Source organism: Plantactinospora sp. ZYX-F-223, assembly GCF_039649625.1.
Classification (GTDB): Bacteria; Actinomycetota; Actinomycetes; order Mycobacteriales; family Micromonosporaceae; genus Plantactinospora.
Genome location: NZ_JBDJAV010000049.1, coordinates 1 through 57,671, shown reverse-complemented (window position 1 = coordinate 57,671; position 57,671 = coordinate 1). Strand labels below are relative to the sequence as shown.

48 protein-coding genes and 1 pseudogene (1 of these 49 running past the window's edge) are annotated in these 57,671 nt (G+C 72.6%); 29 read left to right on the top strand and 20 right to left on the bottom strand.

Translation table 11 applies throughout. The annotated features are described in order from the left end of the window. The 6 genes in view from ltaE to AAH979_RS34965 are tightly spaced (at most 1 nt apart) and all read right to left on the bottom strand, a layout consistent with a single transcriptional unit that may run on beyond the window. A protein-coding gene (ltaE, locus tag AAH979_RS34990) for a low-specificity L-threonine aldolase (RefSeq protein WP_346262408.1) crosses the window boundary here: on the bottom strand, nt 1-26 show its beginning. Its footprint begins 1,039 nt before the window's first position; the window shows 26 of its 1,065 coding nt (coding positions 1-26); it begins with the start codon at nt 24-26; its stop codon lies off the left edge, out of view. After that, nucleotides 23-1,018, bottom strand: coding sequence for an EamA family transporter (locus AAH979_RS34985; protein WP_346262407.1), 996 nt, complete (start codon nt 1,016-1,018; stop codon nt 23-25). Before AAH979_RS34985 ends, ltaE begins: the two co-directional genes overlap by 4 nt. A 1-nt stretch (nt 1,019) precedes the next feature. Then, nucleotides 1,020-2,246, bottom strand: coding sequence for an ATP-grasp domain-containing protein (locus AAH979_RS34980; RefSeq protein ID WP_346262406.1), 1,227 nt, complete (start codon nt 2,244-2,246; stop codon nt 1,020-1,022). Then, entirely contained in the window at nt 2,239-3,813 is a 1,575-nt protein-coding gene (locus AAH979_RS34975; RefSeq protein ID WP_346262405.1) for an argininosuccinate lyase, read from the bottom strand. The genes AAH979_RS34980 and AAH979_RS34975 overlap by 8 nt, the downstream gene beginning before the upstream one ends. Further along, a complete protein-coding gene (locus tag AAH979_RS34970) occupies nt 3,806-4,882 on the bottom strand; it encodes a cysteine synthase family protein (protein WP_346262404.1) in 1,077 nt (358 codons plus the stop codon). Before AAH979_RS34970 ends, AAH979_RS34975 begins: the two co-directional genes overlap by 8 nt. Then, nucleotides 4,879-5,853: a hypothetical protein gene (locus tag AAH979_RS34965; RefSeq protein WP_346262403.1), complete on the bottom strand. Its 975-nt coding sequence runs from the start codon at nt 5,851-5,853 to the stop codon at nt 4,879-4,881. The genes AAH979_RS34970 and AAH979_RS34965 overlap by 4 nt, the downstream gene beginning before the upstream one ends. Before the next feature lie 1,042 nt (nt 5,854-6,895). On the opposite strand from AAH979_RS34965, the gene AAH979_RS34960 reads away from it, so the two are divergent. From AAH979_RS34960 to AAH979_RS34895, 14 genes are all read left to right on the top strand, one after another. Continuing rightward, complete coding sequence (locus tag AAH979_RS34960) at nt 6,896-7,462, top strand: SRPBCC family protein (protein WP_346262402.1); 567 nt, start codon at nt 6,896-6,898, stop codon at nt 7,460-7,462. A 16-nt stretch (nt 7,463-7,478) separates the two neighbouring features. Beyond that, nucleotides 7,479-9,047, top strand: a complete 1,569-nt coding sequence (locus AAH979_RS34955; RefSeq protein ID WP_346262401.1) for an AMP-binding protein — start codon at nt 7,479-7,481, stop codon at nt 9,045-9,047. Between the two features lie 7 nt (nt 9,048-9,054). Next, nucleotides 9,055-9,837: a 2,3-dihydro-2,3-dihydroxybenzoate dehydrogenase gene (locus AAH979_RS34950; RefSeq protein ID WP_346262400.1), complete on the top strand. Its 783-nt coding sequence runs from the start codon at nt 9,055-9,057 to the stop codon at nt 9,835-9,837. Between the two features lie 15 nt (nt 9,838-9,852). Next, nucleotides 9,853-10,506: an isochorismatase family protein gene (locus tag AAH979_RS34945; protein ID WP_346262399.1), complete on the top strand. Its 654-nt coding sequence runs from the start codon at nt 9,853-9,855 to the stop codon at nt 10,504-10,506. A 25-nt stretch (nt 10,507-10,531) separates the two neighbouring features. After that, nucleotides 10,532-12,478: an anthranilate synthase family protein gene (locus AAH979_RS34940; RefSeq protein WP_346262398.1), complete on the top strand. Its 1,947-nt coding sequence runs from the start codon at nt 10,532-10,534 to the stop codon at nt 12,476-12,478. A 50-nt stretch (nt 12,479-12,528) separates the two neighbouring features. Then, entirely contained in the window at nt 12,529-13,008 is a 480-nt protein-coding gene (locus tag AAH979_RS34935) for an Rrf2 family transcriptional regulator (RefSeq protein ID WP_346262397.1), read from the top strand. A gap of 31 nt (nt 13,009-13,039) precedes the next feature. After that, nucleotides 13,040-14,269: an MFS transporter gene (locus tag AAH979_RS34930; RefSeq protein ID WP_346262396.1), complete on the top strand. Its 1,230-nt coding sequence runs from the start codon at nt 13,040-13,042 to the stop codon at nt 14,267-14,269. Then, nucleotides 14,266-15,267 (top strand): NADPH:quinone reductase, encoded by a 1,002-nt coding sequence (locus AAH979_RS34925; RefSeq protein ID WP_346262395.1) that lies wholly within the window; start codon nt 14,266-14,268, stop codon nt 15,265-15,267. The genes AAH979_RS34930 and AAH979_RS34925 overlap by 4 nt, the downstream gene beginning before the upstream one ends. Before the next feature lie 87 nt (nt 15,268-15,354). Beyond that, the gene (locus tag AAH979_RS34920; protein WP_346262394.1) at nt 15,355-15,933 is read left to right on the top strand and encodes a helix-turn-helix domain-containing protein; all 579 of its coding nucleotides are present in this window, start codon (nt 15,355-15,357) and stop codon (nt 15,931-15,933) included. 52 nt (nt 15,934-15,985) lie between these two features. Then, the gene (locus AAH979_RS34915) at nt 15,986-18,181 is read left to right on the top strand and encodes an MMPL family transporter (RefSeq protein ID WP_346262393.1); all 2,196 of its coding nucleotides are present in this window, start codon (nt 15,986-15,988) and stop codon (nt 18,179-18,181) included. Nucleotides 18,182-18,373: 192 nt separating this feature from the next. Next, nucleotides 18,374-18,898, top strand: a complete 525-nt coding sequence (locus tag AAH979_RS34910; protein WP_346262392.1) for a SigE family RNA polymerase sigma factor — start codon at nt 18,374-18,376, stop codon at nt 18,896-18,898. After that, nucleotides 18,895-20,067 (top strand): hypothetical protein, encoded by a 1,173-nt coding sequence (locus AAH979_RS34905; protein ID WP_346262391.1) that lies wholly within the window; start codon nt 18,895-18,897, stop codon nt 20,065-20,067. The genes AAH979_RS34910 and AAH979_RS34905 overlap by 4 nt, the downstream gene beginning before the upstream one ends. Nucleotides 20,068-20,263: 196 nt before the next feature. Further along, nucleotides 20,264-20,776, top strand: coding sequence for a hypothetical protein (locus tag AAH979_RS34900; protein WP_346262390.1), 513 nt, complete (start codon nt 20,264-20,266; stop codon nt 20,774-20,776). Nucleotides 20,777-20,906: 130 nt separating this feature from the next. Continuing rightward, entirely contained in the window at nt 20,907-22,436 is a 1,530-nt protein-coding gene (locus AAH979_RS34895) for an SPFH domain-containing protein (protein WP_346262389.1), read from the top strand. Nucleotides 22,437-22,643: 207 nt separating this feature from the next. Here the strand turns inward: AAH979_RS34895 and AAH979_RS34890 are convergent, their stop codons facing one another. Continuing rightward, a complete protein-coding gene (locus tag AAH979_RS34890) occupies nt 22,644-23,276 on the bottom strand; it encodes a hypothetical protein (RefSeq protein ID WP_346262388.1) in 633 nt (210 codons plus the stop codon). A gap of 186 nt (nt 23,277-23,462) precedes the next feature. Here AAH979_RS34890 and AAH979_RS34885 point away from each other — a divergent pair, with 186 nt between their 5' ends. Then, entirely contained in the window at nt 23,463-23,678 is a 216-nt protein-coding gene (locus AAH979_RS34885; protein ID WP_346262387.1) for a hypothetical protein, read from the top strand. An 81-nt stretch (nt 23,679-23,759) separates the two neighbouring features. Here AAH979_RS34885 and AAH979_RS34880 read toward each other — a convergent pair whose 3' ends face one another. After that, nucleotides 23,760-25,238 carry a CCA tRNA nucleotidyltransferase gene (locus AAH979_RS34880; RefSeq protein ID WP_346262386.1) on the bottom strand — a complete coding sequence of 493 codons (1,479 nt, stop codon included), beginning with the start codon at nt 25,236-25,238 and terminating at the stop codon, nt 23,760-23,762. A 153-nt stretch (nt 25,239-25,391) separates the two neighbouring features. Between AAH979_RS34880 and murJ the strand changes: the two genes are divergently transcribed. The 7 genes from murJ (at nt 25,392) to AAH979_RS34845 (ending at nt 34,704) form a co-directional block, all read left to right on the top strand. Then, nucleotides 25,392-27,110: a murein biosynthesis integral membrane protein MurJ gene (gene murJ, locus AAH979_RS34875; protein ID WP_346262385.1), complete on the top strand. Its 1,719-nt coding sequence runs from the start codon at nt 25,392-25,394 to the stop codon at nt 27,108-27,110. Nucleotides 27,111-27,695: 585 nt separating this feature from the next. Continuing rightward, nucleotides 27,696-29,321, top strand: a complete 1,626-nt coding sequence (locus tag AAH979_RS34870; protein WP_346262384.1) for a protein kinase family protein — start codon at nt 27,696-27,698, stop codon at nt 29,319-29,321. 379 nt (nt 29,322-29,700) lie between these two features. Continuing rightward, a complete protein-coding gene (gene sigM / locus AAH979_RS34865; RefSeq protein ID WP_346262415.1) occupies nt 29,701-30,462 on the top strand; it encodes an RNA polymerase sigma factor SigM in 762 nt (253 codons plus the stop codon). Then, complete coding sequence (locus tag AAH979_RS34860; RefSeq protein WP_346262383.1) at nt 30,459-31,631, top strand: hypothetical protein; 1,173 nt, start codon at nt 30,459-30,461, stop codon at nt 31,629-31,631. The genes sigM and AAH979_RS34860 overlap by 4 nt, the downstream gene beginning before the upstream one ends. Nucleotides 31,632-31,814: 183 nt before the next feature. Then, the gene (gene trxB / locus AAH979_RS34855) at nt 31,815-32,771 is read left to right on the top strand and encodes a thioredoxin-disulfide reductase (protein ID WP_346262382.1); all 957 of its coding nucleotides are present in this window, start codon (nt 31,815-31,817) and stop codon (nt 32,769-32,771) included. 35 nt (nt 32,772-32,806) lie between these two features. After that, entirely contained in the window at nt 32,807-33,130 is a 324-nt protein-coding gene (gene trxA / locus AAH979_RS34850) for a thioredoxin (RefSeq protein WP_130461256.1), read from the top strand. A gap of 404 nt (nt 33,131-33,534) precedes the next feature. After that, the gene (locus tag AAH979_RS34845) at nt 33,535-34,704 is read left to right on the top strand and encodes an N-acetylmuramoyl-L-alanine amidase (protein ID WP_346262381.1); all 1,170 of its coding nucleotides are present in this window, start codon (nt 33,535-33,537) and stop codon (nt 34,702-34,704) included. A gap of 39 nt (nt 34,705-34,743) precedes the next feature. Here the strand turns inward: AAH979_RS34845 and AAH979_RS34840 are convergent, their stop codons facing one another. Further along, a complete protein-coding gene (locus AAH979_RS34840; RefSeq protein ID WP_346262380.1) occupies nt 34,744-35,403 on the bottom strand; it encodes a GNAT family N-acetyltransferase in 660 nt (219 codons plus the stop codon). Between the two features lie 516 nt (nt 35,404-35,919). Here AAH979_RS34840 and AAH979_RS34835 point away from each other — a divergent pair. Then, nucleotides 35,920-37,233: a PLP-dependent aminotransferase family protein gene (locus AAH979_RS34835; protein WP_346262379.1), complete on the top strand. Its 1,314-nt coding sequence runs from the start codon at nt 35,920-35,922 to the stop codon at nt 37,231-37,233. Nucleotides 37,234-37,241: 8 nt separating this feature from the next. After that, nucleotides 37,242-38,273 (top strand): D-alanine--D-alanine ligase, encoded by a 1,032-nt coding sequence (locus tag AAH979_RS34830; protein WP_346262378.1) that lies wholly within the window; start codon nt 37,242-37,244, stop codon nt 38,271-38,273. Nucleotides 38,274-38,402: 129 nt separating this feature from the next. On the opposite strand, the gene AAH979_RS34825 is transcribed toward AAH979_RS34830, so the two are convergent. The 10 genes from AAH979_RS34825 to rpmH form a co-directional block, all read right to left on the bottom strand. Beyond that, nucleotides 38,403-39,209, bottom strand: coding sequence for a hypothetical protein (locus AAH979_RS34825; RefSeq protein WP_346262377.1), 807 nt, complete (start codon nt 39,207-39,209; stop codon nt 38,403-38,405). Between the two features lie 1,681 nt (nt 39,210-40,890). Beyond that, on the bottom strand, nt 40,891-41,922 hold the full coding sequence (locus tag AAH979_RS34820) for a ParB/RepB/Spo0J family partition protein (RefSeq protein WP_346262376.1): 1,032 nt from the start codon (nt 41,920-41,922) through the stop codon (nt 40,891-40,893). A 27-nt stretch (nt 41,923-41,949) separates the two neighbouring features. Continuing rightward, nucleotides 41,950-42,951, bottom strand: a complete 1,002-nt coding sequence (locus AAH979_RS34815; protein ID WP_346262414.1) for a ParA family protein — start codon at nt 42,949-42,951, stop codon at nt 41,950-41,952. A gap of 1,072 nt (nt 42,952-44,023) precedes the next feature. Then, nucleotides 44,024-44,644 carry an HAD-IA family hydrolase gene (locus tag AAH979_RS34810; protein ID WP_346262413.1) on the bottom strand — a complete coding sequence of 207 codons (621 nt, stop codon included), beginning with the start codon at nt 44,642-44,644 and terminating at the stop codon, nt 44,024-44,026. A 117-nt stretch (nt 44,645-44,761) separates the two neighbouring features. Further along, complete coding sequence (locus tag AAH979_RS34805; RefSeq protein ID WP_346262375.1) at nt 44,762-45,685, bottom strand: 16S rRNA (guanine(527)-N(7))-methyltransferase RsmG; 924 nt, start codon at nt 45,683-45,685, stop codon at nt 44,762-44,764. 7 nt (nt 45,686-45,692) lie between these two features. Next, nucleotides 45,693-46,376, bottom strand: a complete 684-nt coding sequence (locus AAH979_RS34800) for a R3H domain-containing nucleic acid-binding protein (protein WP_346262374.1) — start codon at nt 46,374-46,376, stop codon at nt 45,693-45,695. 217 nt (nt 46,377-46,593) lie between these two features. Further along, nucleotides 46,594-47,649, bottom strand: coding sequence for a membrane protein insertase YidC (gene yidC / locus AAH979_RS34795; RefSeq protein ID WP_346262373.1), 1,056 nt, complete (start codon nt 47,647-47,649; stop codon nt 46,594-46,596). Then, the gene (gene yidD, locus AAH979_RS34790; protein WP_346262372.1) at nt 47,646-47,909 is read right to left on the bottom strand and encodes a membrane protein insertion efficiency factor YidD; all 264 of its coding nucleotides are present in this window, start codon (nt 47,907-47,909) and stop codon (nt 47,646-47,648) included. The genes yidC and yidD overlap by 4 nt, the downstream gene beginning before the upstream one ends. Nucleotides 47,910-47,935: 26 nt before the next feature. Further along, nucleotides 47,936-48,370 carry a ribonuclease P protein component gene (gene rnpA, locus AAH979_RS34785; protein ID WP_346262371.1) on the bottom strand — a complete coding sequence of 145 codons (435 nt, stop codon included), beginning with the start codon at nt 48,368-48,370 and terminating at the stop codon, nt 47,936-47,938. Nucleotides 48,371-48,405: 35 nt separating this feature from the next. Then, nucleotides 48,406-48,543 (bottom strand): 50S ribosomal protein L34, encoded by a 138-nt coding sequence (rpmH, locus tag AAH979_RS34780; protein ID WP_318399805.1) that lies wholly within the window; start codon nt 48,541-48,543, stop codon nt 48,406-48,408. Nucleotides 48,544-49,218: 675 nt separating this feature from the next. On the opposite strand from rpmH, the gene dnaA reads away from it, so the two are divergent. From dnaA to AAH979_RS34755, 5 genes are all read left to right on the top strand, one after another. Beyond that, nucleotides 49,219-51,288 carry a chromosomal replication initiator protein DnaA gene (dnaA, locus tag AAH979_RS34775; protein ID WP_346262370.1) on the top strand — a complete coding sequence of 690 codons (2,070 nt, stop codon included), beginning with the start codon at nt 49,219-49,221 and terminating at the stop codon, nt 51,286-51,288. 761 nt (nt 51,289-52,049) lie between these two features. Beyond that, nucleotides 52,050-53,183: a DNA polymerase III subunit beta gene (dnaN, locus tag AAH979_RS34770; protein WP_346262369.1), complete on the top strand. Its 1,134-nt coding sequence runs from the start codon at nt 52,050-52,052 to the stop codon at nt 53,181-53,183. 26 nt (nt 53,184-53,209) lie between these two features. Further along, nucleotides 53,210-54,082, top strand: a complete 873-nt coding sequence (gnd, locus tag AAH979_RS34765) for a phosphogluconate dehydrogenase (NAD(+)-dependent, decarboxylating) (protein ID WP_346262368.1) — start codon at nt 53,210-53,212, stop codon at nt 54,080-54,082. Between the two features lie 4 nt (nt 54,083-54,086). Then, nucleotides 54,087-55,262, top strand: a complete 1,176-nt coding sequence (recF, locus tag AAH979_RS34760; protein WP_346262367.1) for a DNA replication/repair protein RecF — start codon at nt 54,087-54,089, stop codon at nt 55,260-55,262. A 172-nt stretch (nt 55,263-55,434) separates the two neighbouring features. Then, nucleotides 55,435-56,007, top strand: coding sequence for a DciA family protein (locus AAH979_RS34755; protein WP_346262412.1), 573 nt, complete (start codon nt 55,435-55,437; stop codon nt 56,005-56,007). Nucleotides 56,008-56,086: 79 nt separating this feature from the next. Here AAH979_RS34755 and AAH979_RS34750 read toward each other — a convergent pair. Further along, nucleotides 56,087-57,325, bottom strand: a pseudogene (locus AAH979_RS34750) (MFS transporter); the annotation flags it as partial. Nucleotides 57,326-57,671 lie beyond the last annotated feature (346 nt).

Genomic DNA, 57,671 nt, shown 5'->3' with positions numbered 1-57,671 from the left:
GTGGTACGGACGATCGTGGACGTCATCGGTGCGCCTCCTGAACGGCGGGGCCGGGAATCGGCGAGGGCGGTGGGACGGGCTGGCTCGCGGCACGCTGGGCGAGCAGGGCGCCGCAGAGCACGATCACGCCGCCGAGCAACTGGACCGGGCTGAGCCGCTCGCCGAGTACCAGCCAGGCGACCAGGGCGGCTATCACCACCTCGACGGTGGCGATGACCCCGGCCACCGGGGCGGAGAGCAGGCGTACCGCGCCGATCCCGGTGGTGTAGGCGAGCACCGTGCTGACCACGACGATCCAGCCGACCAGGACGAGGACCGGCAGGACCGTACCGGCGACGCTGGCCTCGCCGAGCAGTGTCGACCACGGCAGTTGCCAGGGCTGGGCGACCAGGCCCAGCACCACCGCGCCGACCGCCATCCCGCCGGCGGCCAGCGCCAGCGCGTCGCCCTCGCCGGCCAGCCGGTCCGACAGCACGAAGAAGGACGCCTGGCAGGCGGCCGACCCGATGCCGGCGAGCAGCCCCAGCAGGTCCAGTTGCAGTCCGCTCCAGACCTGCACGACCACGGCGATGCCGCAGACCGCGAGCAGGGCACCGGCGAACGCCTCCCGGGGCAGCCGGGTACGCCGGACCAGCACCAGCCACCCGATCACCAGCGCCGGGGCGAGGTATTCCAGCAGCAGGGCGATCCCGACCGGCAGCCGGGACACCGCGAAGAAGTAGCAGACCTGGACCCCGGCGATGGAGAGCAGGCCGTACCCGACCAGCAGTGCCCGGTGCCGGCGGACCAGGGTGCGCAGCGCCGGACCACGGATCGCCAGGGCGAGCGGGACCAGCAGCACCGCCGCGCCGGCCAACCGCAGCCAGACGGTGTCCAGCGGGGTGAGGCCGGCGTCGATCACCGCCTTCGCGGCCGGTCCCGAGGTCCCGAAACTGAACGCGGCGGACAGGGCCAGGGCCAACCCGGGTACGGCCGCGCGGGGCACGGCGGGCCGGACGGGTGTGGAGGTCGCGGTCATCTCAGCTGTTCTCCCATTCGAACTGCGCGGTCAGCCGCCGGAGTTCGGCGTCGGCGACCCGGACCGCCACGGCCGGACTCTCGGCGCAGGACAACACGTGCCCGACCCGGTCGGTGAAGTCGCCGCGCGGCCGGTAGTGGTCCCCGGCCCGGGGCCGGGCCACCACCTCGACCGTGCGCGGATCCGACCCCGTCGGCGCGGCCGGTACCCGGCGGAACCGACCGGCGCGGTCGAACAGCAGGAACCGGATCGAGGCCGCCCGCCGGTGCGCGGGCACCGGCGGCGCGACGGCCTCGCCGACCACCTGGGCGAGATGCTGGCCGATCAGGTCGATGCCGGTGGCGAGTTGAACCAGCCGCGGAATGTTGCCGCCGGCCAGTCGCGGGTTCACCTCGATCACGTACGGGCCGTCGGCGGCCAGCCGCAGCTCGACGTGGACCGGGCCCCAGCCGATGCCGAGGGCGGCGACGGCCTGTTCGGCGGTGCCGCGTACCGCCGCGTCCAGCTGGTCCGGCAGGTTCGCCTCGACGTCGTGGCCCACCTCGACAAACCAGGGCGGGGAGCCGAGGTGTTTGCGGACCACCACCAGCGCCCGGCCGTTCCAGACCTCGACCGACACCTCGGGACCGTCGACGAAGTCCTCGACCAGTACGCCCGCGATCCGGGGCATTCCGCGCTCGTTCACCCCGCCGGCCAGCAACTCCGCCGCCGCGCCGGCACACTCGGCCGGATCCGCGCAGAGCCGTACCCCGACCGAGCCGGAGCCGTCGACCGGCTTGACCACCACCGGGCCGCCCCGGCGCTCCGCCGCCGCCCGGGCCTGCTGCACGGTCGTGCAGAGCCGCCAGCCCGGCACCGCGACACCGGCGGTCGACAGCACCCGGCGGGAGAGTTCCTTGTTCCGGCACCGGAGCACCGCCTCGGCCGACGGGTGCGGCAGACCCAGTTCCTCGGCGGCGCGGGCGGCGACGACCACGAAGTACTCGCTGCTGCTGGTGATCCCGGCGACCCGGTCCGGGCCGACGCTCCGGCACCACCCGGCGACCTCGGCCGGGTTGCCGGTGTCCAGGGTCGCCACCTCGTCGTACCGGTCCAGCCAGGGTCGGTAGCGGCCGGTCTCCCGCGCCAGCAGCGCGGTCCGGTACCCGAGCGCGGTGGCCGCCTCGGCGAACAGCCCCCCGGTGCCGGTGGTGTTGCTCTCCACGAACACGGCGTACCGGTCAGACACCGACGCCCTCCTCGACCAGCGGGCCGACCGGCTGCTCGACGGCGGCCGGGGCGACGGTGCCCCCGTCGGGCTGGTCGTCGTCGACCCGGTCGTCGTTGCCCTGGACGTCGCCGCCCTCGGCGTCGACCTGGTCCAGCAGGCGCTGCCGCCAGTGCGCCGCGACGTCGAGGTGCCCGGCCGCGGCGGCCGCCCGGCCCCGCAGCCCGGCGTGCAGCCGTGGCCACAGGGCGGCGAAGGACTCCGGCCCGGGCCCGCCGCCGAACCGGGCGGCCCGGACGGCCTCACCGACGTCGAGCGTGTCGAGCAGCTCCGCCGCCCGCCGCTCGATCGGCGGGCCCGGCTGGACCGGACGGCCGGACTCGATCCCGGTGATCAGCCGGCCGACCACCTCGTGCGCCCGCCGGAACGGATGGCCCTCGACCACCAGCCGGTTCGCCACCGCGGTGGCGGTGGTCCAGTGCCCGGCGGCGTGCCCGGCCATCCGGTCGACCCGGGGCCGGGCGCCGGAGAGGTGCATCCGGAGCAGTCGGAGCACGTCGATGGTGTGCGCGTACGCCGGCCACGCCTCGGCCATCGCCTCCGTGCCGACCTCGATGGAGTTGGTGAACGGCGCGGACCGGGTGGCGGCGAGCACCGCCGTCTGGGCGCCGAGCACCCGGGCCGCCCGGCCGCGTACGTGTTCGAGCAGATAGGCGTTGCGCTTCTGCGGCATCGCCGAGCTGGATCCGACGAGGTCGTCCGGCAACCGGAGCAGGGCCGGCTCGGCGCTGGTCCAGAGTTGCAGGTCGAGCGCCACCCGCGAGGCGGTCACCGCGACCGAGGCGGCGATCGCGAGCACCGCCGAGACGGAGTCCCGGCTGGCCACGGCGTCCAGCGCCACCGGGTGCGGCGCGGCGAACCCGAGCAGCCGGGCGGTCAGCTCCGGGTCGATCGGCAGGTCGGTGCCGGCCATCGCACCGGCGCCGAGCGGGCAGCGGGACAGGTGCGGGATCTCGGCCAGCAGCCGGTCCGCCTCGCGGCCCAGTGCGGCCGCCACCCCGGCCAGGTAGTACCCGTAGGTGATCGGCACCGAGGGCTGGAAGTGGGTGAATCCGGCGAGTACGGCCGCCCGGTGCCGGCGGGCGGCGTTCAGCGCCACCGCCTCGGTACGCAGCGTCTCGCGCAGTACCGCCGCGTGCCACTCCCGGAGGCGCAGCGCGCAGATCGTCGCCTTGAGGTCGTTGCGGGACCGGCCGCTGTGCAACCGGCCGGCGACCTCGGCACCGGTGACCTCGGCGAGGTGGGACTCGTAGAGCAGGTACAGCCCGCGTGGCGCGTGCCGGCCGCGCAGTGCCCGGTAGCCGTCCCGGTCCAGGTCGTCGATCGCCGCGATCAGCCGGCCCGCGTCGCCGGCCCCGATCAGCCCCCGGCTGCGGAGCATCACCAGGTGGGCCCGGTCCACCGCCGTCATCAGGTGCAACTCGTCGTCGATCGCCGCGTCGGCCGTCTCGCCGAAGACGATCCGGCGCGCTCCCGGCAGGGCCGCCCGGGTGAGTCGCCCGGTCCCCGGGCCCGCCGCGTCAGCCACCATGCACCCCGCCGGCCGCCGCCTCCACCAGGCCGGCGGCGTACGCCGCCGGGCGCCGGTCCCAGTGCAGGTAGCTCCACCCGTCGAGGCCGTCGCGCGGGTCGTCGACCAGCCGGGGCGCGGCCGGGACCTCGGGCTCGGTGTTCCGGTGCAGCCACTCGTCGGAGTAGACCGTGTCCTGGTAGCGGTGTCCCTCGTCGGGCAGCAGCACCACGTGCAGCCGCCCCGGGTCGCGCCGGGCGTACCAGGAGGCGACGGCGTAGCCGGCGCCGCTGGTCGGACCCATGTAGACGGCGTGCCGGCGGTGCAGTTCCCGGGTGGCGCGCACGGCGTGGCCGTGGGAGAGCCAGTGCACGTCGTCGAAGACGGTGTGGTCGACGTTGGCCGGCATCAGGCTGTTGCCGAGCCCGCGCAGCGGACGCGGCCCGTCCGGCTGGCCGAAGATGACGCTGCGGTGGGTGTCGACGCCGACCGCCCGCAGCTCGGGGCAGACCTCGCGGAGGAACCGGGCCGTACCGCACATGCTGCCGCCGGAACCGACCGTGCCGACCAGTACGTCGATCCGGCCGAGCCGTTCGAGCAGCAGGTCCGCCACGGCCGAGTACGACAGCGGGTTGTCCGGGTTGCGGTACTGCTCCGGGCAGAACGCCGCCGGGTCGTCGCGCAGCAGCCGGGCCACCCGGTCCAGCCGGGGTTGCTGGTAGCCGCCGCCCGGCGCCGGCTCGGTGACGATCTCGATCTCCGCGCCGAGGTCCCGCAGCCGGGCGGCCAGCCGGTCGTCGATGACCGGGTCGCTGACCAGGGTCAGCCGCCAGCCGTGCAGCGCCGCCTCGATCGCCAGGGCCAGCCCGAAGGTGCCCGAGGTGGTCTCCACGATCCGCCCGCCCGGGCGGAGCCGGCCGTCGGCGGCGGCCCGCCGCAGGATGTACCGCGCGGGTACCAGCTTCATCAGGGTGAACGCCGCGCCCACCAGGTTCGGCCCCAGCCGGACCAGCTTCGGCATGGCGATGGCGTCGGAGTAGGTCCCGGAGAAGACGTCCGGGTACGTGTCGGCGGCCCGGCCGGTCATCGGTGCACCGCCCGCCAGTGCGACTCGTACGGCGCGTACCGGTAGGTCTCGGCGATGCCGAGGCTGGCCAGTCCGGCCCGGCACCGTTCGCTGGCCGCCCGCGCGGCGCGCGGATCCCGGCCGTCGAAGAGCACACCGGCGACCGTGCCACTGTGCGCGACCTGTACGCCGACCGCGCCCACCGCCTCGGCGAGCCGACGCAGCTCCGGCATCAGCGGCAGCGGGACAAACCGCTGGTTGATCTCGGCGCTGCGGGTGGCCACCCGACCGAGCAGTACCGGGTCGCCGTGCCGGACGGCGTGCCGGGTCGCCCCGAGCAGCGCGCCGAGCTGGGAGATCTCCGCCGGGGTGTACTCGGCCGGCGGCAACTCCAGGGTGTCCACTCCGGTCGGTGCGAGTACGCACCCGACGACCAGCAGCGGCGGCAGCTCCGGACCGAGCACGTCGAGGACCCGGCCCTCCCGGTGGGCGAAGAGCGGCACCGAGCCGGAGAACATCACCGAGTCGGCGGCGTACTCCGCGGCGATGGCCAGCCGGGCCACCGTACGGCCCGGGAGCCGGTGGCCGGCGGCGTCCGAGACCGCCCGGATGGTGGCCACCACGTCGGCGGTGGACGAGCCGAGCCCGAGCCCGACCGGGATGTCCGAGCTGAGCGAGACCTGGCAGCCGTGTTCGACTCCGAGCAGGTCCAGGGTGAGCCGGGCCGCCCGGCCCGCCTTGGTCTTCCATTCGGGCTGGACCACGATCCCGGCCTGGTCCGGCGACAACTCGGCGCTGGCCACCGCGGCGACGTCCGGCAGCGGAAGGGTGACCAGGGCCCGCACCAGCGAGCCGTCGATCCAGAACGCGCCCTGGAGCAACTCGCCGTGGTGCCCCCGGCACATCCCGAGGCCGGTGCGCGGTGTCGGGTCGAGGTTGTCGACCGCGGGGTTCCCCCGCCAGTCGATGATCCGTTCGTCGAGGAGCGACATCAAACCCCCAGCCAGGTTACGGACACGTCGTCGGCCGGCAGTCCGGGCGCACGCGGGAGTCGGCGCAGGTCGCGCGCCAGATCGGATCGTGGGTCGTGGATAGCGGTGGCACGGGTTGCCGTCGTCGAAACCCGTTGTCGAACACCGCAGCCCCCGTGCGTCGGTGCCGGAACATTCCGTTCGGTTGGCGAGTCTAGGGGAGCCGACCGAACCGCGACAAGCCTTATCCGGATTTGGCGTCGCGCGTTTCGATGTGACGCTCGGTCAGCGGGCGCCCGGGTCGGGCCGGAGCGAGAGCGGCGTCCGCTCCGGCCGGACCGTCCAGGCCGGACGCCGATCCCCCGGGCGCTCGGGCGGCCGACCGGAGCGGAATGCGGTTCGACATGCGGATCGTGGTCGGCCGATCGGTCCGGTCGGCCGTCGGACACCCGGCACCGGAGGCGTACCCGAGCCGGCCGTCCCAGGATTCGGGAGATGGGCCGCAGGAGAGAATCTCACGTTCCGTATGCCTCGATCCCGGCCACGAGGGGCGCACACAGAGTGCAGAGGGAAGCGGGATCAGCCAAACGTGATCATCTGACTACGTTGGGTACTGATGGACCTCGATCGACCGCCACCCGCCCGGAGAGACGGGTTGCCTACCGTCCTATCCGGGGTCTAACGTCCGGCCGAGGTAATCGCATCCGTCGATTGTTCACGGAATGCGGGCCGTTGTATCCCGGCCAACGTCGCATGCGGGGAGGCGACAGGCGATGGCGTACTGACAGTTCTCTCGATCACCCGACGAATTACGTCGGAGGCACCGTCGGCGACAATTCCCGGTGAGCGCCCGAACGGCCGACCCACCGAGTCCCCGGGCACCCGCGACCCAGCCGCGCGCAACGGCTGCTACCTGCGGCTTTTCCTGGCCGACCATCGGTGAAGAGCCACGCTCCACACCAGCCACAGTGGCGTGGCTGACCACTTCATGTCGACGATCGTAGGTCTGGCTACGAGACGTCGTGCCGTACTCCACTCGGCCAGGATGGCTCAGGTGAACACGATGAAAACGGATTATGAACCCCTGTTCCAGGTACGTGCGGAAACCGGGATTGCGGCGCCACCGGACGTGGTGTACGCGATCGTCACAGACCTTTCCCGAAGTGGCGAATGGAGCCCGGAATGCACCGGCGGGAAATGGATCTCCGGCATTCCCGGCACCGTCGGCGCGATCTTCCAGGGAGACAACCGGCGCGATCCCGAGGTGGTTGCCTGGGCACCGGTGGTACGCGGAACCTGGAGCACCACCTGCGAGGTGGTCGACGCCGAGCCGGGCCGGATCTTCAGCTGGGCGATGCGGGACAGTTCGGGGTGCCGGCAGGACAGCGTCTGGACGTACGAGTTCACCGGCGCTGGCGACGGCGGTTGCCGACTGGTCCACCGGTTCCGGATGGGCGCGCCGACCGAGGGCATCCGGTCGATCACCGCCGGGCTCACCCCGGCCGACCGCCAGCGGTTCTTCGCCGACTGGACCGGCAAGTTGGCCGACGACCTGGCGACGACGCTGGCCCGGATCAAGACCGTGATCGAGACGAGCGGGACCGGGCCGGAGTCCGGCACCCCGCGCTGACCCAGGAAGGATCGACATGCTGCTGCAACGGATCGGCAACTCTGGCATCGGGCTGGGTACCCTCCTCGACCGGGCCGCCGCCCGACACCCGGCCAACGTCGTCGTCCTCGACCACGACCTGGACGTCGCGCCCGAACTGGGCCGGCGGTGCACCGTCGCCGAACTCGCCGACCTGGTGGACGACGTCGCGTCCCGGCTCTGGGCGGCGAAGGTCCGCCCAGGTGAACGGGTGGTGGTCTACAAGTCCGACGGCTTCGACATCCCGCTCCTCGCCTTCGCCGCGGCCCGGATCGGCGCCGTACCGGTGCTGCTCTCACCCAAGCTGGACGGCGGTACGGCCGCGGAACTGCTCCGCCGGGCCCGGCCGGCGTACCTGCTGACCGACCGCACCAAGCTGGACGCCGAACTGCCGCCGACGGTGCACGAACTGGCCGAGCGGGTGCTGCTGGCCGCCGGTGAGCACCCGGACGCCGTCGGGCTGCACGGGCTGGCCGGTACGCCCCGGGTGCCTGCGGTCACCATGCCGCCGGACCACCCGGCGCTGGTGACGCACACCTCCGGGACGACCGGGATCCCCAAGATGGCGGTGCACACCGGCCGGACGCTGCTGGCCCGGTACCGCCCGCAGGCGACGGCGGCGGCGCTGGTGCGGCGGCGGGAGACCGTGGCGGTGCACGTCTCGTTCGTACACTCCCGGATGGTCAGCGCGATGGCGATCACCCTGCTGCGCGGCGCGCCGCTGCTGATCCTCGCCGACGAGGACCCGGCCCACGTCGCGGAACTCTTCGCCCGGCTGCGCCCCGGCGTCATCGAGGCACACCCGAACTCCTTCATGCTCTGGGAGGAACTGGCCGACGACCCCCGCGAGCCGCTGGCCAACGTGCGGTACTTCAGCAGCACGTTCGACGCCATCCACCCGCGTACGATCCACCGGCTGTTGAACGCCTCCCGTCGCCGCTCGCCACGGTTCGCCCAGCTCTACGGCCAGAGCGAGACCGGCCCGGTGGTCGGCCGGACGTACACCCGGCGCTGGACCGGCGGCACCGACGGCCGCTGCGTCGGCATGCCGTTCCCGGGGATGACCGACGTCCGGGTCGTCAGCCGCGACGGCAGGCCGCCCTCCCCGTCGTCACCGGGCTACATCGAGGTACGCAGCGACGGGCGCGCGGTGACCTTCCTCGGCGAGCCGGAGCGCTACCGGCAGCAGGTCGACGGCGACTGGTGGCGGATGGGTGACGTGGGCTACCGGACCCGCTGGGGCTGCCTGCACCTGCTCGACCGCGAGGTCGACATCGTCCCCGGCTTCGGCAGCACGCTGGTCGCCGAGGACACCCTGCTGGCCCGGCTGGCCGACCTCACCGAGGTGGTCGTGGTCCCGGACCCCGACGGTCGGGCCGTACCGGTGGTCTGCACCCGCAACGACCGGCCACTCGACCTGGAGGCGTGGCGGACGGCCGCCGCCGACCTGCCGCCGATGGCCCCACCCGTGCACTGGCGGCTCAACGAGCTGCCGCACACCGCGACCACGAAGATCAAGCGGCTCGAACTGGCGCGGATCCTCGCCAGCCGGAACGGCGACCGGTAGCGGCGCCATGGTCAGCTACGACATGGCCGGACGGGTCGCCGTGGTCACCGGGGCGGCCGGCGGGATCGGCGCGGAACTGGTCCGGGCGCTGGCCCGGCAGGGTGCCAGCGTCGCCGCCGTCGACAACGACGCCGAACGGCTGCGCGCGGTCACCGCGACGATCCGCGCTGCCGGAACCGTACTGGCGTTTCCCGGCGACGTCACCTCCAGCATCGCGGCCGAGGGCCTGACCGGTGCCGTCGAGGGCCGGCTCGGGCCGATCGACTTCCTGGTCAACGGGGCGGGCGTGCTGCACACCGGCGAGGCCCGGACGCTGACCGACCTGGCCTGGGCGACCACCTTCGCGGTGAACACCACCGGGGTGTTCAACGTCTCCCGGGCGGTGGTGAACCGGATGGTGCCGCGCCGGCGCGGGGCGATCGTCACCGTGGCGTCGAACGCCGCCGGCACGCCCCGGGTCGGGATGGCCGCGTACGCCGCCTCGAAGGCCGCGGCCACGATGTTCACCAAGACGCTCGGTCTCGAAGTGGCCCGGTACGGCATCCGCTGCAACGTGGTCGCGCCCGGATCCACCGACACCCCGATGCTCAGCAAGCTGTGGACGGACGGCAACGGGCGCCGGCAGACGATCGAGGGAACCCCGGACGTCTTCCGGCTCGGCATCCCGCTCGGCAAGCTCGGCCAGCCGTCGGACGTGGCCAGCGCGGTGCTGTTCCTCCTCTCCGACCAGTCCGGCCACATCACCATGCACGACCTGACCGTCGACGGTGGCGCCACCCTCGGCGTCTGATTGGAGCGAGCCGACGTGGGGATTCCGAACCGCATCGCCTACGCCATGCCGGTCCCCCGGGACCTGCCCGACAACATCGCCGACTGGACCCCGAGACCGGACCGGGCGGTGCTGCTGGTCCACGACATGCAGCGGTACTTCCTCCGGCCGTTCGCGGCCGGCACGGCACCCCTGGTCGACCTGGTACGCAACGTCGCCGCCCTGCTCGACCGGTGCCGGGAACTCGGCGTCCCGGTGGCGTACACCGGGCAGCCGGGCGGGATGAGCGACGCGCAGCGCGGCCTGCTGAAGGACTTCTGGGGGCCGGGCATGACCGCCGAGCCGGCACACCGGCAGGTGGAGCCGGCGCTCGCGCCCCGACTGGGCGACTGGTTCTTCGTCAAGTCCCGCTACAGCGCGTTCCACCGCACCGGCCTGCTCGACCGGCTCCGGGCCGAGGGCCGGGACCAACTCCTGGTCTGCGGCGTCTACGCCCACGTGGGCGTACTGATGACCGCCTGCGACGCCTTCTCGCACGACATCCAGCCCTTCCTCGCCGCCGACGCCGTCGCCGACTTCGGTGCCGAACAGCACCGGATGGCGCTGGACTACGCGGCCGGCCGGTGTGCCGTGGTGGCACCGGCCCGGACACTGCTCACCCAGCTCTCAGCCGTGCGGGTGCCGGGTTGACGGCCCGCGACGAAAGGACCCTGTGATGACGTTCTCCTCGGCACCGGCCGCCGCCGGGCCGCCGCGCGGTGCCGCCGATCCCGGTCCGTCGGTGCTGGACCGGGTACTGGCGGACCGGCCCGGCCCGTTCGCCCTGCTGCACCGGCCGGAGCTGACCGGACCGGGCCGGGTCGAGGTGCTGCTCGGCCGGGTACACACGCTGGAGCGGCTCGCGGACGTGCCGCTGCCCGACCCGGTCCCCGGCGGCTCCGGGCCCGGGACCCTGGTGCTGGTCCCCTACCGGCAGATCGCCGAGCGGGGCCACGCCACCCCCGACGACGGCACGCCGCTGCTGGCGATGACCGTCGACCAGCACGCGGTGGTCCCGGTCGCCGAGGTGCGGCAGCGGATCCCGGACGCGCCGGTCACGCTCTCCGGCGGCCACTTCGACCTGGACGACGACGGCTACGCGGAGCTGGTCCGCACGGTGCTGGCCGACGAGATCGCCACCGGGCAGGGCGCCAATTTCGTGCTCAAGCGGTCGTTCCTGGCCGACATCACCGACTACACGCCCGGGACGGCGCTGACCGTCTTCCGGCGGCTGCTGGCCGACGAGTCCGGCGCGTACTGGACGTTCGTCGTGCACACCGGGGACCGCACGCTGGTCGGGGCCAGCCCCGAACGGCACGTCAGCGTGGTCGACGGTACGGCCACGATGAACCCGATCAGCGGGACGTACCGCTATCCGGCGTCCGGTCCCACCCTCTCCGGGGTGCTCGACTTCCTCGCCGAGGCGAAGGAGACCGACGAGCTGCACATGGTCGTCGACGAGGAACTCAAGATGATGGCCCGGATCTGCGACGACGGGGTACGGGTCGTCGGGCCGTACCTGAAGGAGATGGCCCGGCTCGCCCACACCGAGTACCTGATCGAGGGGCGTACCCGCCGGGACGTGCTCGACGTCCTCCGGGAGACCATGTTCGCCCCGACCGTCACCGGGAGCCCGGTGGAGAGCGCCAGCCGGGTGATCAGCAAGTACGAGCCGGCCGGTCGCGGCTACTACAGCGGCGTCGTCGCGCTGATCGGCCGGGACGGCACCGGCACACGCACCCTGGACTCGGCGATCCTGATCCGCACCGCCGAGATCGACCGGACCGGGCGGCTCCGGATCACGGTCGGCTCCACCCTGGTCCGGCACTCCGAACCCGCCGCCGAGGCGGCGGAGACCCGGGCGAAGGCGGCCGGGCTGCTCGCCGCCTTCCAGGCCCGACCGGCTCCCCGGTTCGGGACGCATCCGGCGGTCCGGCACGCGCTGACCCGGCGTACCGAGCGGGTGGCCGGGTTCTGGCGCAGCTGCTCCGCCGGGCGGGGCGGCGGGCTGGCCGGGCGGCGGGTGCTGGTGGTCGACGCCGAGGACAACTTCACCTTCATGCTCGGCCACCAGCTCCGGGCACTCGGCCTGCGGGTCACCATCCGGCGGTTCGACGAGCCGTACTCGATCGACGACCACGACCTGGTGGTGCTCGGTCCAGGCCCGGGTGATCCGCGCGCCGTGGGCCACCCGAAGATCGCGCACCTGCGGCGCACCGCCCGGCGGTTGCTGGACGAGGCGCGGCCGTTCCTCGCCGTATGCCTGAGCCACCAGGTGCTCAGCGACCTGCTCGGCTTCCGGCTGGCCCGGCTGGACGCGCCGAACCAGGGCGTGCAGAAGGAGATCGAACTCTCCGGACGTCCGGTCCGGGTCGGGTTCTACAACAGCTTCGCCGCGCAGAGCGAGGCGGACCAGGTGCGCTGCGCCGACCCCGCCGGCCTGGTCGAGGTGGATCGGGACCGGACCACCGGCGAGGTGTACGCACTGCGCGGGGCGAGGTTCCGCTCGATCCAGTTCCATGCCGAGTCGATCCTCACCGAGGGCGGCGTCGACATCCTGCACGAGTTGGTCGGCTCGGTACTGCGTACCCGGCTCGCCGAACCGGTGGCGGCGCGGAGCTGATCCGCGCGGGACGGCAGACAGACCGAATCCGGATGTCTAACATCTGGGTTATGCGGATAAGCGAAGGGGTCGAATGGGGACTGCACTGCTGCCTCACGCTCGCCTGGATCGGCGACGACGAGCCGGTGTCGGCACCACGGCTGGCAACCTGGTTCGAGTTGCCGCCCGCCTATCTGAGCAAGTGCCTCCAGGGGCTCGTCCGCGCCGGCATCCTGAGCTCCACCCCCGGGGTACGCGGCGGGTTCCGGCTCGCCCGGCGACCGGCGGAGATCACGGTGATGGACGTGGTCACGGCGGTCGAAGGCCCCGAGCCCGCGTTCCGGTGCACCGAGATCCGGCAACAGGGCCCCGGTGTCGACCCGTCGGCGCCGGAGTTCCGCCGGCCCTGCGCGATCACCGCGGTGATGCGCCGCGCCGAGCTGGCCTGGCGGCGGGAACTGGCCGGGCAGACCCTCGCCGACCTGATGTCCGCCGCACCGCCGCAGGCGGCCGAGCGGGCCCAGCAGCGCCACCGGCTGCTCCGCGGCTGACCACCACCCGGCCCAGCACAGGAGAAGGTAGATGTCCCGGCTCTCGATTCCGTCCGACCGGTCCGCCCCGCAACGGCGCGCGGCAGCGCAGGACCGTGGCCTGAAGCCCACCCTGGTGCTGGCGATGGGGACCTTCGCGGTCGGTACGGACGCGTTCGTCGTCGCCGGATTCCTGCCGGAGATGGCGGACACCCTGCACGTCTCCACCGCCGCCGCCGGACAGTCGGTGACGGTCTTCGCGCTCTCGTACGCCGTACTCGCCCCGCTGGTCGCCACGGTCACCGCCCGGGTGCCGCGCCGCCCGCTGCTGGTCGGGGCCCTGCTGGTGCTCTGCGTCGCCAACCTCGGCTCCGCGCTGGCCACGAGCCTGCCGATGCTGATCGCCACCCGGGTCGCCGCAGCGGCCGGCGCCGCCGCGTACACCCCGAACGCCGGGGCGGTGAGTGCCGCGCTGGTCCGCCCGGAACTACGGGCCCGGGCCCTCGCCGTGGTGGTCGGCGGGCTGACCGTCGCCACCGCGCTCGGCGTACCGCTCGGCGGCGTGGCCAGCCAGTGGCTCGGCTGGCGCGCCGCGCTCGGTACGGTCGCCGGGCTCTGCCTGCTGGTGGCGGTCGGGGTACGACTGATCATGCCCAGCCTGCCCGGCAACCCGCGTACCCCGCTGCGCACCCGGTTGGCGGTGCTGCGCCGGCCCGGGGTGCTGACCGTACTGCCGCTGACGGTCCTCGGGATGGCCGCCTGCTACACCGGTTACGCGTACGCCGTCCCCGCGCTGGGCGCGGCCGGGATCCCGCCGACCTCGGTCAGCCTGATGCTCTTCCTCTACGGGGTCGGCGCGGTGGTCGGCAACCTGCTCTCCGGCTACACCACCGATCGATGGGGGCCGACCCGGGTGCTCGGCACCGGATATCTCGGCATGGTGACCTGCCTGGCCCTGCTCGGCTGGGCGGCCGGCGGCGGCAGCGTCCCCCCGGCGGTCGTCGGCGTCCTCGTGCTGGTCTGGGGGGCGAGTAGCTGGTGCCAGACGCCTCCGCAGCAGCACCGGCTGATCGAGGCCGCCCCGCAGGAGGCACCGCTGGTGGTGTCGCTGAACTCCTCCGGCATCTACCTGGGCATCGGCCTCGGCACCACGGTCGGCGGCCTCGCCATCACCTCCGGTGCGGCCGCCGCGTTCGCCGTCGGCGCGGCCGGTGCGCTGGCCGCGCTGCTCTTCCTGCTGGCGACCGCGCCGGCACGGCGGGCCGGGAGCGCGACCGGATGACCCCGGCACCGCTGACCACCCGGGCCGCGTACGTCGAACGGCTCGGCGCAGCCACCGAGATCCGGTACGGCGACCTCGCGATCGCCGGCCCCGGGCCGACCGACGTACTGGTCGCCGTTGACGCCACCGTGGTCAACCCGGTGGACACCTTCGTCCGGTCGGGCGCCTATCCGACCCCGGTGCCGCTGCCCTTCGTGATCGGCCGTGACCTGGTCGGCACGGTGGTCGCCGCCGGTCCGGGCGCACCCGGGTTCGCCGCCGGTGACCGGGTCTGGTGCAACAGCCTCGGTCACGACGGCCGGCAGGGTGCCGCCGCCGAGCGGGCCGTCGTGCCGGTCGACCGGCTCTACCGGCTGCCGGACGGGGTGCCGGCGGAACTCGCGGTGGCGGTGGTGCACCCCACCGCGACCGCGTACCTCGCGCTGTTCACGCACGGCCGGCTGCGCCCCGGCGACACCGTCGTGGTAGCCGGTGCGGCCGGCAACGTGGGCAGTGCGCTGGTGGTCCTGGCCAGTACCGCCGGGGCCCGGGTCGTGGCGACCGCCGCTGCCGACGACGAGGCGTACTGCCGGTCGCTGGGCGCGGCCGAGGTCCTCGACTACCGCGACGAGCGGTGGCCCGAACGGGTCCGCGCGCTCTGTCCGGACGGGGTCGACCTCTACCTCGACACGTACGGCCGCAACGACCTGGAGAACGCGGTCGAACTACTCGCCCACCGGGGCCGGGTGGTGCTGCTGGCGGGACTGCGGACCCGACCGGTGCTCCCGGCCGGCAGCCTCTACACCCGGGACGGGGCGGTCGTCGGGTTCGTCATCTCGCGTGCCTCGACCGCCGAACTCGGCGCGGCGGCTCGGATGATCAACCAACTGCTCGCCGCCGGACGGCTGCGCCCACGGGGCACCGAGATCCTGTCCCTGCGGGAGGCGGCCGAGGCGCACCGCCGGGTCGAGGCCGGCAAGCTGCGCGGCACCCGGCTGGTCCTGGCGCCCGGGTGCTGACCTGAGAGTGGCTCAGGTCACAACCTGACCGATCGGTCAACTCTCTGACCGATCGGTCAGGCATGCTCGGGTCCGGAGGTGAGCCGGATGGCGCGCAGCAGCAGCCGGACCCGGGACGAGATCCTGGTCGTCGCGGCCCGGCAGTTCGCCCGGATGGGCTTCAAGGGCACCTCGCTGCACGACATCGCGGTCGAGGTGGGCTGCTCGAAGGCCACCCTGCTGTACCACTTCGACAGCAAGGAGGCGATCCTGCTGGCGCTGGTCGCGCCCGCCGCCCGGGACCTGGCCGCCCTCGACGCCCGGCTCGCCGGGCTCGCCGCGGCGGATGCCCGGGAGACCGCCATCGACGGCTTCGTCGACCTGGTGCTCACCTACCGGCGGGAGGTCGCGCTGATCTACGACGACCCGGCGCACCTGCTGGAACAGCCGGCCTTCACGGACCTCGCCTCCGTCACCGCCCGCCTGGTCGACGCCGTGGCCGGGCGCTGCACCGACCCGGCCGACCGGATCGCCGCCGAGGTAGTGCTCGCCGGCATCTCGGCGGTGGTGATCGAGCACACCGACGACGACGAGGCCGACCTCCGCCGGGCGCTGCTCCGGGTGGCCCGCCGCGCGCTGCGTCCCGAGGCCGACGTACCCACCGCCGACCGCACGGCGCGGCACTGAACCCACACCGCCCCTCCACCACCAGTCCGACCCCTCGACCGAAGGAAGCGACATGGCGACCCTCCTCTACCGACTAGGCCGGGCATCGTTCCGGCGCCGCCGGCTCGTGGTGGTCCTCTGGCTCGTCCTGCTGGCCGCGCTCGGCGGGGCAGCGGTGGCGTTCATGGGCCCCACCTCGACCAACTTCTCCATCCCCGGCACCGAGTCACAGCGGGCGATCGACGCGCTGAAGCGGGAGTTCCCGGAGGCGAGCGGCGCGACCGGCACCATCGTGGTCGCCGCGCCGGAAGGCCAGCAGCTCGGCACGCCGGACCGCCGGGCGGCAGTGGCCGAGCTGGTACGCGAGGCCGGCACCCTACCCGGCGTGGTCGGCGCGCTCGACCCGTTCACCACCGGGGCGCTCTCCCAGGACGGCCGGCACGCGCTCGTACAGGTGCAGTTCGCCCACCAGGCCGACGAGGTCACCGAGGCGCAGCGCGAGGCGTACGAGCAGAGCGGCTCGGCGGCGACGGCGGCCGGGCTGCGGGTCGAACACGGTGGTGAGGTGATGTCCAGCGTGCCCGAGGTGGGCGGCACCGAGGGCATCGGCGTGCTGATCGCGCTGGTCGTACTCGTCGTGACGCTGGGTTCGCTGGTCGCGGCCGGGATGACGATGCTCAACGCGCTGATCGGGGTCGGCGCCGGAATGGCCGGCCTGTACGCGCTCAGCAACACCATCGAGCTGACCAGTACCGCACCGGTGCTCGCCCTGATGCTCGGCCTCGCGGTCGGGATCGACTACTCGCTCTTCATCACCTCGCGCTACCGGCAGAACCTGCTGGAGGAGCTGGAGCCGGAGGAGGCGGCCGGGCGGGCGATCGGCACGGCCGGCTCGGCGGTGCTCTTCGCCGGGGTCACCGTCGTGATCGCGCTCGCCGGGCTGGCCGTGGTGAACATCCCGTTCCTGACGATCATGGGACTCGCCGCCGCCGGAACCGTCGCGGTCGCCGTACTCGTGGCGTTGACGCTGCTGCCCGCGCTGCTCGGCTTCGCCGGCCGGCGCATCCTGCCGCGCCGGCTGCGGCGCACCGCGACCGGCGCGGTGCCGGCCGCCGCTACCGAGGGGTTCGGTTTCCGCTGGGCCCGGCTGGTCATCCGGCTGCGGGTGCCGCTGATCCTGGTCGCCGTGCTCGGGCTCGGCGCGCTCGCGCTGCCCGCCGCCGACATGCGGGTCGCGCTGCCGGACCACGGCACCGCCCCGCACGGTACGCCGCAGCGCGAGGCCGCCGACCTGATCACCGAGGGCTTCGGGCCCGGGTTCAACAACCGCCTGGCCCTGGTGGTCTCCAGCGACTCGCCCGAACGCACCGGCACGGTCGCCCAGGAGGTCACCGCCGTACTCCAGGGCACCGAGAACCTGCTCGCGGTCAGCCCGCCCAACCTGAGCCGGGACCGGCTGACCGCCCTGCTGGCGGTGATCCCGACGACCGGCCCGACGGACCCGGCGACCGAGACCCTGGTGCACCAGATCCGGGAGAAGGTCGGCCCGATCGACCGGCTCGGCGACACCGACGTGGCGTTGACCGGCCAGACGGCGGTCGGGATCGACGTCTCGGCGAAGCTCGCCGACGCGATGCCGTGGTACCTGCTGCTCGTGGTGGGCCTGTCGGTACTGCTGCTGATGCTGGTGTTCCGGTCGCTGCTGGTACCGCTGAAGGCGGCGCTGGGTTTCCTGCTCACCGTCGGGGCCACCTTCGGGCTCACCGTGCTGGTCTTCCAGCAGGGCCACCTCAGTGAGCTGGTCGGGTTGGACACCCCGGGTCCGCTGGTCAGCTTCCTGCCGATCCTGCTGATCGGCATCCTGTTCGGCCTGGCCATGGACTACGAGGTGTTCCTGGTCTCCCGGATGCGGGAGGACTTCGTGCACGGCGACACCCCGACCCAGGCCACCATCAACGGCATGGGGCACGGCGCCCGGGTGGTCACCGCCGCCGCGCTCATCATGACCTCGGTCTTCGCCGGCTTCGTGCTGCTCGACGATCCGGTGATCAAATCGATGGGTTTCGCCCTCGCCATCGGGGTGGCGATCGACGCGTTCGTGGTCCGGATGACGATCGTGCCGGCGGTGATCTCGCTGCTCGGCCGGAGCGCCTGGTGGCTGCCCGGCTGGCTGTCGAAGCTGCTGCCCAACGTCGACATCGAGGGCGAACGCCTGCGCCGGCACCTGGCCACCGACGCCGAACCCGAACGGGTCCCCGCCGGGGTCTGAGCCCCGCCCGATCGTGGGCTGTTACCACCCCTGGCGGGGCGGTAACAGCCCACGATCCGTTGCGGAGCCGGTCAACCCTGGAGTCGGCGCCGGCCGCCTCCGCCAGCGGCGGCGAAGCCGCTGGTCGGCACGTTTTCCGAACGAGGCAAACTTTTCGCTGTCCCCGGCGTCTGAGGGAGCGGGAGGTGTGCCGTGGGTCGGGCGTCCGAGCGGGAATTCACCGCGTTCGTGCACGAGCGGGGCGACGTGCTGCTCCGCGTCGCCCAGGCGCTCGCCGGTGACCGCTACGCCGCCGAGGACCTGCTGCAGAACGCGCTGGCGAAGGCGTACGCCCGGTGGCCCCGGATCCGGGGCGACGCGGAGCCGTACGTCCGGCAGATCCTCTACCACGACCAGGTCTCGGCCTGGCGGCGGCGCGGACGGCGGGCCGAGGTGCCGCATGCCGAGGTGCCGGAGCCACCTGCCGCCGACACCCAGCACGACCACGACACGGCGGTCCGGATGATGCTCCGGGACGCGCTGATGATGCTGCCACCCCGGCAGCGGGCGGTACTGGTGTTGCGCTATCTGGAGGACCAGACGGTGGAGCAGACCGCCGCGGCGCTCGGCTGCCGCCCCGGCACCGTGGCCAGCCAGGCGTCCCGGGCACTGAGCAAACTCCGCGAACTCGTGCCGGAGTTCGCGGAGCTGACCCAACGGGCGGAGGCACTGCGATGAGCGAGCGCGCGGACCGGCTGCTGCGGGAGGCCGTACGCGAGTTGGCCGGCAGCCCCCACCAGCCGCCGAACTTCGCCGCCACCGCCATCGTCCAGGGCCGGCGGATGCGCCGACGCCGGCAGACGATCGCGGCCGCGGCGGCGTTCGTCGCGATCGGCGCCATCGCGGCACCGTACGTCTGGCTCCGGCCCGACCCGCAGCCACCGGCCCTGGGGATCGGCGGACCACCGGCGGCGACCACGCCGGCGAGTTCGCCGACGCCCCGGTCCGAGTCGCCGGGCGACTGGCGGAACGGGCCGGTGGAGCTGCCCGGCGGTGCGCTGCTGCTCAGTGCCGGCTCGACCCGGCAGGCGGGCCCGACCTGGGCATACGACTCCGCCCGGCGCCGCTACGTCAGCGTCCCGGCGAGCTACACGTCGGTCCGGGTCTCTCCGCGCCTCCCGGTTGCCGCGGTACGCAGCTCCGGCCGCCCCACCGACGTCGCGCTGTACGACCTGGCGACCGGCAAACCGGAGTGGTTCCGGACCGGCAAGACGGTCATGGGCGTCGAGTGGTCGCCGGACGGACGGCGACTGCTGGCCACCCTGCAGGACAGGAAGACCGGGATGTACACGATCGGGCTGCTCACCCCCGACGCCGGAGACTTCCAGTACTACCCGGTCAAGACGCGCCCGGTGTCCTGCCTCGGTGTCTGCCGCTTCACCTGGGCTCCCGGCGGCCGGGAGGTGGCACTGTCGCAGGCCGAAGCGGTCGTCGACGCCCCGAAGGTGGTTCCGCCCGGCCTACAGCTCTTCGCAGCCGACGACGGCATGCCCACCCGGTTCCTGCCGATCCAGGGCGGTGTCGCCAGCTCGGCGGCGTGGTCTCCGGACGGCTCGCTGGTGGTGGTCTCGGCGTCGTCGGATTCGGCGGCCCGGGGCGAACCGGCACCGCCGGCCAAGGAGAAGGTGACCGCGCAGCTCGTCTCGACGCAGACCGGGAAGGTGGTACGGCAACTGCCGAGCGCCGACGTAACCTGGATCACGCCCAGCCGGCTGCTCTATCTGGACCCGGCCCGGCCCGGCGGGCTCACCGCGGTGCTCGTCGACCCGAGCGGTGCCGAGCACGAGCGGGCCGAACTTCCGCTCGAACTGGTCAGCAGCGACGACATCAGGTTCGCGGCCAGGTGATCGTCGGGTAACGATCCGGTACGCACACCGCGGATCGAGCAGGTTCTGCCCCCAATCCGGATGGGTGAGCGGCTAATGTCGCACGGACGTCCGGCCGGGGTGGGTGCGGTGAACCAGGCCCCGATCCGCTGCCCACCGGCCGGCGTCCGAGCGCTCAGCCAACTCACAGGTTGCCCGGGCCGGTTACCTTGCAGTCGTGGCAGCGGGGACTCTGATCTTCCTCATCATCGGCGGCGCCGGAGTCGCAGTGCTGGTGCTCGCCCTGCTCGGTACGGAGTTGGCGCACCTCGGCAACCCGGACATCGACGGCCCGATCAGCCTGGAGACGATTGCCGGGTTCGCCGGCGTACTCGGCTTCGGCGGAGCCATCGCCAACGAGGTGATCGGCGGCCGTACCTTCGGCCAGGTCGCCGCCGCCGGTGGCCTGGGCGCGCTGGCGGCGGTGCCGGCGGGCTGGCTCGCGGCCCGGCTCTCCCGGGCGGCCCGCAACATGCACACCGACGCCACCCCGACCCGCAACGACCTGGTCGGGGCCCTCGGGGTGGTGGTCACCCCGATCCCCAACGCGGGCTACGGCGAGGTGCGGGTCCGGGTGGGTGGCCAGCCGGTGAAACTCAACGCCAGAGCCGAGCGGCCGATAGCGCTCGGCGCGCAGATCTTCGTCGTCGAGGCGCTGACCGAGACCAGCGTCCTGGTCGAGACCTACTGACTCCAGGTCGGTCCGTACGCCGAGCGCCGCCGCCCGGACACCGGCACCCCCACCCCGACACCATGTCCACCCCCACGAACCTCGGCAGTCGACCGCGCACGCCAACCCCCAATCCGAAATGGACGGTGCCATGCTGATCCTCATCGCCATCGGCGGAGCAGTGCTCCTGGCCCTCATCCTCGTCATGTTCGTGCTCTCCCGGATCAAAGTCGCCGGGCCGAACGAGGCCTTCATCGTCACCGGCCGCAAGGGCCGTACGACGCAGAGCGCCGACGGCAGCCGCTCCACCGACATGTCCGGGCAGAAGGTCGTACTCGGCGCCTCGGTCTTCGTCCTGCCGGTGGTGCAGAAGCTCCAGTCGCTCGACCTGTCCAGCCGGCGGATCGACGTCAGCATCAAGGGCGCGGTCAGCAAGCAGGGCATCCGGGCCGAGCTGCACGGCGTGGCGATCGTCAAGGTCGGCGGCACCGAGGACGCGATCCGCGCGGCGGCGCAGCGGTTCCTGCACCAGCAGGACGAGATCGAGAGCTTCACCCGCGAGGTGCTGGCCGGTGCGCTCCGCTCGATCGTCGGCCGGCTCACCATCGAGGAGATCATCCGGGACCGGGCCGCCTTCGCCAGCGCGGTCGCCGAGGAGGCCGAGCACTCGATGACCAACCAGGGTCTGGTGCTCGACACCTTCCAGCTCCAGGACATCCTGGCCGAGGGCTCCTACCTGCAGGACCTCGGCCGGCCCGAGGCGGCCCGGGTGCTCAAGGACGCGGCCATCGCCGAGGCCCGGGCCCGGCAGGTCGCCGAGCAGGAGCGGCTGCTCGCCGAGGAGGCGATCGCGGAGGCGAACCGGAACCTGGCGCTGAAGCAGGCCGGCATCCAGGCCGAGATCGACGCCGCCAAGGCCAAGTCGGCCGCCGCCGGCCCGCTGGCCCAGGCCGAGCGGGACCAGGCGATCCTGACCGAGCAGCAGAAGGTCGCCGAGCGCAACGCCGAACTGAAGCAGCGCCAGCTCGACACCGAGGTCCGCAAGCCGGCCGACGCGGCCCGGTACAAGGTGGAGCAGGAGGCCGAGGCGTCCCGCAACGCGGCGGTGCTGGCCGCCGACGCCGAGCGGCAGGCCACCATCGCGGCCGCGCAGGCCGCCGCCGAGCAGGCCCGGCTGACCGGTGAGGGCGAGCGGGCCCGCCGGGCGGCCCTGGCCGAGGCGAACGCGATCGAGGGTGCCAAGGAGGGTGAGGCCGAGCAGCGCCGGCGTACCGCCATCGCCGACGCGGTCGAGCGGGAGGGCCAGGCGGAGGCCGCGGCGATCCTCGCCCGGGGCCAGGCCGAGGCGGAGGCGATGTCCCGCAAGGCCGAGGCGTTCGCGTCGTACGGCGAGGCGGCCGTGCTCGACCTGCTGGTCAAGGTACTGCCGCAGGTGGTCGAGGCGGCGAGCGCCCCGGTCGGCGCGATCGACAAGATCACGGTGATCTCCACCGATGGCGCCTCCTCGCTGACCAAGTCGGTGGCGGCCAACGTGGCCCAGGGACTCCAGCTCGGCAGCGACCTGACCGGGGTCGACCTGACCGGGCTGCTCGCCCGGCTCGGCGCGGCCCGCGGCAACGTCGACCAGATCGTCGACGGCACGCTGACCAACGGCGGCAAGGCGGTCGAGCCGAAGAGCTGACCACCCGGGGACGTTCCACCCCGCGGCCCGGTACCGGAGTTGCCGCTCCGGTGCCGGGCCGCCTGCTGTTTGCGCGCGGGCCGGCTGCTCCCGCACGGGCTCCGGAGCGAGCCCCGCCTCCCCACGGTCACCCCCGCCGCGAGTCCCGGAACCCGGTCCAGCAGTCCGGCCGGCGGTGCCGGTGTGGTGATCGCCGCTCTGGGCTCCCTAATCCGACCGGGCGTACAGGGTGGTGAAGGCCAGGGACTGCTGGGTCAGCCGGTCGCCGGCACAGGTGTAGTTGGACGGGGCGGTCGAGGCGGTGAAGGGCTGCCAGCGTCCGGGCGTACCGGCACCGACCCGCAGCCGCACCTCGGCCGCGGATCGTACGTCCCGCAGCTCGATCCGGTCGCCGACGAGCGCGTAGCGGTAGCTGACCCTGCCCCGCAGTTCGAGCACGACCTCCTGGCCGCCGTGACTGCTGGAGAAGACCGTGCCGTCGCCGTAGTCGGCGATCCCGGCGCCCTCGGCGCTGAGCGAGAGCGTCGACCCGGTGCCTCCGGTGAAGCTCAGCCGGCCCACCTCGGGCACGTCCACCTGCTCCTGATGCTCGGTGACCCGCCAGGTGCCGACCAGGCAGCCGGGCGCGCCCGGTGCGCCGCTCGGCGTACTCCCGGCCGGCGGGTCGCCGCCGGTGGCGGGGGCGGGATCCGTCGGGCCGGCGCCGGTCGGGTCCTGCGACCCGCCGTCCCGGAGTACGACCACCAGCACGATCGCGACGACGAGGGCCACCAGCGTCGACACCAGCGCCACCATCGGGACCAGGAAGGAGCGGTCGCCCGGCCGACCCGAGACGTCCACGATCACCTCCCCGCCTGTCGTACGCCGGATAGGACGGTATCGCCAGTGGACGCGGCGGGCGAACCGTCCGTTCCGGCATTGACACCGCGCTGGCTTCTACGGCGACGTCGACCGGGCGCTACGCCGGGAACTCGCGGGTACGTCGATCGCCGACGTGCTGGACCAGACCCTGGAGACGGGAGAGTCATGAGCAACGGCGTACGCCATCCGGTCGTCGTCGGAGAGCACGTCGTCTGCTGGCTCACCCGGTTCGCCGATGCCGCGCGGCTCGACGATCACCTCCGGCGCCTGGACCGGTCTACCCGATGGCGGGACGAGGTGCTGCCCGAGCTGCGCGCCGCGCTCGTCGCCCCGCCGCGACAGCTACGGTTGGCTCCGACGACCCGCTCGGCGCTGCGCTGACCGGCACCGCCCGGGTGCTGCCCTGGCACCGCCCCGGATGCCGGTCCGCGGCGAGATCGGTCGGACCGCCAGACCGGCCCGTCAGTCGGTGATGCCCTGTTCCCGGGCCCAGCGCAGCAACTCGGCCTCGGCCTCGTCCCGGTCCAGCGGGCCCCGCTCCAGACGCAGTTCCTTCAGGTACCGCCAGGCTCGACCCACGATCGGCCCCGGCGGTACGCCGAGCAGCTCCATGATGGCGTTGCCGTCGAGGTCGGGGCGTACCCGGGCGAGGTCCTCCTCCGCCTGGAGGCGCGCGATCCGCTCCTCCAGCGCGTCGTAGTCGGCGGCCAGCGCGGCGGCCTTGCGGCGGTTCCGGGTGGTGCAGTCGGAGCGGGTCAGCTTGTGCAGCCGGGGCAGCAGGTCACCGGCGTCGGTGACGTACCGGCGCACCGCCGAGTCGGTCCACTCGCCGCGCCCGTACCCGTAGAACCGCAGGTGCAGCCCGACCAGTGCGACCACCTGGCCGATCACGTCCTTGGGATAGCGCAACGCCTTCATCCGCTGCTTGGTCAACCGGGCGCCGACCACCTCGTGGTGGTGGAAGCTGACCCGGCCGTCCGGCCCGACCGCCTTGGTGGCCGGCTTGCCGACGTCGTGCATCAGTGCGGCCATCCGGAGGACGAAGTCGCAGCCCTCCTCCTCCAGCCGCACCGCGTTGCTCACCACGATCAGGGTGTGCTCGTAGACGTCCTTGTGCTGTGCGTGCTCGTCGATCTCCAGCTTCAGCCCGGACAGCTCCGGCAGGAACCGGTCGGCGAGGCCGGTGTCGACCAGCAGGCGCAGCCCGGTGATCGGGTCGGCCCCGCAGAGCAGCTTGGTGAACTCGTCCCGGATCCGCTCGGCGGTGATCCGGTCGAGGTCGGCCGCCATCGCCCGCATCGCCTCCCGGACCTCGGGCGCGACGGCGAAGCGCAGTTGTGCGGCGAATCTGGCCGCGCGGAGCATCCGCAGCGGATCGTCCCCAAACGACTCGGCCGGGGTGCCGGGGGTCCGGATCACCCGGTCGGCGAGGTCGGCCAGCCCGCCGTGCGGATCGGTGAAGTCGTGCCCCGGCAGGCTGACCGCCATCGCGTTGATGGTGAAGTCCCGGCGCCGCAGGTCGTCGGCGAGGTCGGTGCCGTACCGGACCACCGGGTTCCGGCTCACCTGGTCGTACGACTCGGCCCGGAAAGTGGTGATCTCCAGCCGCAGCCCGTCCCGCTGGGCGCCGATCGTGCCGAACTCGCGCCCGGTCTCCCAGGTCGCCTCGGCCCAGCCCTTCAGCAGCCGCAGCGTCTCGTCCGGGTGCGCGTCGGTAGCGAAGTCGAGGTCCTCGCCGAGCCGGCCGAGCAGGGCGTCCCGGACCGAACCGCCGACCAGGTGCAGCTCGTGACCGGCCCGGGCGAACCGGCGACCCAACTCGTCGGCGACCGGCGAGACCCGGAGCAGTTCCGCGACGGCATTGCGCTGGGCAGCGCTCAGGGCCGACCGGCTGGCGGACGGCGTCGACGGGGCGCTGTGCGGGGCGGATGTTTCGGACATGGGATCGCCAGCCTACTGAACCGTCCGGCACCGGCTGGCGCCGGGCACACCAACTGACCGGCGACGCGGCCGGGCGGCCGGGTGACCGGGTTGACTAATGTTCCAACAGTGCCGGCGGGCGCCCCTGCCCGCCGTACCCCTTGGGAGGCTGAGATGGCTGGCGGGCTGTACCGCAGCGCCAACGCCATGCCCGACGGCGTCCCGCCGCCCCAGGACGGCGCGACGCTGATCTCCGCGTCGCCGGCCCTGGAGAGCACCGCACCGCCGCCGGAGACCGCCGGCAGCGCCGCCGGCAACAGCGCGATCATGGCGATCGGCAGCCTGGTGAGCCGGGGTACCGGCTTCCTGCGCACCCTGATGGTGACGGCCGCGCTGGGCGCCTTCGCCGTCAACGACGCGTACGCCACCGCGTTGATCATCCCGCAGATGGTCTACGAGTTCCTGCTCGGCGGCATCCTGACCAGCGTGCTGGTGCCGGTGCTGGTACGCCGACGCCGGGTCGACGCCGACGGCGGCCAGGCGTACGCCCAGCGCCTGCTCACCCTGGCCGTGCTCGCCCTCGGCGTAGCCGCGGTGCTGGCCATCGTGGCCGCCCCGGTGCTGACCGAGATCTACGCCAGCGGCCGCGGCGACGACTACCAGGGCCTGGTCACCACACTCTCCCGGCTGCTGCTGCCGATCATCTTCTTCTCCGGGCTGAGCGCGCTGGTCGCCGCGGTGCTCAACACCCGTGGGCACTTCGCGGCGCCGATGTGGACACCGATCCTCAACAACCTCGTGATCATCGCCGCCTGCGCGCTCTACATCGCCGTCTACGGCGCGCAGATCATCGAGCCGGACGAGATGAGTCCGGGTCGGATCCTGCTGCTCGGCGGCGGCACCCTGCTCGGCATCGTCGTCCAGGCCGTCGGCCTGCTGCCGGCGCTGCGCAGGGTCGGCTTCCGCTGGCGGTGGCGGTTCGACTTCCGGGAGCTGGGCCTGCGCGAGCTGGGCCGGCTCGGCGGCTGGATGTTCTGCTACGTGGCGGTCAACTCGGTCGGCCTGATCGTGCTCTTCAACCTGCTCAACCAGGTGGAGGGCGAGTCGGCCGGACCGGCCATCTACAACAACGTCTTCCTGCTGCTGATGATGGCGCACGGCATCATCGCAGTCTCGATCATCACCGCCCTGATGCCCCGGATGAGCGCCGCCGCCGCCGATGGCCGGTTCGAGGACATGGCGAGCGACCTGTCCCGTACCGTCCGGACCGTCACCGCCGTACTCGCGCCGATCGCGGTCTGCTACGCCGTACTCGCCGAGCCGATCGCGGTGAGCCTCTTCGACTACGGCGCGGCCCGGGGCGACGCGGGTGCCATCTCACCGGTGCTGCTGGTCGCCGCGCTGGCGCTGATCCCGTTCGCGGTCAGTCAGGTCTTCACCTTCGCGTTCTGGGCGCTGCCCGACACCCGCATGCCGGCGCTGATCAACATCCCGGTCGTACTGCTCCGGATCCTGGTGCAGGTGCTCGTCTTCGCCGCGTTCTCCACCTCGGTACTCGCCTCCGGGATGATGTTCGGCAACGCCGTCTCGTACGTCGCCGCGGCGGTGATCTCCGCCTGGTTGCTGCGCCCCCGGATCGGCCGGATCGGCCTCGGCGCGATGTTCAACACCTTCGGCCGGGTACTCGTGGCGGCCCTCGGCGCGACCCTGGTGGGCCTGCTGGTGGTGACCCTGCTGCCGGGTCAGGCGACCGAGAACCGCTGGCTGGGCTTCCTGGAGGTGGCGATCGGCGGAGCGGCGATCGGCGCCACGTACCTCGGACTGGCCCTGCTGCTGCGGATCCGGGAGATAACCACGGTGGTCGGCATGGTCCGCCGCCGGCTCGGCCGGTGACCGGTCGGAGTGCGGACTGGGGACGTACCTGTGGATAACCCGGCCGGTCCGGCTCAGACCTCCACGCACAGGCTGTGGACAACGGCTCGGCCGAGGCGGCTGACCCGATGTCACGACGAAGCGGCGACAACCCCGCCGGCCCGGCTCTCGACACCGACGTGCCGGCGCTGCGGAGCACCGTTGCGGTGTGACCGACGTGACCGCCGTTCGGCAACCACCCGGATGCTGTCGACCTCGGGCGTCCGGCATACTTCCGGCGCACGGGGGAAGGTGCCGGGTGCACGCCGACGCCCCGGACGACAAGGGTGCCGGGCGGGGGCGGCGGGGCCGGCACACCGACCCGGTAGCAAACTGTTGAAATTAACCTATAGATTACTAAAAGCACGGGCCATCAAGGTGGCTGACAGCGGACGATCCAGCGCGCTTCCCGACACATCCGCCCAGCAGGTCCACGTACGGCCGCAAGATGACGTGTCGGGGATCAGTCAGACCCGGGTAAGGTCGCTCTCGACGAGTGCGGCGAGCGCCTAGGCTAGGAGTGCCGGTGGCCGTCCGATTTCCTTCGAAGGCGGAGCGGGAAGCCAGATGCCTAGCAGCACGGGTCCATCGATCGACACGATCACCGAGGGAGGACGGGTGACCCAGGTCGGCGAAGGTCAGGAGGCGGACGAGGCAGCTCCGTCCGTGATGACCTTCGGTGCCCCCGCCGTCGGTGAGATCCTGGCCGAACGGTACGAGCTTGCCGAACACATCAACGACGACAGCGCGGGCCGGCAGGTCTGGCGCGGTGTCGACGTGGTGCTGCGCCGACCGGTCGCCGTGGTGCTGCGCTATCCCGGCGGCGACTCGGCGAAGGAGATGCTCCAGGCCGCGGTGGCGGCCAGCCGGGTGATCCACCCCAACCTGGTCGGCGTCTACGACGCGATCGACGAGGAGGAGCGGGCGTACGTCGTCCGCGAGTGGGTGGACGGCCACTCCCTGCGTGAACTCGTCGCCGAGGGCGTACTCGACCCGGCCCGGGCCACCAGCATCGCGCACGCCGTCTCCGGGGCGATCTCCGCAATCCACGCCACCGGCATGGTGCACGGCAACCTGCACCCCGGCACCGTGATGGTCGGCGACGACGGCCGGGTGGTGCTCGCCGACGCGCGCACCGACGGCGCGGACACCCCCGAGACCGACGTACGCGCGGTCGGCGGCATCCTCTACTACGCGTTGACCGGCCACTGGCCGCACACCGAGGCGTCCCTCACCGCCGGCTCGACCCGGCGGTCCCGCTCGCCGCTGCCGGACGCGGTCCGGGACGCGAGCGGCACCATCGCGGCCCCCCGGCAGGTCCGGGCCGGAGTCCCCGCCTACCTCGACGACCTCACCATGGACCTGCTCGACTCGCAGCTCGCGGTGCCGTCCTCGGACGTCCTCGCCGCCGAGCTGGGCCGGCTCGACGCCGCCGCCGAGGAGCACTACCTCGACAGCGGGCCCCTCCGCTTCACCTCCGGCGACGACGGCGGCCCCGACCTGCCGACGCCCAGCAACCGCAGGATGCTGATCGGCATCGCCGCCCTGCTGGTGATCGCACTGGTCGGGCTCTCGCTCGGCATCAACGCGCTGGTCGGCGATCGGAACTCGACCGACGGCCAGGCCGGACCGACCCCGAGCACCGGGACCAGTACCCAACCCGCGGTGGCCGGCGACCCGGAGCCACCGGCCGCCACCCCGCGCAAGGTCGACCTCACGGGCAACCAGGTCCGGGTGATCGACCCGGACGGCACCCGGAGCGAACTGGACGAGGTGGAGAAGGCGGTTGACGGCGACGTCAACGAGGGCTGGGAGACCGAGACCTACCGGAACGGGTCGAAGTTCGGCAACAAGAAGTCCGGCATGGGCATCCTGATCAACCTGGGTGAGCCCCGCGAGGTCACCAGCGTGCAGGTGGACTTCTCCGAGAGCGGCGTCTCCGCCGAGCTGCGCTCGGGCACCAAAGACTTCCCGGCGACCGCCAGCGGCGACCGGGCTCTCGTCGAGGCGTACAGCACCCGGATCGGCAACGCGTACGAGAAGAGCGACCGGACCAAGGTCTTGTTCAGCCAGTTCGCGCCGGGCCAGAAATACCAGTACCTGATGCTGTGGATCACCGACCTGCCGGAGACCGAGCCGGGTTCCGGCCGGTGGAAGATCGGCGTTCAGGAGATCACGGTCCAGAGTCGGTGAGCTGCCGGTCGTCCCAGTGCGTGCGTGACTCGGTTATCGTGCGGCCATGACCGGCGGGTTGGGTTCCGACGCTGCCGGCCGGGCCGGCTCGCCCTCCGCCCGCCCCTGGGCGCCGACCGACCCGGCCCGGCCGGCAGGCCCGACCATGGGCAACACCGACCCGCACGGACCGCAGACCGGAGGCCGGACCGACCCTACGACCTGGCCGGCCTCCTCGACCCGACTCGGCTCGACCACCCGCCCCGACGCCCCCGGTGCATCCGACGGACTCACTCCGTCCGGGATCGGGTCGTCGACGGACGAGCCGGGTCCGGCCGGGGCGCCGCCGCGCACGGACGCGACAACGCCGGCCACGGACGTGTCGAACCAGGTTGACGGGGTGACCCAGGCCGCCGGCGGTGCATGGGCCGGCGACCCGGAGCGCAGCGACGCCGAGCTGCTCCGGGCACACGTCGACGGCGACCGGGACGCCTTCGCGACCCTTTTCCACCGGCACCGGGACCGCCTCTGGGCGGTGGCGCTGCGTACGGTGACCGACCGGGAGGAGGCGGCGGACGCCCTCCAGGACGCCCTGCTCTCGGCGCACCGCTCGGCGGCCCGGTTCCGGGGCGAGGCTGCCGTCACCACCTGGCTGCACCGCATCGTGGTGAACGCCTGCCTCGATCGGATCCGCCGTCGGCAGGCACATCCGACCGTGCCGCTGCCGGACAGCACCCGCCCGCTCGACACCGCCCGATGGCAGGGTGGCGTCGAGCCGGCCGCGCCGGCCATCGACCACGACACCACGCTCGTCGTACGGCAGGCGCTCGCGGAACTCCCGGTCGAGCAGCGGGCCGCGCTGGTGCTGGTGGACCTACAGGGCTATCCGGTCGCCGAGGTGGCCGAGATCCTTGGTGTCGCCGAGGGCACCGTGAAGAGCCGGTGCGCCCGGGGACGGGCCCGACTCGCCGTGCTGCTCGGCCACCTCCGACCGGCGACCGGTCGCGATCCCGCGCCGAGCCCCAGGGTGCCGTCGGTCACCAGCGGGAACCTCGGCTCCGGTGGCGGCGTCCGATCGGAATCGATCCGGCTCGGGGCGGACAGGCAGGTGGCACCGGACCGGCGTTTTGGCCGGACCGACCAGGACCAGGAGGAATCGTGACCGGGGGCCAGTTCCGGGAGGTCGATCTCGACCTGCTGGCCGACTATGTCGGTGGCGCGCTGGACGGCACCCCGGACGAGGTCGAGATCGCCCGGCTGGTCGACCAGGACCCGGCCTGGGCGGAGGCGTTCGCCGACCTCACCGCCGGTTTCGACGCGGTACGCCTCGACCTGGCGGGCTTGGCCGCCGCGCAGACTCCGATGCCGCCCGTGGTGGTCGACCGGCTCAGCTCGGCGCTGGCCGGCGCTGCCACCCCCGGCACCTCCGACCCGGCCGCCGCAGCCCAGGACCAGCCCGCCGAGGCGCCTGCCGACGCCTCGGCGGAGCCGGTCGGTGCCGCGGCACCGGGTGCCGGTACCCGGTCCGGTGCCATTCCGGACTCCGGGACCGGGCCGTCGGGCGGATCCCCGTCGGGCGGACCGACGCGTCCGAGCGGCCGGCCCCGTCGACACCTGCCCGGCGTACCCGCGCAGCCCGGCGGCGCGCAGCGTCCCGGCCGACCGGGTCGGCGGCGGCGCTGGACGCGACGGATGGCCGGTCCGATCCTGCTCGCCACCGTGGTCGCCGGCTTCGCCGGGTTCGCCGTCAGTGGTCTCGTGGACGGCGGCGACAGCGCCGGTGACCAGCCCGCCGGTACGGCGATGAACTCCGGCGAGGACGCGGCCGCACCGCAGGTCCTCGGCTCCGGCCCGCCCCGGACGGTGGTGGAACCGTCCGTCGAGCGGGTCCTCTCCACCGGCACCGACTACACCCCCGACTCGCTGCCGGACACCGTCTCCCACCTGACCAAGCAGGCTGCCCCGACCACGCCGGCCACCCGGTCCGCGCCGCAGAACCGCAGCTCCGGCCCGGTGCGGGAGGACGCCGCCCCGGCTGCCAGCCCGTTCTCGGCCGCCGGCGCCTCGCCGTGCTGCCTGCCGACGGGGGCCGGCAAGTCGCTGGAACGCCTGACCGACCGGTCCGTACTCGCCGCCTGCCTCGACGCGATCACAACGGCCCACGCGCAGGGCCCGGTCGCGGTCGACCTGGTGGACTACGCCACCTTCCAGGGCCGGGCCGCGCTCGTCGTCGTCTTCACCGACCGCTCGGGGGCCCGCTGGGCCTGGGTGACCGGTCCGAACTGCGGCTCGCCCGCTGCCGACCTCATCTACCAGAGCCGGGTAGGGTAAAACAACGCCTCATCGGCTGTTTGGTCGACGCAGTGACATGACCCACCGGATGACCGGCTCGGGAATCCCCGGTTCGTACGATGACGTTCTGGCTTGCAGGCGCCGGTGCCGTACGTGGCCGGCGCTCGGACCGCCGTCGGCGCCTGGCGCCGGTGGCGCAGAGACACACATCGGGAGACGGCAGTGGACGAGGTCCGCAACCTGATCATCATCGGCTCTGGGCCGGCCGGCTACACCGCGGCGGTCTACGCCGCGCGCGCCAATCTCAAACCGCTGGTCATCGAGGGTGTGCAGTCCGGTGGTGCGCTGATGACCACCACCGAGGTGGAGAACTTCCCCGGCTTCGCGGACGGGATCATGGGTCCCGAGCTGATGGACTCGATGCGCAAGCAGGCCGAGCGGTTCGGGGCCGAGTTCGTCACCGACGACGTGACCCGGGTCGAGCTGGTCGACACCGGCGTACCGGGCGAAGGCAGGGTGAGCACGGCGTACGTCGGTGAGACGGCGTACCGGGCGAAGGCGGTCATCCTGAGTACCGGTTCGGCCTGGCGGCCGCTGGGTGTGCCGGGCGAGCAGGAATATCTGGGGCACGGTGTGTCGTCCTGCGCCACCTGTGACGGCTTCTTCTTCCGCGGCCAGGAGATCGTGGTGGTCGGCGGCGGCGACTCCGCGATGGAGGAGGCGACCTTCCTCACCAAGTTCGCCAGCAAGGTGACGATCGTGCACCGCCGCGACGAGTTCCGGGCCAGCAAGATCATGGCGGACCGGGCACTGGCCAACGACAAGATCCACGTCGAGTGGAACAGCGTGGTCGAAGAGGTGCTCGGCGACGACGGCAAGGTCTCCGGGGTACGCCTGCGCAACGCGCACACCGGCGAGGCCAAGACGCTCGACGTCAGCGGCGTGTTCGTGGCGATCGGCCACGACCCGCGCAGCGAGCTCTTCCGGGGTCAGGTGGAGCTGGACGACAACGGCTACGTCAAGGTCGAGGCGCCGAGCACCCGGACCAACATCCCCGGCGTGTTCGCCGCCGGTGACCTGGTCGACCACACCTACCGCCAGGCGATCACCGCGGCCGGCACCGGCTGTGCCGCCGCCCTCGACGCCGAGCGGTTCCTCGCGACGCTCGACGAAGACTGAACACCAACGCACGAAGCAACCCCCGAGGAGGACTAGTGGGAGCAACAAGCGCCGTCACGGACGCCAACTTCGCCAGTGACGTGCTGCAGTCCGATACGCCGGTACTGGTGGACTTCTGGGCCGAGTGGTGCGGGCCGTGCCGCAAGGTCGACACCCTGCTGGAAGAGATCGCCGGCGAACTGGGGGACAAGGTCCGGATCGTCAAGCTCAACATCGACGACAACCCGGAGACGGCCCGTGCCTACCGGGTGCTGTCGGTGCCGACCCTGACGATGTTCAAGGGCGGCGAGCCCGTCCAGTCCATCGCCGGGGCCCGCCCCAAGAGCGACCTGATCAAGCTCATCGAAACAGCGCTGTAGCGCGCCACCGCCACGCCGACGCGCCCGTCTCCGGATCCTCGGACGCGGGCGCGTCGGCGTTTCCGGCCGGCGGGACCGGCCACCGGTCGAGACTGATCCGCCACAATCGCGGCCAGCACGCGTCGGGCACCGGCCGAACGGGTATATCCCCAGCTCATCGGCGGGATTGGCCGGATACCGTACGGTCAACGACGGGCGGGGGCCGGAGCGCCACGGTACGCTCCGGAAGCGTTCCTCCTCGCGACGGTGCGCCGGCGCCGCCGGGCCGGACCCCGTCGACCGGTCCATCGGGGCCGCCCGGAGGAGCCACGAACCGTCCGCCGCCGGACCGGTCGCAGGGCCGATCCGGCACACCCGCCCGACAGCCGGGCAGTCAGCCGCAGGCACGCAGAGGGAGGTTGTCCGTGCGTCCGATCCGACGTGGTGACCGGGGACGTGCGGTCACCGAGATCCGAGCCGTCCTGGTCGGGCTGGGCCTGCTGCCCGCCGGTGGGCCGCCCGGCGCCGACGAATTCGAGGCGGAGACCGAGCGTGCGGTACGCGCCTTCCAGCAGGACCGTGGGCTCAGCGTCGATGGTCAGGTCGGCCCGGAGACCTGGCGGGCGCTGGACGCGGCCCGCTGGCGCCTCGGTGCCCGTACCCTCTACCAGGCGATTCCCGACCCGCTGATCGGCGAGGACGTGCGTACCCTCCAGGAGCGCCTGCTGGAGATGGGCTACGACGTCGGTCGCGCCGACGGCGTGTACGGGGCCCGGACGGCCCGCGCGGTCGCCCAGTTCCAGCGCGAGGTCGGGCTCCCCCCGGATGGCGCCTGTGGCCCGCACACCATGAACGCGCTGCGCCGGCTCGGCCGGAAGGTGGTCGGCGGCCGGCCGACCCTGCTCCGCGAGTCCGACGCGTTCCGCCAGTCCGGCCCGAACCTGGTCGGCAAGGTCATCGTGGTCGACCCCGGTCACGACCCCTTCGATCCCGGGTTCGTGGTGCAGGACGGCACGATGCGGTGGACCGAGGCGGACCTCGCCTACGACCTCGCCGCCCGGCTGGAGGGCCGGCTCGCCGCCGCCGGCATGCGGGTGCACCTCACCCGGGGCCCGGCGCCGGCCGCGCCGCTGGCCGACCTCACCCGGGCCGACCTGGCCAACGAACTCGGCGGCGACCTGCTCATCTCGCTGCACATCGACGGGCACGCCAACCCGGAGGCGGACGGGGTCGCCACCTACCACTACGGCACCGCCAACGGGGTCACCTCAAGCGTCGGCGAACGGCTGGCCGGGCTCGTCCAGCGGGAGATCGTGGCCCGGACCGGGCTGCGCAACTGCCAGACCCACGCGAAGACGTGGGAGCTGCTCCGGCTGACCCGGATGCCGGCGGTACGCGTCGACGTCGGCTACCTCACCTCACCCACCGACCGGGCCCGGCTGATCGACCCCCGGTTCCGGGACCGGGTGGTGGACGCCATCGTCGCCGCGGTGCAGCGGATGTACTTCCCGGTCGAGGAGGACGTGCCGACCGGCTCGATCGACGTCAGCGAGCTGCGGGCGATGGTGGCGGCCGGCGCCGCCGCCCACGACTGACCGGCTGCGGCCGGCCGGTGAACCGTCAGCCGTGCACCGTCAGCCGGCGGCCGAGCGGGTGGCGGGGCGTACCGGGCGGAGCAGTCCTTCCGGGCTCATCGAGCCGAGCAGCTTCTCCAGCGCGTACTCGACGTCGGACTTCCAGGACAGTGCGGTACGCAGCTCCAGCCGGAGGCGGGGAAAGCGCGGATGGGGTCGTACCGTCTTGAAGCCGACGGAGAGGAAGTAGTCGGCCGGGGCGACACAGCCGCCCGCGCCGTCACCGGCGTCACCGAACTTCGCGTCGCCGAACGCCTCGATCGCCTTGATGCCCCGCTTCGTCAGGTCCCGCGCGACCCCCTGGACGAGCATCCGGCCCAGCCCGCCACCGGCGAAGGTGGTGATGATGTGTGCCGTGGTCAGCAGTGCGGCGTCCGCCGAGACCGGCGAGGTGGGAAACGCCATCGACCGGGGGACGTAGGCCGGCGGGGCATACATCACGAATCCGGCGGGCATACCGTCGACGTACGCGAGCTTTCCGCAGGAGCCCCATTCGAGCAGCGTCTGCGAGACCCAGGCTTCCTTCTCCAGGCCGGGGTCGCCTGCCTCGCGGGCACGTTCGGCCGCCACCGGATCCAGCTCCCAGTAGACGCACCGGCGGCAGGGCCGGGGCAGGTCTTCGAGAGTGTCGAGGGTCAGACTGACCAGACGTCGCGACATCGGCGCATCCCCACAAATCGTCCCCGGAGTCCAAAGACCGCAAATATCGCCATCTCCGGTCCCTACCCCCAACGAGCGATCGTACGCCGGAACCTCCCGGCTCGGGAGAGGACGGGTCGACTACGCACCGTTTCCCCCGGCTCAGCCGGTAACCGGGCAGGTCAACCGGTCCGACATGTGGACGGACCGCCGGGCCGAGGGCCTTACCGGGTGATCGGGATTACGATCGAGCGACGAGCGCCGACCGGCGGAGTTGCCGGACAGCCCCACCGACCCGCCCGCACGGCGGGGATCGAGCGGACCGGGACGGAGAACGGGCGCGGCGTTCGAGGTGCCGAGGGCGCCCGGGCGGGATCAAACGACCTGTTTCGGGAATGCGTTTCGGTGACCGTCCCGGCCATCATCATGGGGAGGCACGACGAGCGCAGGGAGGCGGGACGAGCGGGCAGCGGCGCCGGCGTCCCCCGGCTCGGTCGCGGGCGTCGTGACGAGGAGAGAGCACAGCGAGGAGGCGGCATGACCGGCACGACGCTGGACGACTACACGGACCGCTATGCCCGGCGGGTACGCGGGATGACGGCATCGGAGATCCGAGCTCTCTTCGCCGTCGCCAGCCGTCCGGAGGTCGTCTCGTTGGCCGGCGGCGCACCGTACATCGCCGCGTTGCCGCTGGACGCGGTCGGCGAGATGCTCAACAAGCTCGCCGCCGACCAGGGCGCGAGCACCCTGCAGTACGGCATCGGCCAGGGCACGCTGGAGCTGCGGGAGCGGATCTGCGAGGTGATGGCGCTCTCCGGCATCGACGTCGGCTGCGGCGCCTCCCCGGAGGACGTGGTGGTGACAGTCGGCGGGCAGCAGGCGCTGGACCTGATCGCCCGGCTCTTCCTCGACCCCGGCGACGTCGTACTCGCCGAGGGGCCCACCTACGTCGGCGCGCTCGGTGTCTTCCAGAGCGCCCAGGCCCAGGTGGTGCACGTCCCGATGGATGCCGACGGACTGATCCCGGAGGCGCTGGAGCTGGCCATCGCCGAGGTCGCCCGTTCGGGTCGGCGGGCGAAGTTCCTCTACACGATCCCGACGTTCCAGAACCCGGCCGGCGTGACGCTGAGCGAGGAGCGCCGGGAGCGGGTGCTCGACATCTGCGAACGGGCCGGCCTGCTGGTGGTCGAGGACGACCCGTACGGCCAGCTCGGCTTCGACTGCGAGGCGCCGCTGCCGCTGCGGGCACGCCGCCGGGACGGCGTGTTCTACCTGAGCACCTTCTCCAAGACCTTCGCCCCCGGGCTGCGGGTGGGCTGGATCCTGGCCCCGCACGCCGTACGCGACAAGCTGGTGATCGCCAGCGAGGCGCAGATCCTCTGCCCGAGCGCCTTCGCCCAGGCCGCCGTCACCACCTACCTGTCGACGATGCCGTGGCGGCAGCAGCTCAAGATCTACCGTGAGCTGTACCGGGAGCGCCGGGACGCCCTGCTCGACGCGCTGGCCGACTACATGCCGGCCGGCACGAGCTGGACCGAGCCGGGTGGCGGGCTGTTCGTCTGGGCGACGCTGCCGGAGGGCCTGGACGCCAAGGCGATGGTGCCCCGGGCCATCGCCGCCCGGGTCGCCTACGTGCCCGGCACCGGCTTCTACGCCGACGGCACGGGGGCGGGCCACATGCGGCTCAACTTCTCCTTCCCGCCGCCGGAGCGGATCCGCGAGGGTGTGCGCCGGCTGGCGACCGTGATGGAGCAGGAGGCCGCGATGCGCGAGGTCTTCGGCACTGTCGGCGCGCCGCCCCGCCGTCGTGGGCAGGCCGGCGCGGACGTGCCAGGTCCCGACTTGGCATGATCTCCGGCATGGGTACGCACTCTGCCGACGATCCGCTCCAGGCCGCCGAATGGCCTGACCTCGTACCTCGCGACACCACCGCCGAACTGCGTGTCCTGGTGCTCGCCGGCGGACTCTCCTACGAGCGGGACGTGTCGCTGAAGTCCGGCCGGCGGGTGCTCGACGCACTCCGCTCGGTCGGCGTGGAGGCGGAACTCCGCGACGCCGACGTCTCGCTGCTGCCACTGCTTCGGGAGGATCCCCCGGACGCGGTGGTGATCGCCCTGCACGGGTCGACCGGAGAGGACGGCTCGCTGCGCGGCGTACTCGACATCTGCGACGTGCCGTACGTCGGCTGTGACGCCCGGTCGTCCCGACTGGCCTGGGACAAGCCGTCGGCGAAGGCGGTGCTCCGCGAGGACGGCATCCCCACCCCGGACTGGGTGGCGCTGCCGCACGACCGGTTCTCCGAACTCGGTGCGGTGGCGGTGCTGGACCGGATCGTCGACCGGCTCGGACTACCACTCATGATCAAGCCGGCCCAGGGCGGCTCGGGTCTCGGCGCCGCCGTGGTCCGGGATCCCGGCGCGCTGCCGGCAGCGATGGTCGGCTGCTTCGCGTACGACTCGACGGCGCTCGTCGAGCGCTACGTACCCGGAATGGACGTGGCGGTCTCGGTGGTCGACCTGGGCGACGGCCCGCGTGCCCTGCCCGCCGTCGAGATCGTCCCCCGCAACGGCGTCTATGACTACGCCGCCCGCTACACCGCCGGGCTCACCACCTGGCACGCCCCGGCCCGGTTGTCGGCCACCGTGGCGGCCCGGGTAGCGGAAACCGCCCTCGCGGCCCACTCCGCGCTCGGGCTCCGCGACCTGTCCCGGGTGGACCTGATCGTGGACGAGGACGACCGGCCGCACGTGCTGGAGGTCAACGTCTCGCCGGGCATGACCGAGACCTCGTTGCTCCCGCTCGCCGTGAACGCCGCCGGACTCGACTTCGGCGAGCTGCTTCGTACCCTGGTCGCCCGCGCCTCCCAGCGCCGTACCCTCGGCCGCCCCTGACCCACGACGCTCGCCGGCTCCGCGCACTGGCCCACCCGCCGAGCGCCAGCAACCGCGCGAACGCGCCCGGCACCGGGCGGGACCGTGCCGCGCTGGTCGAGGAGCGGTGCCTCGTCGTCGCCCGGCTGGCTAATAGGCCCGGGTGGCCGGATCACCGGGTGACTCGCGGGCGCCCGGATCGGTGGCGTCCGTCGAGTCCGCCGGCTCTGGTATCCCCGGCCCCGCCTCCGCCTCGGTCACCGTCGGCGTAGCCGGGAGTGGAGCAGCGGCGGCTGGCTCGGTCGACGTCGCCGAGCCGGTTACCGGTGCGACGGCGGATGGCCCCGTGGCGCCCTGCTGGGCCAGGCTCGACGGTGCCTGCCACTGGATGCGGGGCGGCTCGGCCAGCGGGCGTCCGCCGAACTCGGCGAGCCAGGCTGCGACCAGCGCCAGATTCTCCCGCCACTGTGGCTCGGGGATCGGGGGCAGGATGTCGTCCCACAGGGACAGGAAGGTGCCGCGCAACTGGAGCCGCCCGTACGGCCGCGCCAGGAACCACAGGTGCAGGTGTGCGGCACCGTCACCCCAGCGGTTGACGTGTACCCGGGCGACCCCGTCCAGGGACCGTACGGCCCGTTCGAGCCGTACCGTCATCACCCCGAGTTCGGCAGCGAGCAGGTTGGGCAGGTCACCCAGGTCCAGATGCGAACGTGACTCGAGGATCAGCACCATCGGCAGCCCGGTCGGCCGATCCATGGCGCGTACCCGCCAGCGTTCGCTGACCCAGATGTAGGCGTCGTCGGGGGCGTTGCAGGAGTGGCATTCGCCGGAACCCTCGCCCTTGCGCGGCGGCTCGACCGCCACCGGCTCGTCGAGTTGCTTGACCCGGAACTCGCCTTCGAAGGGGAACGAAGGCCACCTGGTGAAGTCTGGTACAGCGGGAGGGGTGTGGGGCACGACGCTGACCCTAACCGAGTTCGGGACCGCTGTCCCTACCCTGTTTCGGCTGCCGATCATCGACGTCGCGGCGTGGCATCCGTACCACTTCCGCCGTCTCCTGGTCGACGCACGGACGACGCGAACCGCTCCCGGTACGGCGGCACCGAGCCGGCTCGCAAGGGCCACCAACCCGATTCGCGGCGCACCGCCGTAACGGCTTGAACAGGTTCGCCCGGCGGCTCGACTCGGGCCACCGTCCCGCTCGTCGGTTCCCGGTGTGTCCGGCGCCAGCCGCGTCCCCGCCTGTTTCGGCGTCCGGTGGTCCTGCGGTCTCCGTCCTCGGGTTCACAGGTGTCCGCCGCCCTCGGGTCACTCATCGCCCTCCTCGGGCTGCCTGGTCTCCGGCGTGCTGTCCTCCAGGCCGGTGCCGACACGAACAGAGGCCCCTCCGGGCGGATTTCACCGCCGTCATCCACAGGCCGACACCGCGTTCCACGCGCTGTTTCACGTGAAACGGGGGATGCCTGTGGACAACCCCTGTGGATTACTTCTCGCCGTCTCCGGGCACGCGTCGCATCCCATCCCCGTCCGCGCTATGTCCGTTGTTGGTCACCGAGCAGACGGTGAAAAAGCGGTAGCCAAGCCGTCCGTCGCCGCGTCGCGATGGCACCCGCCGGGGCAGCCGCTCCGGAACGGATCCGGCCCGGGACAGGCATCCGCCTCCCGGGACCGCTGAGATCTCCGCAGCAGCGACAACTCCTCCGGGTCGGGGTGGAAGGCAGGGCTGAGCCGGCTGCCGGGCCTAGCCAACACCTGGCGGCGTTCCGAACCCACACCGTGCAGAACTCAATCGCGATCCCACGCACCGGACGAGGCGGAGAGGCAGAGCCACCGACCCTGAAGGGGAGATGGCGGACAGCAGACCCCTGGGCGTATTCCAGCCGAATCCATCCCTGCCAGCCGACCGCGTCCCCGCGTGGTGGCAGTCGACCGGCATCCGTCCACATCACCGGCACCCAGAAGGGGCGCCCAGCGCTGCCGCCGTTCGTCGGCTGTCGTCCCGGCGCCCGGAGCATTCGGACGGCGGTAGTAGCCGTCGGATGCCAACGGGTGGCCATCGGACAGCGGCCTCCGGTTGACCGTGGCGGGCAGCCAGTGGTGAGCGCGCCGAGTTGCGGGCGTCCGCTGGCGGCTGCCGCCAGTCTCCGCGACCGGGCACGGCCGCAACTCATAGCTCGCCGCGGATTGCGCACGGCTGGCGACTCCGGCTCATGGATCCCCACTGACGGCCGAGAGCTGACGCCCGAGAGCTGACGGCCGAGAGCTGACGCCCGAGGGCTTAGGACCGAAAGCCGAGGGCCCAGATCTGAGCCCGAGAACCGAAGACCGAGAACCGAGACTGGCGGCTCGCGGTGCCCGCGCCATCGACCTCCGGATTGACCATCCGCCCCGGCAACCCGACGCCAATCCCCAGACCCCTCGCCGCCGCCGCAGGTCGCAGAGACGAACCGGCCAGGCCCGCGCAACGGCTTGACGTCCGCCCGCTGCGGGTGCGCTGGTTTCACGTGAAACCAGCGCACCGACTCCTCGGGTCGACGATGCGAATGGCCACCACCCCGATCCAGCCGGGACGGTGGCCATTCGCGCGCTGTCGAGCCGGGTCGCCCACCTCGCCCGAACGGCGGGTGCGGGCCTGCGCTCAGACCGACTCGTCGGGCTCGGAGGCCGAGCCCGTCATTCCGATGAGGCCGACGATCCGCTCAAGGTCGTCCACGGTGGCGAACTCGATGGTGATCTTCCCCTTGTTACGCCCGATGTCGACCTTGACCCGGGTGTCGAACCGGTCCGACAGCCGGTCCGCGAGATCGGTCAGCCCCGGGGCGTGCACCTTGGCGCGCCGCTTTGCCGGGCTGGGGCGGCTGGGGGAGGTCTCGGTCAGCTTCACGACCTCCTCCGTGGCCCGTACCGAAAGCCCTTCGGCCACGATCCGCCGGGCGAGCTCCTCCTGCGCTGCCGAGCTATCGAGGCTGAGCAAAGCCCGGGCGTGCCCGGCGGAGAGCACTCCGGCGGCCACCCGCTTCTGCACCTCGGCGGGGAGGTTCAGCAGCCGGATGGTGTTCGAGATCTGCGGGCGGCTGCGGCCGATCCGCCGAGCCAGCTCCTCGTGCGTCGCGCCGAACTCCTCCAGGAGCTGCTGATAGGCGGCCGCCTCTTCCAGAGGGTTGAGGTTGGCCCGATGGATGTTCTCCAGCAACGCGTCCCGGAGCATCGCGTCGTCCCGGGTGTCCCGGACGATCGCGGGGATCGACTCCCGACCAACCGCCTGTGCCGCACGCCAGCGCCGTTCGCCCATCACCAGCTCGAACTGGTCGCCGGGAAGCTGGCGTACCACGATCGGCTGGAGGAAGCCGACCTCCTGGATCGAAAGCTTGAGCTCCTCCAGGGCCTCCTCGTCGAAGACCTGCCGTGGCTGCTTCGGGTTGGGCACGATCGCGTCGAGCGGAATCTCGGCGAATCGGGCTCCGGGAACGGGCGCCAGCTCCGGCCCGGTCGGCTGCACCGGAGCCGAGGGCACCGACGCGGACCAGGAGGATTCTCCGGGCAGCGACGGCGCGGCCTCCGGTCGACCGGCCGGAGGCTCCGCCGTCACCACCCCGGCCGCTGGTTCCGGTGTTGTGGGAATCAGCGCGCCCAGTCCACGACCCAGCCCGCCCCGCGGACGGTTCTTCATGCCACGCCTCCCGACGCATCAACCAAGCTATGCATTGCGGCCAACAGACTCTTTGACCCCGCGCATGGCGATCTCCTGGGCCGCCTCGAAGTAACTCGTGGCACCCCGCGAACCGGGATCGTAGGTCATCACCGACTGGCCGTAGCTCGGAGCCTCCGACACCCGCACGTTGCGCGGAATCACCGCCTGCAGCACCTTGTCCCCGAAATGGTTCCGGACGTCCTGCTCGACCGCGTCCGCGAGCCGGGTCCGCCGGTCGTACATGGTGAGCAGGATCGTCGAGACCTCAAGGGTCGGGTTCAGGTGCTGCCGTACCAGGTTGATGTTGTTGATCAGCTGGTTGAGGCCCTCCAGCGCGTAGTACTCGCACTGGATCGGGATCAGCACCTCCTGGGCGGCGCAGAGCGCATTCACCGTGAGCAGGCCGAGCGAGGGCGGGCAGTCGATGAAGACGTAGTCGAACTGTGCCGGGTGGCCGGCGATCGCTCGGGCGAGGCGGGACTCCCGGGCTACCACCGAGACCAACTCGATCTCGGCACCGGCCAGGTCGATGGTGGCCGGTACGCACCAGAGGTCGGGAATCCCCTCGACCGGCTGGGCCACCTCGGCCAGCGGCACGTTGTCGATCAGGCAGTCGTAGACGTCCGGTACGCCGGCGTGGTGCGGCACGTTCAGTCCGGTCGAGGCGTTCCCCTGCGGGTCGAGGTCCACGACGAGGACGCGGTTGCCGTGCAGCGCCAGGGCCACCGCCAGGTTGACCGTGGTGGTGGTCTTGCCGACGCCTCCCTTCTGGTTCGCGACACACATGATCCGTGGCCGGTCCGGACGCGGCATCGTCACCTCGCCGCTCGGGTTCAGGATTTGCACAGCGCGCATTGCCTCCATTGCCAACGGGGGATCGTCCTGTTCGCGCGACGGGGTTTCACGTGAAACGTACGCGTCGGACGCGGCGTCCTCGGGGAAGGTCTCCGGTACCGCTGACGGCGTGTCGGCCGGGGACTCGGGCTCGACGATCGGGCGCGGGGCCAGACCCGTCCCGTCAGCGCGGGCCGGTGCCGGCGACCCGCCCGGGGCCGCCGGAGCCTGAGCGCCGACAGGCCGCGCAACCGGCGCCTGGGCGCCGGGGCGTGGGGCCGCCGGCTGCGGCGGTACGTCCGTCGGCGCCGAGAACGTCGGTGCCGTCGCCCGCCCGGCCGGCCTCGGATGCTCCGGGCCTTTCCCGGACGGGTCCGGCCCCGGTCCGGGCACCGGCTGACGGGGCAGATCCGCTGCCGGCCCCGGGCCGGCTGCCTCTGCCACGAACGGCGAACCCACCGGGGGGTATCCCGGCCCGCCGTGCCCGGGTGCACCGGGCGGTGGAGTGACCCGGGCGGTACCGCGACTCGGACCGGGTGGCGGTGAGGAGTCATACCCCGTCGGTTGGCCGTCGGAGCCGTCGCCCCGTCCCGGCGGCCGAGCCCGGCCGCTGGCAGACCAACCTTCGTAGTCGGTTTCACGTGAAACATCGGCGCCGCCGGAGTGGTAGCCCCCGGAGTCCGTCATCTCTGGATCGTCATACCTACCGTTGTCATGCACCGTGTCATCCCTGCCAGCTTCGGATGGTGTCGGCCCGGTCAGCGCCCATGCCCGCGCCTTGGGCGTTAGCGTGCGGTCCGGCAAGAAGCAGCGAAGGCCTGAGGCGCCACCCGCTGCCCGGTCTACACTATCGACGCGCGGTCAGCCTACGGCCGCTGGGCACATAGGGCCACGGCTGTCCGCAGGATGAAAACCCGCCGTTCCGGAGATCTGTCTCCGGGGACCTGGTCTGATCAGCGGATTTGACGCCTCAGCTCGACCACCAACAATTGTGGCCCGCCACACCGCCGAGACGGGACACCCACGCGCCGCCCGGGCCGCCATCCGATTCCCGGAATCCCGCCCGCCAGTGAGCCGCTCTCCGATCCCACACCACGTGGGATCGAAACCGCCACGACGGCTCGCGCTCCCGCCCCGTCGGATACAGCCGACGACGAACGCCCCTGCATCAACGCTTATCGAAGCAGGTCTGGCTGCTCATCGCCGACACCTGCGGAAGCGTTTCCGTCAAAGTGCCGCCGACGCCTCACCAAGAGGGTCCTGCCGGTCGACCGCCGTTTGACGCTGCCCGGGGCTGCGGTACGCGTACCGACGCCATCCCCGCCGCCGTCGCCGCCTGGATCCCCAACTCGGTGTCCTCGAAGACCAGACAGGACTCCGGGGGTACGCCCAGCCGGCGCGCCGCGAGCAGAAAGCCCTCCGGGTCCGGCTTGGCCATCGTGTAGTCCTCGGCACAGACCAGCACGTCGAACTTCTCCAGCAGGCCGAGCGTCTTCAGGGAGGCGGTGACCGACTCCGTGGTGCTGCCGGACACCACGGCGAGCGGAAGTCGCCGGTGGGCCCGGTCGATGTGCTGCCGCACCTCGGGTACTGCAGTGAGGCGCGGCAGCAGCTCCCGATAGAGCTCCTCCCTGCGCCGGGCGACCGCCTCCGGCGGCATGGTGAGACCCTGTTGCTCGTTGAGCGTGGCGATGATGTCGACCACCGTCCGCCCGCCCCAGGCGTAGAAGAGGTCCTCCGGAAAGTCGCACTTCCACTCCGCCAGCGCCTGCTGCCAGGCGACGTAGTGCAGCGGCATGGAGTCGGCGATGGTGCCGTCGCAGTCGAAGAGGTACGCGCGGAACTCGCCGGACGGCAGGGGCAGCATCACCGGCACAGGGTATAGCCGGCATGCTCCCCGTCGAGTCCCCGGACCGGTACGCCCGAAGCCGCGCGACGGGGCACAGCAGGTGGACGGCCGCCACCGCCCGTCGGCGCGAGGCCGCTACCGGGCCGCGCTGCCCCGCCGACCGCCCGGTGCACCCGGGGCCGCCGGTCGACCGGCGCGCTCCCGGACCACCTCCACGACGGTCGTCGGCGGGTCGACAACTCCGAGGCCGGCCTGCCGGACGACCGGTGCCGACCCACCGAGCCGGCGTACCGCCTCGGCGTGCTCGGCCACCTCCGCGGCGGCACTGGCTCCCTTGAGCGCCAGCAGACGCCCGCCGGGGACGGCCAGTGGGAGACACCAGCCGGCGAGCCGGTCGAGCGGGGCGACGGCCCGGGCCGTCACGACGTCGGCCGGCACCCGCAGCTCGGCCGGGAGGTTGGCCAGCTCCACCGGCCCGCCGGCCCCGACCGGAACCGGGCTACCAGGCTCGACCGGAAGCGGGCCGCTGGACCGGCCGCCCCGGCCGGCTCGCCGCCGCCGGACAGCGGCACGCTCACGCCGGCTCGCGGCAAGTTCCTCCGCCCGGGCCCGGACCACGGTCACGGTCTCCGCGAGGTCGAGTGCGGTGACCACCTCGGCCAGGAACACCGCCCGCCGGGCCAGCGGCTCGACCAGCGTGATGGCCAGGTCCGGCCGGGCGATCGCGAGGACGATTCCCGGAAGCCCGGCACCGGAGCCGACGTCCACGACCGAGGCACCGACCGGCAGGAGTTCCGCCACCGCGGCGCAGTTGAGCAGGTGCCGGTCCCAGATCCGGGGCGTCTCGCGGGGGCCGATCAGGCCGCGCAGCACGCCGGGGCCGGCCAGCAGTTCCGCGTACGCGGCCGCGAGCGGGAGCCGCTCCGCGAAAAGGGTACGGGCCGGCTCGGCTAGTTCGGCCGGAAGCGGTACGGCCGGCGAGCTGTCGCCTCCGGCCCGGACAGCCGACGGCCCGGGCGGCGGTTCGCCACCCGGGCCGGAAACGGATCGGTACGTCATCGACCGCTCAGTCGACCGGGCGTACGACGATCCGGCGGTTCGGCTCGACGCCCTCGGACTCGCTCTCCACCCCGGCGATGGCGTTCACCACGTCGTGCACACACTTGCGCTCGAAGGCGGACATCGGCTCCAGCCGGACGGCCTCGCCGTGCTGCTTGACCTTCTCGACCGCGTTCTTGGCCACCGCGGAGAGCTCCTTGCGGCGGGTTGCCCGGTAGCCGCCGACGTCCAGCAGCAGCCGGCTGGGCGATCCGGTCTGCCGGAACACGGCGAGCCGGGTCAGCTCCTGGAGCGCCTCCAGGGTGGCGCCGCGCTGCCCGACCAGCGCCTGCAGGCGCCCGCCGACCACCTCGACCACGGGTCGTCCGGCGGAGACCAGCTCGTCGATGTCGCCGTCGTAGTCGAGGATGTCGAGCAGCCCTTCGACGTAGTCCGCGGCGATCTCGCTCTGCCGGAACAGGTCGGCGTCGCTGGTCGCCCCGGCCGGCTTTCCGCCGTTGCTGGCCTGCTCGACCTCGTCGCCCTCCTCCTCGTCGTCTACGTCGTCGTCCTGCCCCGGACCGGCGTCCGCGACGTCTCCGGCAACCGCAACGGCCTCGGTGGTTTCGGCGTCCGCGGGCGAGCCCGCCGGCAGGACCGGGTCGGTGTCGCCGATGGGCTGCTCGGCGCGCGGAATACTGGTGTCGGTCACCGTCTCATCTCCGTACTCTCTCGGCCGGACCGTACGGTCCCGCTGGTTCCCCGGGCCCGGCGGGAGATCGCCGAGTGCCACGGGCACGTCTGCACGGGCAACGCTGCCCGTCGTCACGAGGCGCGGCGGATTCCGGTCCGGCGCCAGCGCTGGTGGCAGCACGGCCCGAAGTCCTACCGGGCCACCGACCGACAGTTACGACCGGTGGCCGCTCGCGTCAACCCTGACGCTTCGCCGGACGCCCCTTCTTGGGGTTGACCGGCTTGGCGCCCGGCTTGGGAGCCAGCGCCTTGGTGTCGACGGCCGGCTTCTCCGGCTGCGCACCGTTGGCCTTGGACCGCCCAAACCGCCCGGCGGGCTTCGCCGGCTTGCCGGGCTGCACCGGGTTACGGGAGTCAGTGCCCCGCCGACCGGCGCCGCCGCCGGCTCCGGTGGTACGCCGAGGGGCGGACTCGCCCGGCTTCGGCAGCCGGGGGGCGGTCTGCGGCGGCGGGTACTTGCGCAGCACCCACTGCTGCTGGCCGAGGGTGAAGAGGTTGTTGGTGACCCAGTAGATGACCACACCGATCGGGAAGATCGCGCCGGAGACCAGCAGTGAGGCGGGGATGCCGTAGAGCATCAGCCGCTGGATCATGCGCTGCTGCGGGTCCTCGGCCCAGCCGGTCTTGAGGATCATCTGCCGGCTGGTCAGGTAGGTGGTGGCGATCATGATGGCCACCAGGACGCCGGCCAGGATCTTGACCGACGTGCCGCTGGCGTTCAGCCGGGCCAGCTCCGCCGCGCTGGAGCCGAACTTGCCGGCGATCGGCACGTCGAAGAGCCGGGCGTGGGTGGCGCTCTCGAACTGGTCGATCGTCCAGCCGTACCGGGTCTTGCCCTGGTTGGCCGGGTCCAGCCGGCGGAGCACGTGGAAGAGGCCGATGAAGACCGGAGCCTGCAGGAAGATCGGAAGGCAGCCCATCAGCGGGTTCGCCTTCTCCTTCCGGTAGAGCTCCATCATCTCCTTCTGGAGCGTCTCCCGGTCACCCTTGTGCTTCTCCTGGAGGGCTTTGAGCTGGGGCTGGAGCGCCTGCATCGCCCGCTGCGACTTGATCTGCTTGACGAAGATCGGGAAGAGGATCACCCGCAGGGTGACCACCAGGAAGATGATCGCCAGGATCCAGGACCAGTTGGTGCCCAGGACCGCCCCCGCCGACACTCCGATGGCGTCCCAGGCGGAGTGCCACAGCAGCAGGATCCACGAGATCGCCCAGTAGATCCAGTCGAGACTCAATTCGGGGCTCCAGTCACATCGGCATGGCGGCGTGCGCCCGGCTCCGGCACCGGGTCATATCCACCGGGGTGGAAGGGGTGGCAGCGCAACAGCCGCCGGACCGCCAGGACGGCTCCCCGGAGTGCACCATGCCGCGCGACCGCCTCCAGGGCGTACGCGCTGCAGGACGGGTAGAACCGACAGCGGGCCGGCAGCGCCGGGCTTATCCAACGACGGTACGCGACGATGGCTCCGGCCAGCACTCGGGCACCGAGTGTCATCTCGGACGTACCGTCGGACGACGTCGTCATCGGGACCGCCGGGAGGACTTCCGGGGGGCGAGTGCCGCCGCGATCGCGGCGTCCAGATCGGTGCCGAGCCGCGCGTACGCGGCGTCGGCGGCACCGGGCAGTGCGCGTACCACCAGGGTGGTGCCGGGGGGCAGACCCGGCAACCGGTCGCGGACCAGGTGTCGCAGGCGGCGCCGGACCTTGTTCCGGACCACCGCGCCACCCACCGCCTTGGACACGACGAAGCCGGCCCGGGCGGGCGCGGGCTCGTGTCCCGCACCGGCGCTCCGAACCGGCTCCGATGCCGTCGTGGTCGTCGGGGAAGACGTTGGTGCCGGCGTTCCGGCCGAATCGAGATGGACCACCACGGTTCCTCGACTGGCACGGCGCCCACCCCGGATCGCCGCGGCGAAGTCACTGCTGCGCCGCAGTCGCTGTGCGGCCGCCAGCACGACTGCCTACATCCCCGGACCGGCCTTGCCAGCCGTCAGGCCGACAGGCGGGTGCGACCCTTGCCACGGCGGGCCGAGATGATGGCGCGACCAGCCCGGGTGCGCATGCGCAGCCGGAAGCCGTGGGTCTTCGCGCGCCGGCGGTTGTTCGGCTGGAAGGTGCGCTTGCTCACGTCAGGCTCTCCGTCGTCGTACGCCCCGGTCGTGCGACAGCGGGGTCGTGTGATTGTCTGGCGTCGACCGCCGGGACGGCCGGGTGTCGATGCCGTCCAGGCGTCAGCCACGGCCCGTGCCGGGCCGCGGTCAACAGTCTCCCATCACCCTAGCAGAGGGCGACAGAGCAACCGTTGGAGCCTACGCAGCCCGACAACGGCCGTCAAACGTCATGATCGCAACCGGCTCGGCCGCGCCGCCGGCACAGGGCTCCGGACTGTCGGGCGACAGGCGTGGACGTCGGGACCACCGTCCCGCCAGGCGGGGTTTTTCGCTGATGTCGGCAAGGCCCCGGGGCGCCGACGGTTGAAGGGTTGTGGACAACGCTGTTAGCGTGCCCGATTGCACGTCAGCGTCAGGGGGTGGGGATGCCGCTGACGGGCAAAACCGGACAAGCTCGTCGATCGTTCGACAGATGAACCCGCGTCAACGCAGGTCGGGCCGGGGGCAGCCGACACGGACGCCCGGCCGGGCGACACAATCGGTCGATACACAGGCTGTGGATAACCTGTGGACGGCGCCGGCACCCGCCGAGCGCCGCGTCGTGCCTGTTCGAGCACGTCAGCAAGCCTGGAACGGTCGACCGGGACGGCAACGGCGGCCGGAGACGCAGAGGCGATGGGGGTGGCGCGACGGTGGCCGACACGATCGACCTTGGCGCGGTGTGGGCGGCGACGACCGAGGAACTGGCCGACGAGATTATTTCGGCCCAGCAGCGCGCCTATCTCCGGCTGACCCGTCTGCACACCATTATCGAGGACACCGCGCTGCTCTCTGTACCGGACGCCTTCACCCGGGACGTGATCGAGTCGCGGCTCCGCCCGGCGATCACCGAGGCACTCTCCCGCCGGCTGGGCCGGGCCGTCCAGGTGGCGGTCACCGTACGGCCACCCGAGGACGGCCAGGTGCGCCCGGCCGGTACCGGCTATTCGGCCGGACCCGAACCGGCGGGGATGGCCGTACCCCCGGGGTATCCCGGATCCGGCGGCCCGTCGGGCTATCCCGGAGCCGAGCCGGCCGGCGGATACGACGGCGCCGACCCGCCAGGAGGCTACGCCGGGCCGGATCCGGCCGGTGGATACGGCGACCGCGAGCCGGCCGGGTACGCCGACTCCGACCCGACCGGCGGATACCGGGCCGAACCGCTCCGCTTTCCCGGCGAGGCCGAGCGCGAGTACCCGGTACGACCGGAGCAGGAGTTTCCGGCCGGCCCTCGCGCGGAGCCACCCGAACACCGGAACCCGGTGCCGGACCAGACCGGCGGGCGCAAGCCCCCGACGTTCACCGGCTCGGCTCAGGTGCCGTCCGGCGCTGCGGGACGGCCGCCCGGTCGACCCGACCCGGCCCGGGGCAACCTGATTCCGGCCAGCCGGGACGGCCAGGAGCCGCTCTTCAGCGCGCCCTATCCCGAGCCGTACCGGCCGACCGCCCCGCACCAGGAGCGGCGCGGCTTCGACGAGCGGGGGACCGACACCGGCGACCTGGGTCAGTTCGGCGACCACCGGCCGGCGGACCGCCGCTACCACGACACCCGGGACGGTGCCGGACGGCTCGGGCCGGGTCGGGACGGCGGCCCGGACAACGGCCCGGGGCGGGGCGGCGGCAACGCCTTACACCGTCCGGGTGGTCGGGACGACCGCCGGCCGGGCGGGGTCGGCGGGGCCGGAGACGTCGGCGGCAACCGGCTGAACCCGAAGTACATGTTCGAGACCTTCGTCATCGGCTCGTCCAACCGGTTCGCCCACGCGGCATCGGTAGCGGTCGCCGAGTCGCCGGCCAAGGCATACAACCCGCTGTTCATCTACGGCAGCTCCGGGCTGGGCAAGACCCACCTGCTGCACGCCATCGGGCACTACGCGACGACGCTGGGCAACGCCCGCTCGGTCCGGTACGTCTCGACCGAGGAGTTCACCAACGACTTCATCAACTCGCTCCGGGACGACAAGACGAGCGCGTTCCAGCGCCGCTACCGCGACGTCGACATCCTGCTGATCGACGACATCCAGTTCCTGGAGAACCGCGAGCGGACCCAGGAGGAGTTCTTCCACACCTTCAACACCCTGCACAACGCCAACAAGCAGATCGTGATCACCTCGGACCGGAAGCCGAAGGACCTGGCGACGCTGGAGGACCGGCTGCGTACCCGGTTCGAGTGGGGCCTGCTCGCCGACATCCAGCCGCCGGACCTGGAGACCCGGATCGCGATCCTGCAGAAGAAGGCGGCCCAGGAGCGGCTCTTCGCCCCGCCGGACGTCCTGGAGTTCATCGCCTCCCGGATCGCCAACTCGATCCGGGAACTCGAGGGGGCGCTGATCCGGGTGACCGCGTTCGCGTCGCTGACCCGGTCCCCGGTCGAGCTCTCGCTCGCTGAGGAGGTGCTCCGGGACTTCATCCCGGACGGCTCCGGGCCGGAGATCACCGCGGACCAGATCATGATCTCCACCGCCGACTACTTCGGGGTGAGCCTGGAGGACCTGCGTGGGCAGTCCCGGTCCCGGGTACTGGTCAACGCCCGGCAGGTGGCGATGTATCTGTGCCGGGAACTGACCGACCTGTCGCTGCCCCGGATCGGCCAGGCGTTCGGCGGACGCGACCACACCACCGTGATGCACGCCGACCGGAAGATCCGGCAGCAGATGGCGGAACGCCGCTCGCTCTACAACCAGATCGCCGAGCTGACGAACCGGATCAAGCAGAACACCTGACCCGACCGACCGAGCCGGCGAGGGCCGGGTACGGGCCGACCCGGTCCGTACCCGGCCCTCGGTCGTGATCCGGGGCCCTCGACGACGATCGTCCGGCCCTCGGTCGTACCCAGGGCCGCTCGTTGTACCCAAGCTGTCCACAGCCAGTTGTCCACCGCCGGTGGATAACCTCGGTTCGGCTTCGCACCGGGAACCCACAACCTGTGGACAGAGGTTGGGGAAACGTGTGTGGACAGTCACCCAGCGTCACATGGTTGTCCACCGCTCACGGCGGGCTGTGTACGGGCTGTTGAAGGTTCTGGGGACGGTGCCTGTCGATCTCCGCCCGGCTGTACCCACAGATGGGGAAAAGCCGGTGGGTAACCCGGTGGACGACCGGTGGACAAGCGTGGAAAACCCCGCCGACGGCGGCGGCTGTGGATCGCGAGCCCGGTTTCGGCCCCGGTTGTCCACACCTCGCACACCGGTGGAGAAGCGGCTGACCTGCGCAGAGGCCGCTCCTCCACAGTTTGCACAGCACCGATGAAGACGATTGAGTTATCTCTTCAAGAGAACAAAAACCAATCATCAGCGTTGGGCATCCTGTGGACTCTTTTTGATCCGTCGTACCCATGGGTCAAGATCTGCCGAAGTACCGGGGTCGGGCGCACAGCCGATGTGGCCGGGTCCTAAGGTGCGATGCAGGGCCGCACGGTTGGCGGGGCCGGAAGGCGGCCGCCGGCATGAGACAGTTGTCGCTGACGTCGATCCGGAGGCATGGCATGAAGTTCCGCGTGGAGCGTGACGCGCTCGCCGACGCCGTGGCGTGGACCGCGAAGAGTCTGCCCAACCGTCCCTCGGTGCCGGTGCTGGCCGGCGTGCTGCTCCGGGTCGGTGAGGGTGGGCTGCACGTCTCGGGCTTCGACTACGAGGTGTCCAGCCAGGTGACCGTCGACGTGCAGAGCGAGGCGGAGGGCGCGGCGCTGGTCTCCGGCCGGCTGCTGGCGGAGATCACCAAGGCGCTGCCGGCCAAGCCGGTGGACATCGCCGCCGCGGGGGCGCATCTGGAGCTGGTCTGTGGCAGCGCCCGGTTCACCCTGCCGACGATGCCGGTCGAGGACTACCCGACCCTGCCGGAGATGCCGGGCAGCGCCGGCACCATCGACGCGGCCACCTTCGCCGCCGCGGTCGGCCAGGTCGCGATCGCCGCCGGCCGGGACGAGACGCTGCCGATGATGACCGGCGTACGCATCGAGCTGAACGGCTCGACCCTGGCGATGCTCGCCACCGACCGCTACCGGCTGGCGCTGCGTGAGATCGAGTGGCGGCCGGACGACCCGGAGGTCAGCATCAACGCGCTGGTGCCGGCCCGGACCCTGCACGACACCGCCAAGGCCCTCGGGCCGATCGGCGGCGACGTCACGATGGCGCTCTCCCAGGGCGCGGCCGGCGAGGGCCTGATCGGGTTCGCCGGTGGCACCCGCCGGACCACCAGCCGGCTGCTGGACGGCGCCAACTACCCGCCGGTGCGCTCGCTCTTTCCGGCCAGTTCCAACGCGGAGGCCCGGGTCTCGGTCGCCGCGCTCGTCGAGGTCGTCAAGCGGGTGTCGCTGGTCGGCGGCCGGACCACGCCGGTGCTGCTCAACTTCAGCTCGGACGGCCTGGTCGTCGAGGCCGGCAGCACCGAGGAGGCCCGGGCGAGCGAGGCGATGGACGCCACCTTCACCGGCGAGCCGCTTACCATCGGTTTCAACCCGCAGTACCTGATCGACGGACTCCAGAACCTTGGCTCGGCGCTGGCGGTCTTCTCCTTCGTCGACGCCTTCAAGCCTGCGGTGATCTCGCCCTCCACCGAGGATGGGGAGATCATTCCCGGCTACCGCTATCTGATCATGCCGATCCGGGTCACCCGCTGATCGCACCGGTTCTGGAAGGAAAGTTCATGCAACTCGGCCTGGTGGGCCTCGGCCGGATGGGCGGCAACATGCGCGAGCGACTGCGCGCCGCCGGGCACGAGGTAGTCGGCTACGACCAGAACCCGGCGCTCAGCGACGTGGCCAGCCTGGCCGAACTGGCCGAGAAGCTGGCCGCGCCCCGGGCGGTCTGGGTGATGGTGCCGGTGGCGTACACCGAGCCGACGGTCGACGGTCTGATCGAGGTGCTCTCCGCCGGCGACATCGTCATCGACGGCGGAAACTCCCGGTTCAGCGACGACCTGCCCCGGGCGGAGAAGCTCGACCGGCACGGCATCGGCTACATCGACGTCGGCGTCTCCGGCGGCATCTGGGGGCGGGAGAACGGCTACGGCCTGATGGCCGGCGGCGACGAGCAGCATGTCGGGCGGTTGATGCCGATCTTCGACGCGCTCAAGCCGGAGGGTGAGTTCGGCTTCGTGCACGCCGGGCCGGTCGGCGCCGGGCACTACGCCAAGATGGTGCACAACGGCATCGAGTACGGCCTGATGCATGCCTACGCCGAGGGCTACGAGCTGCTCACCGCCTCCGAACTGGTGACCAACGTGCCGGGGGTGTTCAAGTCCTGGCGGGACGGCACCGTGGTCCGGTCCTGGCTGCTCGACCTGCTCGACCGGGCCCTCGACGAGGACCCGGAGCTGTCCCAGCTCAGCGACTACACCGAGGACACCGGCGAGGGACGCTGGACGGTGGACGAGGCGGTCCGGCTCGCCGTGCCGCTGAATGTGATCACCGCCTCGCTCTATGCCCGGTTCGCCTCCCGCCAGGACGACTCGCCCGCGCTGAAGGCCGTCTCCGCACTGCGCCAGCAGTTCGGCGGACACGCCGTCCGCAAGCACTGACCCGGTGTACGTCCGCCGGCTCGAACTGGTCGACTTCCGCTCGTACGAGCGGGTCGGGGTCGACCTGGAGCCGGGCGGGAACGTGCTCGTCGGCCCGAACGGGGTGGGCAAGACCAACCTCGTCGAGGCGCTCGGCTACGTGGCGACGCTGGCCAGCCACCGGGTCGCCACCGACGCCCCGCTGGTCCGGGCCGGCGCCGCGACGGCGGTGCTCCGGTGCGCGATCGTGCACGAGGGCCGGGAGCTGCTGGTCGAGCTGGAGATCGCCCCGGGTCGGGCCAACCGGGCCCGGTTGAACCGCTCACCGGCCCGCCGGGCCCGAGACGTGCTTGGCGCGCTGCGGCTGGTGCTCTTCGCCCCGGAGGACCTGGAACTGGTCCGGGGTGACCCGGCCGAGCGGCGGCGCTACCTCGACGACCTGCTGGTCAGCCGGATGCCCCGGTACGCCGCCGTCCGCGCCGACTACGAACGGGTGGTGAAGCAGCGCAACGCGCTGCTGCGTACCGCCTATCTGGCCCGGAAGACCGCCGGTGGGCGGGGCCGGGCCGCCCGCGTCGATGCCGAGCGCCCGGCCGAGGGCGGCGGTGACCTGTCGACCCTGGCGGTCTGGGACACCCACCTGGCCCGGCACGGGGCGGAGCTGCTGGCCGGGCGGCTGGAGCTGGTCGCCGCGCTCGGCCCGCACGTGACCAAGGCGTACGACGCGGTGGCCGCCGGGCGGGGCGCGGCGTCGGTCGCGTACCGCCCGTCGGTGGAGCTGCCCGACCCGGTGCCGGACCGGTCGGCGCTGGAGGGAGCCCTGTCGGCAGCGCTCGCCGAGTCCCGGTCGGCCGAGATCGACCGTGGCATGACCCTGGTCGGGCCGCACCGAGACGAGCTGACCCTGACGCTGGGCACCCTGCCGGCCCGGGGGTACGCGAGCCACGGCGAATCCTGGTCGTACGCGCTGGCGCTCCGGCTCGCCGCCTACGATCTGCTCCGCGCCGACGGCGTCGAACCGGTACTGGTGCTGGACGACGTCTTCGCCGAGCTGGACAGCGGCCGCCGGGAACGCCTCGCCGAACTGGTGGCCGGGGCGAGCCAGCTCCTGGTCACCTGCGCGGTCGCCGACGACGTGCCGCAGGCACTGCGGGGCGCCCGCTACGAGGTCTCCGACGGGCAGGTGTTCCGTGCCGACTGACCCGCGGACACCACGTCCGGGCGCGGAACCGCGCGGCTCCGATGACGGCAGTGGCCGGGCCCGCAGCAGGCCGGCGGCGCGGTCCTCCGCCGACCGGGCCACCCCGGCCGAGCCGACACCGCCATCAGACGCTGCGCAGGCCGATCCGGCACCGCCGGCCGGAGACGGTGAACTGGCCGGTCCGGCGCTGGCCCGGGCGGTCCTCGACGCCGCGCTCGCGAAACGGAGGACGCCCGGCCCGCGCCGGCGTACCCCTGGCGGAGCCGACCTGGACGCGGCGCCGACGGCCGACGGGGCGGCGGGCGGGCCCGGCGGTGCCGGCTCGACCGCCGGTCGGCCGGGCGGGCAGCGGCGCCGGCCGCGCGGCTACTCCGGCCCGGGGCCGGATCCCCGCGATCCGCAGCTGTTCGGTACGGTGCTGGCCCGGCTGGTGAAGGCCCGGGGCTGGCAGCAGCCGGCCGCCGAGGCGACCGTCTTCGGCGCCTGGGAACGGGTGGTCGGGCCGGACGTGGCCCAGCACAGCCGCCCGGTGAAGCTGGAGAACGGCGAGCTTACGGTCGAGGCGGAGTCCACGGCGTGGGCGACGCAGCTCCGGCTGCTCGCCGGCTCGCTGCTGCGGCAGATCGCCGCCGTGGTCGGGCACGGCGTGGTTCGTCGGCTGCATGTGCACGGCCCGACGGCACCGTCCTGGTCGCGAGGTCCGCGGCGGGTGCGAGGACGTGGCCCTCGGGATACGTACGGCTGAGCCGGACCGACGGGATGCGCCGGGCGAACCGGCTGACCGCGAGCCGGCGCCGGACGGCGCCGGAGCGGGCGGCCGGCAGCGCGAGCCGGCCCGGTGCGGGTCCGGCGGGCGCCGGCTCGCGGCGGGACAGTGCCAGGCCGGCCCAGACCGAGGCGAGCAGGCCGACGCAGCCGGCGAGGACCAGGGTCTGCCGGGGACCGGCGTGCTCGGAGAGCCAGCCGAGGACCGGCGCGCCGACGGCGGCCGCGACCGAGCCGGTCACCGCGATGGCGGCCAGCACCCGGCCCCGCATGGCGCCGTCGGTGTCGAGCTGGGCCCGGGTGCCGACGGTGGTGTCGATGATCACCGCGGCGGCGGCGATCGGCAGGATCGCGACGGCGAAGGTCCAGATCCCCGGGGCCAGCCCGGCGACCGCCTGCAACACGCTGGCGGCCACCCCGGCACCGACCAGGAGCCGGTAGCTGAGGTCGCGCCTGCGGGCGGCGGCCAGCGCGCCGAGCACCGTGCCGACCGCGAAGACCGTGGAGAGCAGCCCGTACCCGCCGGCTCCGCCGCCGAGCGGGCCGGCGCTCATCGCCGCCATGGTGACCTGGTAGTTGCGGCCCAGGCTGCCGAGTACGAAGGCGAGTGCGAGGGCGGTCAGCACGACCGGCTGCCGGCAGAGGTAGCGCACCCCGGCGCGTACGCCGTGCCGGTCGCCGCCGCCTTCGGCAGCGGCGGCCTCCGGCTGGTGCAACTCCCGCTGGCGTACGGCGAGCAGCCCGGCGACCACCGCGGCGAAGCTGACGGAGTTGATCACGAACAGCATCGCCGGCCCGGTGGCGGCCACCACGACCGCGCCGACGCTCATTCCGAGGATCCGCCCGGCGGAGTTGGTCAGCGAACCCAGCGCGAGGGCGTTGCCGAGGGTCTCCCGGTCCACCATGGTCGAGCCGTACCGGCCCATCACCGGTCCCTCGATCGCCGAGAGCACGCCGCTGACCAGCGAGATCAGGTAGATCGTCGACATCTGCGGCGCGTCCGACCAGGCCACCGCGGCCAGCCCGGCGGCGAGTCCGGCGTGCCCGACCTGGGTGGCGACCAGCAGCGGCCGGGCGGGCAGCCGGTCCGCCAGCGCGCCGCCCCAGCCGCTGAGCAGCAGGGTGGGCAGCGCCTGGAGCAGTACGGCCAACCCCATGGAGGTGGCCGAGCCGGTCTGCTGGAGGACGTACCAGTTGACTCCGAGCACCTGCATCCAGGTGCCGATCACTGAGACGAAGCCGGCACCGGCCCAGATCCGGTAGTTCCGATGGCGCAGCGCCCCGAACGTCGTACGCAAGGCCGCGAACCCTCCCCGTTGGTCGGCGGCGAACGCGGTACGTCCTGACGCCGTGGCCCTATGTCACCGAGACGTGACTCTCTGGGCGACGGGCAAGTCTGACTTCTGCTCCGCCCCGCCGTGCAGAGGGCGATGAGCTGCGTCACGCCGTACCGCCGCACAATCGACGATTCGGGCCAATAGCGGCGTACCCGTTCGGAGGAGGGGAGGTCGGTCGGGCGCCCGGAGTGGGTGGACGGACCGCTCCCGTCCGCCAGCCCAGCCGTCGTCCAACGCTCCGGTGTCTGCGCCAGAGTCGGTGTCGGAGCCGGTTCAGGCGGGAGCCGGTTCAGGCGGGAGCCGGTTC

Excerpts from the sequence above, each read along its gene's own strand:
- AAH979_RS34985 (WP_346262407.1), bottom strand. The coding sequence starts at position 1,018 with ATGACCGCGACCTCCACACCCGTCCGGCCCGCCGTGCCCCGCGCGGCC.
- AAH979_RS34970 (WP_346262404.1), bottom strand. The coding sequence starts at position 4,882 with ATGACCGGCCGGGCCGCCGACACGTACCCGGACGTCTTCTCCGGGACC.
- AAH979_RS34965 (WP_346262403.1), bottom strand. The coding sequence starts at position 5,853 with ATGTCGCTCCTCGACGAACGGATCATCGACTGGCGGGGGAACCCCGCG.
- AAH979_RS34960 (WP_346262402.1), top strand. The coding sequence starts at position 6,896 with ATGAAAACGGATTATGAACCCCTGTTCCAGGTACGTGCGGAAACCGGG.
- AAH979_RS34955 (WP_346262401.1), top strand. The coding sequence starts at position 7,479 with ATGCTGCTGCAACGGATCGGCAACTCTGGCATCGGGCTGGGTACCCTC.
- AAH979_RS34950 (WP_346262400.1), top strand. The coding sequence starts at position 9,055 with ATGGTCAGCTACGACATGGCCGGACGGGTCGCCGTGGTCACCGGGGCG.
- AAH979_RS34940 (WP_346262398.1), top strand. The coding sequence starts at position 10,532 with ATGACGTTCTCCTCGGCACCGGCCGCCGCCGGGCCGCCGCGCGGTGCC.
- AAH979_RS34935 (WP_346262397.1), top strand. The coding sequence starts at position 12,529 with ATGCGGATAAGCGAAGGGGTCGAATGGGGACTGCACTGCTGCCTCACG.
- AAH979_RS34930 (WP_346262396.1), top strand. The coding sequence starts at position 13,040 with ATGTCCCGGCTCTCGATTCCGTCCGACCGGTCCGCCCCGCAACGGCGC.
- AAH979_RS34925 (WP_346262395.1), top strand. The coding sequence starts at position 14,266 with ATGACCCCGGCACCGCTGACCACCCGGGCCGCGTACGTCGAACGGCTC.
- AAH979_RS34920 (WP_346262394.1), top strand. The coding sequence starts at position 15,355 with ATGGCGCGCAGCAGCAGCCGGACCCGGGACGAGATCCTGGTCGTCGCG.
- AAH979_RS34915 (WP_346262393.1), top strand. The coding sequence starts at position 15,986 with ATGGCGACCCTCCTCTACCGACTAGGCCGGGCATCGTTCCGGCGCCGC.
- AAH979_RS34905 (WP_346262391.1), top strand. The coding sequence starts at position 18,895 with ATGAGCGAGCGCGCGGACCGGCTGCTGCGGGAGGCCGTACGCGAGTTG.
- AAH979_RS34895 (WP_346262389.1), top strand. The coding sequence starts at position 20,907 with ATGCTGATCCTCATCGCCATCGGCGGAGCAGTGCTCCTGGCCCTCATC.
- AAH979_RS34885 (WP_346262387.1), top strand. The coding sequence starts at position 23,463 with ATGAGCAACGGCGTACGCCATCCGGTCGTCGTCGGAGAGCACGTCGTC.
- AAH979_RS34880 (WP_346262386.1), bottom strand. The coding sequence starts at position 25,238 with ATGTCCGAAACATCCGCCCCGCACAGCGCCCCGTCGACGCCGTCCGCC.
- murJ (WP_346262385.1), top strand. The coding sequence starts at position 25,392 with ATGGCTGGCGGGCTGTACCGCAGCGCCAACGCCATGCCCGACGGCGTC.
- AAH979_RS34870 (WP_346262384.1), top strand. The coding sequence starts at position 27,696 with ATGCCTAGCAGCACGGGTCCATCGATCGACACGATCACCGAGGGAGGA.
- AAH979_RS34840 (WP_346262380.1), bottom strand. The coding sequence starts at position 35,403 with ATGTCGCGACGTCTGGTCAGTCTGACCCTCGACACTCTCGAAGACCTG.
- AAH979_RS34835 (WP_346262379.1), top strand. The coding sequence starts at position 35,920 with ATGACCGGCACGACGCTGGACGACTACACGGACCGCTATGCCCGGCGG.
- AAH979_RS34830 (WP_346262378.1), top strand. The coding sequence starts at position 37,242 with ATGGGTACGCACTCTGCCGACGATCCGCTCCAGGCCGCCGAATGGCCT.
- AAH979_RS34820 (WP_346262376.1), bottom strand. The coding sequence starts at position 41,922 with ATGAAGAACCGTCCGCGGGGCGGGCTGGGTCGTGGACTGGGCGCGCTG.
- AAH979_RS34810 (WP_346262413.1), bottom strand. The coding sequence starts at position 44,644 with ATGCTGCCCCTGCCGTCCGGCGAGTTCCGCGCGTACCTCTTCGACTGC.
- AAH979_RS34805 (WP_346262375.1), bottom strand. The coding sequence starts at position 45,685 with ATGACGTACCGATCCGTTTCCGGCCCGGGTGGCGAACCGCCGCCCGGG.
- yidD (WP_346262372.1), bottom strand. The coding sequence starts at position 47,909 with ATGACACTCGGTGCCCGAGTGCTGGCCGGAGCCATCGTCGCGTACCGT.
- dnaN (WP_346262369.1), top strand. The coding sequence starts at position 52,050 with ATGAAGTTCCGCGTGGAGCGTGACGCGCTCGCCGACGCCGTGGCGTGG.
- gnd (WP_346262368.1), top strand. The coding sequence starts at position 53,210 with ATGCAACTCGGCCTGGTGGGCCTCGGCCGGATGGGCGGCAACATGCGC.